This is a genomic window from Methylobacterium sp. WL12 (assembly GCF_008039475.1).
Lineage (GTDB): Bacteria > Pseudomonadota > Alphaproteobacteria > Rhizobiales > Beijerinckiaceae > Methylobacterium > Methylobacterium cerastii.
Genome location: NZ_VRUW01000009.1, coordinates 1 through 55607, shown reverse-complemented (window position 1 = coordinate 55607; position 55607 = coordinate 1). Strand labels below are relative to the sequence as shown.

General features: G+C 71.0%; 52 protein-coding genes and 3 pseudogenes (1 of these 55 running past the window's edge). 23 read left to right on the top strand and 32 right to left on the bottom strand.

Annotated features, from left to right (window positions below):
* From holA to FV226_RS28915, 5 genes are all read right to left on the bottom strand, one after another.
* On the bottom strand, positions 1-418 hold the start of the coding sequence (gene holA / locus FV226_RS05860; RefSeq protein WP_147762155.1) for a DNA polymerase III subunit delta. It extends 611 nt beyond the left edge of the window; only the first 418 of its 1029 coding nucleotides appear in the window; the start codon lies at positions 416-418; the stop codon falls past the left edge of the window.
* 55 nt (positions 419-473) lie between these two features.
* The gene (lptE, locus tag FV226_RS05855; RefSeq protein WP_147762154.1) at positions 474-1034 is read right to left on the bottom strand and encodes an LPS assembly lipoprotein LptE; all 561 of its coding nucleotides are present in this window, start codon (positions 1032-1034) and stop codon (positions 474-476) included.
* Positions 1035-1109: 75 nt separating this feature from the next.
* The gene (locus FV226_RS28505; protein ID WP_246685375.1) at positions 1110-1451 is read right to left on the bottom strand and encodes a hypothetical protein; all 342 of its coding nucleotides are present in this window, start codon (positions 1449-1451) and stop codon (positions 1110-1112) included.
* Between the two features lie 59 nt (positions 1452-1510).
* Positions 1511-2032 carry an SDR family NAD(P)-dependent oxidoreductase gene (locus FV226_RS28500; protein ID WP_246685374.1) on the bottom strand — a complete coding sequence of 174 codons (522 nt, stop codon included), beginning with the start codon at positions 2030-2032 and terminating at the stop codon, positions 1511-1513.
* Between the two features lie 33 nt (positions 2033-2065).
* Complete coding sequence (locus FV226_RS28915) at positions 2066-2383, bottom strand: aldehyde dehydrogenase family protein (protein ID WP_281406024.1); 318 nt, start codon at positions 2381-2383, stop codon at positions 2066-2068.
* Between FV226_RS28915 and FV226_RS28910 the strand changes: the two genes are divergently transcribed.
* Positions 2264-2716, top strand: a complete 453-nt coding sequence (locus tag FV226_RS28910; RefSeq protein ID WP_281406025.1) for a hypothetical protein — start codon at positions 2264-2266, stop codon at positions 2714-2716. The two genes, FV226_RS28915 and FV226_RS28910, sit on opposite strands and share 120 nt — an antisense overlap.
* Before the next feature lie 334 nt (positions 2717-3050).
* Here FV226_RS28910 and FV226_RS28905 read toward each other — a convergent pair.
* Positions 3051-3449, bottom strand: a pseudogene (locus FV226_RS28905) (aldehyde dehydrogenase family protein); the annotation flags it as partial.
* Positions 3450-3585: 136 nt separating this feature from the next.
* Between FV226_RS28905 and FV226_RS05840 the strand changes: the two are divergent.
* The 3 genes from FV226_RS05840 to FV226_RS05830 all read left to right on the top strand — a co-directional run bounded on the left by FV226_RS05840 (position 3586) and on the right by FV226_RS05830 (position 5298).
* Positions 3586-4203 carry a TetR/AcrR family transcriptional regulator gene (locus FV226_RS05840; protein WP_187277261.1) on the top strand — a complete coding sequence of 206 codons (618 nt, stop codon included), beginning with the start codon at positions 3586-3588 and terminating at the stop codon, positions 4201-4203.
* A 99-nt stretch (positions 4204-4302) separates the two neighbouring features.
* Entirely contained in the window at positions 4303-4623 is a 321-nt protein-coding gene (locus FV226_RS05835) for a hypothetical protein (protein WP_147762152.1), read from the top strand.
* 135 nt (positions 4624-4758) lie between these two features.
* Positions 4759-5298, top strand: a complete 540-nt coding sequence (locus FV226_RS05830) for a metal-dependent phosphohydrolase (protein WP_147762151.1) — start codon at positions 4759-4761, stop codon at positions 5296-5298.
* A gap of 16 nt (positions 5299-5314) precedes the next feature.
* Here FV226_RS05830 and FV226_RS05825 read toward each other — a convergent pair whose 3' ends face one another.
* Together FV226_RS05825 and FV226_RS05820 are read right to left on the bottom strand one after the other, a co-directional pair.
* Entirely contained in the window at positions 5315-5848 is a 534-nt protein-coding gene (locus FV226_RS05825; protein ID WP_147762150.1) for a cytochrome b, read from the bottom strand.
* Positions 5849-6061: 213 nt separating this feature from the next.
* On the bottom strand, positions 6062-6385 hold the full coding sequence (locus tag FV226_RS05820) for a hypothetical protein (protein WP_147762149.1): 324 nt from the start codon (positions 6383-6385) through the stop codon (positions 6062-6064).
* Positions 6386-6588: 203 nt separating this feature from the next.
* On the opposite strand from FV226_RS05820, the gene FV226_RS05815 reads away from it, so the two are divergent.
* Complete coding sequence (locus tag FV226_RS05815; RefSeq protein ID WP_147752565.1) at positions 6589-7041, top strand: BLUF domain-containing protein; 453 nt, start codon at positions 6589-6591, stop codon at positions 7039-7041.
* Between the two features lie 224 nt (positions 7042-7265).
* A complete protein-coding gene (locus FV226_RS05810) occupies positions 7266-8717 on the top strand; it encodes a diguanylate cyclase (protein WP_147752564.1) in 1452 nt (483 codons plus the stop codon).
* A 36-nt stretch (positions 8718-8753) separates the two neighbouring features.
* Here FV226_RS05810 and FV226_RS29065 read toward each other — a convergent pair whose 3' ends face one another.
* Genes FV226_RS29065 through FV226_RS05800 form a run of 3 tightly spaced genes read right to left on the bottom strand, consistent with a single transcriptional unit; the run spans position 8754 to position 10616 of the window.
* Positions 8754-9137 carry a TonB-dependent receptor gene (locus FV226_RS29065; protein WP_348644089.1) on the bottom strand — a complete coding sequence of 128 codons (384 nt, stop codon included), beginning with the start codon at positions 9135-9137 and terminating at the stop codon, positions 8754-8756.
* Complete coding sequence (locus FV226_RS05805) at positions 9062-9724, bottom strand: TonB-dependent receptor (protein ID WP_348644088.1); 663 nt, start codon at positions 9722-9724, stop codon at positions 9062-9064. The genes FV226_RS29065 and FV226_RS05805 overlap by 76 nt, the downstream gene beginning before the upstream one ends.
* 37 nt (positions 9725-9761) lie before the next feature.
* Positions 9762-10616, bottom strand: coding sequence for a phosphatase PAP2 family protein (locus FV226_RS05800; RefSeq protein WP_147762148.1), 855 nt, complete (start codon positions 10614-10616; stop codon positions 9762-9764).
* A gap of 146 nt (positions 10617-10762) precedes the next feature.
* Here FV226_RS05800 and FV226_RS28490 point away from each other — a divergent pair.
* A pseudogene (locus FV226_RS28490) lies at positions 10763-10974 on the top strand (hypothetical protein); the annotation flags it as partial.
* A gap of 53 nt (positions 10975-11027) precedes the next feature.
* On the opposite strand, the gene FV226_RS05795 reads toward FV226_RS28490, so the two are convergent.
* Positions 11028-12440: an amidase gene (locus tag FV226_RS05795; RefSeq protein WP_246685405.1), complete on the bottom strand. Its 1413-nt coding sequence runs from the start codon at positions 12438-12440 to the stop codon at positions 11028-11030.
* Between the two features lie 231 nt (positions 12441-12671).
* Complete coding sequence (locus FV226_RS05790) at positions 12672-14270, bottom strand: ABC transporter substrate-binding protein (protein WP_147762200.1); 1599 nt, start codon at positions 14268-14270, stop codon at positions 12672-12674.
* Positions 14271-14495: 225 nt separating this feature from the next.
* Here FV226_RS05790 and FV226_RS05785 point away from each other — a divergent pair, with 225 nt between their 5' ends.
* Both FV226_RS05785 and FV226_RS05780 read left to right on the top strand, forming a co-directional pair.
* The gene (locus tag FV226_RS05785; protein ID WP_147762199.1) at positions 14496-16055 is read left to right on the top strand and encodes an acetolactate synthase large subunit; all 1560 of its coding nucleotides are present in this window, start codon (positions 14496-14498) and stop codon (positions 16053-16055) included.
* 340 nt (positions 16056-16395) lie between these two features.
* Entirely contained in the window at positions 16396-18777 is a 2382-nt protein-coding gene (locus FV226_RS05780) for a penicillin acylase family protein (protein ID WP_246691509.1), read from the top strand.
* 49 nt (positions 18778-18826) lie between these two features.
* Here FV226_RS05780 and FV226_RS05775 read toward each other — a convergent pair whose 3' ends face one another.
* The 3 genes from FV226_RS05775 to FV226_RS05765 all read right to left on the bottom strand — a co-directional run bounded on the left by FV226_RS05775 (position 18827) and on the right by FV226_RS05765 (position 20594).
* Positions 18827-19480 (bottom strand): hypothetical protein, encoded by a 654-nt coding sequence (locus tag FV226_RS05775; RefSeq protein ID WP_147762145.1) that lies wholly within the window; start codon positions 19478-19480, stop codon positions 18827-18829.
* A gap of 104 nt (positions 19481-19584) precedes the next feature.
* Positions 19585-19857, bottom strand: coding sequence for a YiaA/YiaB family inner membrane protein (locus FV226_RS05770; protein ID WP_147729665.1), 273 nt, complete (start codon positions 19855-19857; stop codon positions 19585-19587).
* 56 nt (positions 19858-19913) lie between these two features.
* A complete protein-coding gene (locus tag FV226_RS05765) occupies positions 19914-20594 on the bottom strand; it encodes a PspA/IM30 family protein (protein WP_147762144.1) in 681 nt (226 codons plus the stop codon).
* Between the two features lie 168 nt (positions 20595-20762).
* Here FV226_RS05765 and FV226_RS05760 point away from each other — a divergent pair, with 168 nt between their 5' ends.
* The gene (locus tag FV226_RS05760) at positions 20763-21341 is read left to right on the top strand and encodes a WHG domain-containing protein (protein ID WP_246691508.1); all 579 of its coding nucleotides are present in this window, start codon (positions 20763-20765) and stop codon (positions 21339-21341) included.
* 88 nt (positions 21342-21429) lie between these two features.
* Here the strand turns inward: FV226_RS05760 and FV226_RS05755 are convergent, their stop codons facing one another.
* Entirely contained in the window at positions 21430-21684 is a 255-nt protein-coding gene (locus FV226_RS05755) for a hypothetical protein (protein WP_147762143.1), read from the bottom strand.
* Positions 21685-21832: 148 nt separating this feature from the next.
* On the opposite strand from FV226_RS05755, the gene FV226_RS05750 reads away from it, so the two are divergent.
* A complete protein-coding gene (locus FV226_RS05750) occupies positions 21833-22021 on the top strand; it encodes a hypothetical protein (protein ID WP_147762142.1) in 189 nt (62 codons plus the stop codon).
* A gap of 146 nt (positions 22022-22167) precedes the next feature.
* On the opposite strand, the gene zwf is transcribed toward FV226_RS05750, so the two are convergent.
* Both zwf and FV226_RS05740 read right to left on the bottom strand, forming a co-directional pair.
* On the bottom strand, positions 22168-23700 hold the full coding sequence (gene zwf, locus FV226_RS05745; protein ID WP_147762141.1) for a glucose-6-phosphate dehydrogenase: 1533 nt from the start codon (positions 23698-23700) through the stop codon (positions 22168-22170).
* A 117-nt stretch (positions 23701-23817) separates the two neighbouring features.
* Positions 23818-24075 (bottom strand): hypothetical protein, encoded by a 258-nt coding sequence (locus tag FV226_RS05740; RefSeq protein WP_147762140.1) that lies wholly within the window; start codon positions 24073-24075, stop codon positions 23818-23820.
* 102 nt (positions 24076-24177) lie between these two features.
* Between FV226_RS05740 and FV226_RS05735 the strand changes: the two genes are divergently transcribed.
* Positions 24178-24954 carry an ABC transporter ATP-binding protein gene (locus FV226_RS05735; protein WP_147762139.1) on the top strand — a complete coding sequence of 259 codons (777 nt, stop codon included), beginning with the start codon at positions 24178-24180 and terminating at the stop codon, positions 24952-24954.
* Positions 24955-25030: 76 nt separating this feature from the next.
* The gene (locus FV226_RS05730) at positions 25031-25540 is read left to right on the top strand and encodes an OsmC family protein (protein WP_147762138.1); all 510 of its coding nucleotides are present in this window, start codon (positions 25031-25033) and stop codon (positions 25538-25540) included.
* Between the two features lie 41 nt (positions 25541-25581).
* Here FV226_RS05730 and FV226_RS05725 read toward each other — a convergent pair whose 3' ends face one another.
* The 4 genes from FV226_RS05725 to FV226_RS05715 all read right to left on the bottom strand — a co-directional run bounded on the left by FV226_RS05725 (position 25582) and on the right by FV226_RS05715 (position 29019).
* A complete protein-coding gene (locus tag FV226_RS05725; RefSeq protein WP_246691507.1) occupies positions 25582-26454 on the bottom strand; it encodes a methyltransferase domain-containing protein in 873 nt (290 codons plus the stop codon).
* 101 nt (positions 26455-26555) lie between these two features.
* Complete coding sequence (locus FV226_RS28900) at positions 26556-26681, bottom strand: hypothetical protein (RefSeq protein WP_281406023.1); 126 nt, start codon at positions 26679-26681, stop codon at positions 26556-26558.
* Between the two features lie 105 nt (positions 26682-26786).
* Complete coding sequence (locus FV226_RS05720) at positions 26787-28070, bottom strand: DUF5666 domain-containing protein (protein ID WP_348644087.1); 1284 nt, start codon at positions 28068-28070, stop codon at positions 26787-26789.
* A gap of 76 nt (positions 28071-28146) precedes the next feature.
* Positions 28147-29019 carry a DUF6502 family protein gene (locus tag FV226_RS05715; protein WP_147762137.1) on the bottom strand — a complete coding sequence of 291 codons (873 nt, stop codon included), beginning with the start codon at positions 29017-29019 and terminating at the stop codon, positions 28147-28149.
* A 152-nt stretch (positions 29020-29171) separates the two neighbouring features.
* Between FV226_RS05715 and FV226_RS05710 the strand changes: the two genes are divergently transcribed.
* From FV226_RS05710 to FV226_RS05700, 3 genes are all read left to right on the top strand, one after another.
* Positions 29172-29489 carry a hypothetical protein gene (locus FV226_RS05710; protein WP_147762136.1) on the top strand — a complete coding sequence of 106 codons (318 nt, stop codon included), beginning with the start codon at positions 29172-29174 and terminating at the stop codon, positions 29487-29489.
* 522 nt (positions 29490-30011) lie between these two features.
* Entirely contained in the window at positions 30012-30677 is a 666-nt protein-coding gene (locus FV226_RS05705; protein ID WP_147762135.1) for a transglutaminase-like cysteine peptidase, read from the top strand.
* Positions 30678-30788: 111 nt separating this feature from the next.
* Positions 30789-31133, top strand: a complete 345-nt coding sequence (locus FV226_RS05700) for a hypothetical protein (RefSeq protein ID WP_147753058.1) — start codon at positions 30789-30791, stop codon at positions 31131-31133.
* Between the two features lie 185 nt (positions 31134-31318).
* Here the strand turns inward: FV226_RS05700 and FV226_RS05695 are convergent, their stop codons facing one another.
* From FV226_RS05695 to FV226_RS05680, 4 genes are all read right to left on the bottom strand, one after another.
* Positions 31319-31861 (bottom strand): MucR family transcriptional regulator, encoded by a 543-nt coding sequence (locus FV226_RS05695; RefSeq protein ID WP_147762134.1) that lies wholly within the window; start codon positions 31859-31861, stop codon positions 31319-31321.
* A 764-nt stretch (positions 31862-32625) separates the two neighbouring features.
* On the bottom strand, positions 32626-33837 hold the full coding sequence (locus tag FV226_RS05690) for an ABC transporter permease (RefSeq protein ID WP_147762133.1): 1212 nt from the start codon (positions 33835-33837) through the stop codon (positions 32626-32628).
* Between the two features lie 211 nt (positions 33838-34048).
* Complete coding sequence (locus FV226_RS05685) at positions 34049-34501, bottom strand: DUF4112 domain-containing protein (protein ID WP_147753055.1); 453 nt, start codon at positions 34499-34501, stop codon at positions 34049-34051.
* A gap of 96 nt (positions 34502-34597) precedes the next feature.
* Positions 34598-35767 carry an aminotransferase gene (locus FV226_RS05680; protein WP_147762132.1) on the bottom strand — a complete coding sequence of 390 codons (1170 nt, stop codon included), beginning with the start codon at positions 35765-35767 and terminating at the stop codon, positions 34598-34600.
* Between the two features lie 300 nt (positions 35768-36067).
* On the opposite strand from FV226_RS05680, the gene FV226_RS27885 reads away from it, so the two are divergent.
* From FV226_RS27885 to FV226_RS05660, 5 genes are all read left to right on the top strand, one after another.
* Positions 36068-36208, top strand: a complete 141-nt coding sequence (locus FV226_RS27885) for a hypothetical protein (protein WP_187273722.1) — start codon at positions 36068-36070, stop codon at positions 36206-36208.
* 289 nt (positions 36209-36497) lie between these two features.
* Positions 36498-37823 (top strand): MdtA/MuxA family multidrug efflux RND transporter periplasmic adaptor subunit, encoded by a 1326-nt coding sequence (locus tag FV226_RS05675; RefSeq protein ID WP_147762131.1) that lies wholly within the window; start codon positions 36498-36500, stop codon positions 37821-37823.
* Between the two features lie 265 nt (positions 37824-38088).
* Positions 38089-41220 (top strand): MdtB/MuxB family multidrug efflux RND transporter permease subunit, encoded by a 3132-nt coding sequence (locus tag FV226_RS05670; RefSeq protein WP_147762130.1) that lies wholly within the window; start codon positions 38089-38091, stop codon positions 41218-41220.
* 253 nt (positions 41221-41473) lie between these two features.
* Positions 41474-44785, top strand: coding sequence for an efflux RND transporter permease subunit (locus FV226_RS05665; RefSeq protein ID WP_147762129.1), 3312 nt, complete (start codon positions 41474-41476; stop codon positions 44783-44785).
* A 236-nt stretch (positions 44786-45021) separates the two neighbouring features.
* Entirely contained in the window at positions 45022-46518 is a 1497-nt protein-coding gene (locus tag FV226_RS05660; RefSeq protein ID WP_147762128.1) for an efflux transporter outer membrane subunit, read from the top strand.
* A gap of 63 nt (positions 46519-46581) precedes the next feature.
* On the opposite strand, the gene murJ is transcribed toward FV226_RS05660, so the two are convergent.
* The 4 genes from murJ to FV226_RS05640 all read right to left on the bottom strand — a co-directional run bounded on the left by murJ (position 46582) and on the right by FV226_RS05640 (position 53233).
* Positions 46582-48111, bottom strand: coding sequence for a murein biosynthesis integral membrane protein MurJ (murJ, locus tag FV226_RS05655; RefSeq protein ID WP_147762127.1), 1530 nt, complete (start codon positions 48109-48111; stop codon positions 46582-46584).
* Between the two features lie 144 nt (positions 48112-48255).
* Positions 48256-50559: a xanthine dehydrogenase family protein molybdopterin-binding subunit gene (locus FV226_RS05650; RefSeq protein WP_147762126.1), complete on the bottom strand. Its 2304-nt coding sequence runs from the start codon at positions 50557-50559 to the stop codon at positions 48256-48258.
* A 124-nt stretch (positions 50560-50683) separates the two neighbouring features.
* Positions 50684-51517 carry an SDR family NAD(P)-dependent oxidoreductase gene (locus FV226_RS05645; RefSeq protein WP_147762125.1) on the bottom strand — a complete coding sequence of 278 codons (834 nt, stop codon included), beginning with the start codon at positions 51515-51517 and terminating at the stop codon, positions 50684-50686.
* A 159-nt stretch (positions 51518-51676) separates the two neighbouring features.
* Positions 51677-53233 carry an NAD(P)/FAD-dependent oxidoreductase gene (locus tag FV226_RS05640; protein WP_147762124.1) on the bottom strand — a complete coding sequence of 519 codons (1557 nt, stop codon included), beginning with the start codon at positions 53231-53233 and terminating at the stop codon, positions 51677-51679.
* Between the two features lie 168 nt (positions 53234-53401).
* On the opposite strand from FV226_RS05640, the gene FV226_RS05635 reads away from it, so the two are divergent.
* Positions 53402-54118: a TetR/AcrR family transcriptional regulator gene (locus tag FV226_RS05635; RefSeq protein WP_147762123.1), complete on the top strand. Its 717-nt coding sequence runs from the start codon at positions 53402-53404 to the stop codon at positions 54116-54118.
* Positions 54119-54178: 60 nt separating this feature from the next.
* Here FV226_RS05635 and FV226_RS05630 read toward each other — a convergent pair whose 3' ends face one another.
* Positions 54179-54778, bottom strand: a complete 600-nt coding sequence (locus tag FV226_RS05630) for a superoxide dismutase (RefSeq protein WP_147754409.1) — start codon at positions 54776-54778, stop codon at positions 54179-54181.
* 242 nt (positions 54779-55020) lie between these two features.
* On the opposite strand from FV226_RS05630, the pseudogene FV226_RS28480 reads away from it, so the two are divergent.
* A pseudogene (locus FV226_RS28480) lies at positions 55021-55607 on the top strand (hypothetical protein); the annotation flags it as partial.

The window sequence follows — 55607 nt, the reverse complement described above, 5'->3', positions numbered from 1 at the left end:
ACGGGATCGCCAGCGCCTTGGCCGACTTCTCGCACAGGGTGCGCAAGGGGGCGGCCTTGGCCAGGTCGCCGGCCTCGATCACGATGCGCGTGCCATGGATCTCGCCCTTGAGCAGCGCCTCGACCGCGGGCGCGATCGGGCGGCTCGTCGGCCGCACCCAGATCGCGCGCTTGTCGCCGAACAGCCCGACGGTGCCGGCCTCGTCGACCAGCCGGCCGGGATCGCCGGCGAGTGCGTCGCCGTCGATCCGCACCAGCGCGAACGGGTCGCCCGGATCGGTGACGAAGCCCTCGGCGAGCTGCTTGGCGCGCTCGGCGACGAGCCCGGTATCGGGGCCGAACAGCAGGATCACGGGCGTGCGCGGGTCCGGCCCGCGCCGCAGCAGCCCCTCGATCTCACCGGCCTTGACCGCGGTCACGCGAGGTCTCCGGTGCGCCGAGGCGTCCGGGCGGAGCGCTCCGACTGAAGCGACTTCACGGCTTGGCCGAGAGCACCGAGGCGAGGCGGGTCTTGATCTGGTCGGCGAGGACCGAGGCGAGGCGGATCTCGGCGTCGCGGGCGGCGCGCAGGGAGGCGAAGCGCTGCACCGAGCGGTCGTAGGTGGCCGTCGAGGTCGCCACGCCCTCGGTGATGATCTTGGTGCCGTCGAGGTTTTCCAGGCTGTACTTGACCACGCCGACGATGGTGCCGGCCTCGGCGCGGCCCGTGGTGGTCGAGACGATCGGCGTCTGCACCGACTCGCTGCCCTGGAGCTTGAGCCGGTAGCGCTTCGGCCCGGGCTGGCCGGAGCCGTCGAGCGCGAAGATCAGCTCGCTTCGCAGGTAGTGCCCGATGCGCTCCTGGTCGCGCGCCATCGCGATGTCGTCGACCTGGATGCCGGCGAGCAGCGCTGGCAGCGATTCGCCCGACGCCGTCGGCCCGTAGAGCGGGCGGAAGCAGGCCGAGAGGTTCAGCGCCAAGCCCGCGACGCAGGCGAGCCGGGCCGCCCGCATCGCGGCGCGTGCCGCCGCGGTCCCGATCGTTGTGTCCGCCATCCGCCTCATCAGCCCGCCACCGTCCGCCACCGTCTCGAGTTCTTTAGCGCGAGCGAACGGCCCGGCGCCACGACCCTACGACGGTTCCCTTACGATTCGTCTGCGGCGGGAGTTGGATGGGCCTTCGGCCCGGGATGTCGACGGCCGGAGCCGCCGACGGGTTTCGGGCGGGCATTCGTCAGGGGCGGTAGCGGGCGCCGGCTCGGATTGTTGGAAGCCAGACGCCAGCACGCCGCGGGCGCGCTCCAGCGCCTCCCAGGCCGACAGGTCGTGGATCGCTGGGATCGTCACCTCTTCCTTGCGGTCGAACCCGACCAGGGCGGCGTCGACCAGGGCGTCGACGTCCATGACGCCGGGAATCCGGTTCACGTCGGCGCCGGCATGCTCCCACAGCTCCGTCCGGGTGGCGGCCGGCACCACGGCCTGGACGTAGACGCCCCGCGGGCCGACCTCGGCGGCCAGGCCGCGCGAGAAGGTCAGCAGGTAGGACTTGGTCGCGGAATAGATGCCGGGAACAGGTCCGGGATGAAGGCCAGGGCCGAGGCGATGTTGACGATGGCGCCCGCGCCGCGCGCGGCCATGCCGGTGGCGGCGACCGAAGCCAGCATCGTCGGAGCCGTGACGTTGAGCCTGAGCAGGCGGTCCATCGCCGCGAGGTCGGCCCCGACGACGCCTCCGGGCAGGGTCGAGCCCGCGTTGTTCACCAGGATGTCGATCGCGGCGCCAGTCCGAAGGCGTTCGGCGACCGCCTCGAGGGCCGAGGCGTCGGTGAGGTCGGCCGTGAGCGCCGCGATGTCGGCGTCGTCGGCGATCTCCCACAGCGCCACGCCGTAGCTACCCGCCGGGTCGATCACCGGGCCGTGGGCGACGATCAGGCGCTGCTCGCGCAAGTCCGCCTGCCATTCGCCGTGCTGCTGGAACAGCGCCTTCTCATGCTCGGTGATGGTGGGCAGGAAGTCGTCGCGGGGCGGCACCCACTTCGTCAGGTAGGCCTTCATTGCGTCTCTCCTCGTCGGGTGTTTCGAGATCGATCAGGCCATCTTCCGCAGGACGTTGACGAACCTGCGCGAGAAGCCGGTGAAGGGCGGGTAGACCATCGAGGCGCCGGAGAAGCGCGACTGCACGAAGACCGGCTTCTCCTTGGAGAAGGTCTTGAAGCCATACTCGCCGTGGTAGTGGCCCATGCCGGAGGCGCCGACGCGGCCGAAGGGCAGCTTCTCCTGGAGGTAGTGGACCATCGCGTCGTTGATGCAGACGCCGCCGGAGATCGTCTGGGCGAGCACCGTCTTCTGCTTGGCGCGGTCGTTGCCGAACCAGTAGAGCGCCAGCGGCCGGTCGCGCGCGTGGATGAAGGCCAGCGCCGCCTCCAGGGTGTCGGCGGTGACGATGGGGGCAGGATCGGCCCGAAGATCTCCTCCTGCGTCACCGCGATCGCGGGCGTCGCGTCGAGGATCAGCGTCGGGGCGATGGTGCGTCGGTCGTCGCCCGCCGACCCGACGGTGACCACCGTCGCGCCCTTGATGCGGGCGTCCTCGATCGGGCCGCGCAGGCGGTCGGCGTGGCGGTCGCTGACGATGGTGTTGTCGTCGGCGTTGCCCGCGACCGTGGGGTATTGCATGGCGATCGCCGCCTTCATGGTCTCGACGAAACCGGCCTGGATGGCGCACGGCATCAGCGCGTAGTCGGGCGCGATGCAAGTCTGGCCGGCGTTGAGGAACTTCGAGAAGGTCAGGCGCTCGGCGGTCTTCGTCAGGTCGGCCGACGGATCGATGATCGTCGGCGACTTGCCGCCCAGCTCCAGCGTCACCGGCGTCAGGTTGCGCGCGGCCGCCTCGGCGACCTTGCGGCCGACCGGCGTCGAGCCGGTGAACAGCAGGTGGTCGAAGGGGAGCGCCGAGAAGGCGCTGGCGACCTCGGCGCCGCCCGTCACGACCGCGACCTCGTCGGCGTCGAAGTACTCGGCGACCTTGGCCTTGAGCAGAGCGCTCAGGCGGGGCGTCAGCTCGGACGGCTTGATCAGGGCGCGGTTGCCGGCGGCGAGCGCCGCGACGAGGGGGCGAGGGCGAGCTGGAGCGGGTAGTTCCAGGGCGCGATGATGCCGACGACGCTGAGCCGCTGGGGGATCACCTTCGCGGTGCCGGGACGCCACGCCATCTCGACGCCGATGCTGCGGGGCTTCGACCAGCGCGCGAGGCGTTTGCGCGCGTGCCGCACCGCGGCGATCACCGGGGTGATCTCGGCCATGACCGTGACGAGGTCCGGACCGGTGCCGAAGTCCGCCGAGATCGCGGCGGCGAACGCGGCGCCGTGCTGGTTCAGCATCGCCTCAATGCGGTTCAGCCGGTCGACGCGGATCGAGCGCGGCGGGTTCATGTCGAGGAGGAACGCCGCCTTCTGCGCGGCGATCGGACGTCCGGCCTCCGCTGCGGCACCGGGAGGGGTTGAGTTCTACGCCGGGTCGGTCTTTGGTGTCGTCATGTTGATGGCGCCAACATATGGGGTAAGTTGGCGGCGTCAACATGAGTGGCGGACTATTTCGGGACCGATGCGGATGGCGGAACGGCGGGGACTGGGAAAAGGCTCGGCCTATCACCACGGCGACCTAAAGACGGCGCTGCGCGTCGAGGCCGAGCGCATCCTGGTCGAGCGCGGCATCGCCGAGGTCGGGTTGCGCGAGGTGGCGCGGGCGCTGGGCGTCTCGCACAATGCGCCCTACCGGCATTTCCCGAACCGGGAGGCGCTGCTGGCCGAGATCGCGGCGGGCGGATTCCAGCGGCTCGGCGCGCTCTACGAGGAGGCCATCGCTCCGGAGGATCCGACCGCGCGCGTGACCGCGATCGGTCACATGTACCTGCGCTTCGCCCTGGCGGAGCCGGCGGTGTTCCGGCTGATGATGGGCAAGGACCTCGCCAAGCCCCAGTACGTCGAGCTGAAGGCGGCGGCCGACGGGGTGTTCGCGATGGTGCGGGCCGGGGTGCTGACGGCCGGCGTGCCCGAGCCCGCCGTCGCCGAGACGCTGGCGCTGTGGTCGATGGTGCACGGGATCGCCACCCTGCTGCTCGACGACCGGATCGAGGGGCATGGCGGCCCGATCGATCCGTTCGAGGTCGTGACGACCTTCACCGCGACTTTCATGGTCGGCGTCCGCGCGAACGCGAGCCGCTCGTGACCGGTCGCCGGCGGGTTGGGCGGGCGGAGGGCGCGGGTCACGCTTCGCTCGGACGTGGCAGGGTCAGGGCCGCACCGAGACGCGAGGCGTGAACAGGTGATGGCCGCGACCCGCCTCCTCTCCGCCGACGAATTCGCCACCTGCTTTTCCGCTCCGATGCGGAACATGACGGCGACCGCGGAGGCGGTCGTCGATGTCTGGCCCTACGTCGACGCGATCGCGCTGCCGCTGGGACGCGCCACGGAGATCCTCGACGTGACCAGCGTCTACCGCGACGCGGCCGGCCGGTTCGATCAGGTGCTGATCGGGACGGATGTCGGAGACCTGTTCCTGGCCGTCGTCGTGAACCGGGCGGACCGCACCATCCACGGCCATCACCTTCTCGATCTCGCCGAGCGGTACGGCGTGCGTCGAACCTGACGCCGGCCGATCGCCGAGATGCGTTCGGCACGCGATACGATGCCGACGGCGCTCGGCGAGCGCCGTCACGGCCGTGCGATCGTCGCCATCGCTCGTCGTAGCCAGCCTCGACGCGAAGCTTGTAGGGTTGGCGCCATGACCAGGCCCCTCCTCCTTCGCCCCCTACGCAGGACGGCGAGCGACGCCGAAGCGTTCGCCCGCGCCGTTCACGACACGCAGACGGACAAGGCGGGCGATCCCTACGTCACCCACCTCGTGCGCGTCGTCGGCCGAGCCAGCGCGAAGCTCGCCGGCCTCCCCGGCATCCTCTCGGGCGAGACCGTGTGCGAGCTGCTTCAGATCGCCTGGCTCCACGACGTGATCGAGGACACGCCCTACGACGGCGACCACCTCTTGGCCGAGGGCTTCTCCGAGCGGGTCGTGCACGGCGTCACCACGCTGTCGAACCTTGCGGAGACGCCGTATCCCGACTTCATCGCGGGCATCGTCGCGCATGCCTCGCTGCCCGCCATCCTCGTGAAGCTCTCCGACAACGAGGACAACGCCGACCCGGACCGCTTGGCCAAGCTGGACGCGGCGACCCGGGCCCGGCTCCTGGCGAAGTACGAGCCGTCGACGGCGTCGCTGCGCGCGGCCGCCCGCGCGAAGGGCTGGCAGGATCGCGGACGAGCCTGAGGCCCCGGCGTCCCGGTCACGCCATCCGCGCCAGGACGTCTTCCTTCCACAACACGCGGTGCAGCACCGACATGACGACGTGGCCGAGGACGACCGCCATGAGGACGAAGCCGAGCCAATAGTGGAACAGGTCGCCCGGGATCATCATCCAGGCGATCTTCTCGTCGCGAACCGGCATCAGCGGGATGCCGTAGGGGGAGAACCCCTTGCCGGACCCGTACTGACGCAGCAGCGAGATTCCTGGCACGATCACCATCAGCGCGTAGATCAGCGCATGGCCCGCCACCGCCGCCCGCCCGGCCCGGCCCGGATGCGGCGGGCGCCGACGCAGATTCGCCAACCCCCAAGCGCCACGCAGCAGCACGAGGACGAACAGGGTGAAGCCCAAGGTGAAGTGGCTGCTCCCGACGAAGCGCGTCAGCGCCGTGTCGCCGATGCCGACATAGAGCAGGGCGCCTGTGAACTGCCACGCGAAGAGCGCCGCCATGAGCCAATGGAATCCACGGCTGACGGGCCCATACCGCTCCGGTGTGTCGAGCCACCGCGCCATCTCAGATCCTTCCGACCCGTGCGTCGCCCCGGACGGTCCGGCTTCGCGAAGGCGATGCACGCATGAGACCGCATCCGCGGCTCTGCGGTCGAGGCGGCGAAACGCCGTACCATCGATCACGCGCGCAGGCACGGGATGGCGTGTCGCGATGCCGACGTCTGTCGGCCTCCGAGACCGGTAACCATTCGTTAACGATCCTGGGCCACGCATGGATCACGAGGGGATGCACGCCGTCCCCTCGTCATTGGGAAGCCCCGCTCCGGTTGCAACCGAACGGGGCTTTTCCATTTCCAGGCTCTGCCGTCGAACGACCGGTCCGAAGCCGGCTGCGATCGCGGCCGAAGCTTTCGCCTCGTCGCCGGTTCGCGCGTCGAGGATGTCGGCCTCCACGCCATCGCTGCCGAGACCGAAAGCGCGCCCGCGGTCCCGGACCCGGATCATCGATCCGGATTGGTGAACCAGGCACGGGCACAGGCCCGGTTTGCGGCGGTCGCTCCATCGCTCCGGCAAATGCCCATGCCGGCCCATCGCGGTCATTGAAGAAGTCCGGAGGGTCTGCGGTGCGTTCGAATGAAGGAAGGATTTATGAACCGCATCAACGTTAGCGGTTTGTTATCCCCGTCGAGAGCGTTGCCCAATCCAAACACAACCAAACCCGGCCGGCTGCATTATGCATACGAACCGACGCGAGGATGTCTGCGCCGGGGACTGAGATAGACGCCGTCGAAGTCGAGAGTGTGATGATCCACCAGCTCATTTACTATAGCCGCAACACCGTTCCGGGCGGCGACCGCGCCATGCTGACGAACCTTCGCGACATCGTCTCGGCCTCGCAACGCAACAACTGCCGTGACGGGATCACCGGCTTCCTGATCTTCGACAAGACTTGGTTCATCCAGATCCTCGAGGGGGATCGCGCGCAGGTCGGCGAAACCTACAACCGGATCGCGCGGGACCCTCGGCACACCGGTGCGACCGTCGCGGATGCCCGCAACGTCTCGACGCGCTCGTTCCCGAACTGGACGATGGGCGGCGCGATGCGGACACCGGAGGTGGAGGAGGTCTACCTGCAGCACGGGGTCGGAAGCGCGATCGAGCCGGCCCGTCTCAAGAGCAGCCAGATCATCGCGTTGGCGCTCGACCTTCAGGCGTTCGACCAGGCGCGGCGTCAAGGGATGCGCCTCGCGAGCTGAAGGCGACGGGCACCCGCTCGGGGCGGCCCGCGCGCCGTCGAGGCCGGAAGCCTTGCGGTGGGCCGAACAGGCATCGCGACGAACGCTGCCGGTGCGGCGGCGCCTCCGGCATCGCCGAATTCGATGGGACGTTGCGTAACGTCACGCTCGATTAAACCTGTCGTCGTATCCCACGGGACGGCACCCCCGCCCGAGCGGGGCTGCGCATGGGCTTCAGGGGACTTATGTCGGACACACAGCGTGAGGCGTTGCGCCAACAGGCGCTCGCCGAAATCGACCTCCTCGACACGCCGCCCGAGCGCGAGTTCGACGCCCTCGCCAAGCTCGCCCAACGCATGCTCGGAACCGGCATGTCCTCGATCACCCTAGTCGCCCCGGAGCGGCAGTGGTTCAAGGCGCGCTGCGGACCCCTGGCGGCCGAGACCCAGCGGGCCCAGGCGTTCTGTCCCATCGTGTTCGAGACCGAAGCGCCACTGATCGTCGCCGACACCACCCTCGACCCGCGCTTCGCGACGAGCCTGTTCGTCACGCGCGCACCGCACATCCGCTACTACGCCGGCGTCCCGGTCCGCGTCCGGCGCCCCGACGGCGAAAGGGTCACGGTCGGGACGCTCTGCGTCCTCGACGAGCAGCCCCGCGCGCCGACGCCTGCCGACCTCGACATCCTCACCGAGCTGGCCTGCGTCGCCGAAGCCCTGATCGAAGCCCGGACCCTCGCCGTCCGCGCCGCGGAGGTGGCCGATGAGCACCGGATGGCGGTCGAACGCCTGGAACGCGAGCGTCGCCAGTTCAAACGGGCCGAGCGCATGGCCGACATGGGATCGTACCGCTACGACATCGAGAAGCGGTCCCTGTCCTGGTCGGACGGCGTCTTCGCCATCCACGAGCTGCCCGTCGGCGGCGCCGAGCCGGACGGCGACGGCATGGACGCCTTCCCCGAGCCCGATCGCACGGCGTTCAGGGCCGCGGTGATGCGCACCCTGGATACCGGCGAGCCGTTCGAGCTCGAGGCCGACCTCGTGACCGCCAAGGGAAACATCCGGCGCGTGCGATGCTCCTGCGAGATCGAGCTGGCCAAGGGCAAGCCCGCCGCCCTCATCGGCTTGATCCAGAACATCACCGAGCGGCACGGGCTGGAGACGCGGCTCCGCCACCAGGCCCGCACCGACGACCTGACGCAGCTGGCCAACAGGGCCGAGTTCCACCGCGTCCTCGATGCGCGGCTGCACGAGGCGCGGGCCGCCGACGGCGACGTCGGCGTCCTCCTGATCGATCTCGACGGCTTCAAGGGCGTGAACGACGCCCTCGGGCACGCGGCGGGCGACGCGGTGCTGCGCCGCGTCGCCGAGCGCCTGCGCAAAGCCGGCTACGAGCGGTATTTTCCGGCGCGCCTGGGTGGCGACGAATTCGCCGTCGTCGTCCCCCAGAACCTCGCTCGCGCGGACCTGGACCGGATGGTGCGGCGCCTCCTGCACGACCTCGAGATCGTCGTGGACGGACAGGGCCACATCGCCCGCGTGACGGGAACGGTCGGCATCGCGTGGTCCAGCGAAGCGTCGCACGACCGCGACGCCGTCCTGCGCCACGCCGACGCGGCGCTCTACGCGGCCAAGCGCACGCGGAAGGGCACGGCGCAGACGTATCGGGTGAAGCCGGATTCGCGGCAGGTCGCCTGAGCGCGGTCCTAGTCTCGGGCCGCGCCGCGTCGGCGTCTACCAGCGGTAGATCAGGCTGGCGATGACCTGGCGCGGCTGGCCGCGGTAGCAGAAGCCCGCCTGGCAGCTCTGGTCGTTGCGGTCGAGCAGGTTGGTGACGTTGGCCTGAAATCGCATGCCCGCGATCCGCGGGTCGAGCTTGGCGAAGTCGTAGCCGGCCACGGCGTCGAACAGCGTCACGGTGGAGTTCCGGAAGGTGCCCGGCACGTCGTTGGCCGGGCTGGTTCCGGCGAAGCGCGCGCCGCCGCCGAAGATGAGGCCGAAGAGGTCGAAGCCCGGCGGGATCGCGTAGGTCGCGAACGCCTTCACCGCGTTGGCCGGGATGCCGGACAGGGCGAGCCCCACCGTGTCCGGGCTGCCGGGGCTCTTGGTGGTGCGGATGTCGACGTGGCTGTAGGCGGCGGTGACGTTGAAGCCCGGGCCGACTTGTCCACCGCCTCGATCTCGGCGCCGCGCGAGCGCACCTCGCCCACCGCCGCCTGGAAGATCAGCGGCGACACCGGGTCGGGGCGCAGCACGTTGGTCTGCCGGATGTCGAATACGGTGGTGTTCAGGAAGACGCTGGTGCCCGGCACGTTGAACTTGATGCCGCCCTCGACCTGCTCGCCCTGGGTCGGCGCGAAGGACGCGTTGTTGCGGCCGAGGCCGAGCTGCCGCGCGAACGAGGTCGCGTAGCTCACGTAGGGGACGAACTGGTCGGTGAGGAGATAGCTCGCGGCGGCGCGGCCGGTGAAGGCGTTCCGGTCGTCCTTGAAGGTGGTCGCCATCGACGGCACGTCGACGCGCGAGGCGACGGTGTCGTGGCGCCCGGTCAGCGTGAGGATCAGGCGGCCGATCCTGGCCTGGTCCTGGACGTAGGTGCCGACCTGCTCCTGGATCGTCCGCGACGCGACGACGACGGACGGCTCGGCAATGAACTGCGCCTCGTAATTCGGGCGGACTAGGCCGGCATGGGCGACCTCGAGCACGCTGCGGTTGCAGCGAATGGACCCATGCACACCAGATCTAGAACTCGAGGCCCGGGCCGTTCACCGCCTCGGACTCGCGGGCGCAGAAGGCTTGGTCCGGCGCCTTGCGCTCGCTCGCGAGCACCTTGGAAAGCTCGACCCGCGCCCGTTCGAAGTCGGCGCGGAAGCCGGCGTCGCCCACCAGCGCGGCGAAGATCACCGAGCCGTTGGTGCGCCCGGCGGCGACGTCGCTCATCCAGTGCACGCCGCAGACGACGCGGCTCTCGCCGTAGGCCCGGCCGCGGGCGAGGATCGCGGTGGCCTTCTCGGGCACCAGGGCGGCCATGATCAGGGCGTAGGCCCAGCCTTGCGTGGCGTGGCCGGACGGGTAGCTGAAGCTGTCGGCGAGCGCCTGGGTCCGCTGCACGCAGATCGGCGCCTCGTTGCCGACGAAGGGGCGCAGGCGCCGGTAATGCACCTTCGGCCCGCGGGTGCCGGCGGCGATGTCGAGGCGCGCGCGCTCGAACAGGGTGATCACCGCCGGCACGCGGGCTTGGTCGACGCGGGTGCCGAGCACGCAGGCGAAGGTTTCCAGGATCGCGGCCGCGCCCTCGGCCACGTCGGTGGCGGCCATCTCCCACCGCGGGGAGCCCTTCATCGCCCGCGTCGCGTTGAAGGCGGCGCGGTCGGCGGCCTCCAGGGTCGAGTGGCTGGCCGGCGGCGCCGGCAGGATCTGGACGGTGTCGGGAACGCCCGCGCCGGTCAGGTACGGCTTGTGCGCCGGCTTGTCGGGCCGCACCGGGTCGGCGGCGACGGAGGGCGCCGCCGGGGCCGGCGTCTGGGCGGTGGTCTCGGCCTGGGCCACGGATGCGAGGAGCGCAAAGAGCGCCAGGGCAGTCGGGAAACGCGGCATCGGGTCCGTCCTCCGGGGCGGGCGAGGCCCAAGCCTTAACGCCTCGACCCTGAACGGGATACGACGGCGGCGCGACTTTTCCGGTCGGGACCCGGGCAAGTGCCGACGGGAGCGGGGAATTCGGGGGGCGGGCCGATCGACCCCCCTCTCCCCGCAGGCGGGGAGAGGCCCGCAGGCACCTCGTCGTGCCTGCGGGAAGCGGAGGCGAAGCCGAAGCGACGGTGAGGGGGAGGTGCCGGACGAGGCTCCTCCGTTGGCACCCCCTCACCTTCGGCTGCCGCCTCGCTTCGCCGACGACGAGGTCGGCCAAGCCCTCTCCCCGCACGCGGGGCGAGGGGATGCGCGCTGGCCGCCGGGGGCGGACACGCGCCGCTCTGACCAGCGTCCGGAAAGAGGAACGATGCCCCCCCCTCAAAACCCCGTCGGCGCTCGCAGATGCCACGCCGTCGCGCCCTGGAAGGCCTGCCCGATGCGCAACGCCATGGCCTCGTCGTAGCCGCGGCAGGCGATCTGCAGGGAGAGCGGCAGGCCGTCTCGCGAAAAACCGTTCGGCAGGCTGAGGCCGCAGAGGTCGAGCAGGTTGGCGAAGCGGGTGAAGCGGGACGGCATGTGCAGTTCGTCGACCTCCGCCAGCGGCACCGCCGCGGTCTCGGTGGTCGGCGTCAGGATCGCGTCGACGCCCTCCCAGGCGAGCGCGAGGTCGCGCTTGAGGGCGTCGCGGCGCTGGAGCGTCGCGAGGTAGTCCTGGGCCGACAGGCTGCGACCGCCGAGGATGCGCGCGCGCACCGCGTCGCCGAGCGGGGCGGCCGCGTCCTCGGCGAGCGCGCCGTTGACGAAGTAGGCCTCGGCGTTGGTGATCCCGCTCATCGCCACGAGGTCGAAAAACCGGAACGGCAGCGTCAGGTCGACGACCTCCGCGCCGAGCCCGGACAGCACGTCGAGGGCGGTGTCGTAGGCGGAAAGCATCTCGGCCGAGCAGCCCGTGCGCTCGGCCTCCGGCATCCGCGCGAGGCGCAGGCCGCGCACGCCGCGGTCCAGGGTCGGGAACGGGTCGGCGGTCAGGATGCCGCGGGTCGCGGGATCGAGCGGGTCGGGTCCGGAGATCGCCGCGTAGAGCAGGGCGGCGTCGGCGACGCTGCGGGCAAGCGGGCCGGGGGTGTCGAGGGTCGCGCTGAGCGGCACGATGCCATGGGTCGAGACCCGGCCGACGGTGACCTTCAGGCCGGTCAACCCGCAGAACGCCGCCGGCAGGCGCACCGATCCGCCGGTGTCGGTGCCGATGCCCCAGGGCGCCATCCGCGCGGCCACCGCGACGCCGGTGCCGCTACTCGAGCCGCCGGGGGTGCGCGGGGTTTCGAGGTCCCACGGGTTCCACGGGGTGCCGAGGTGCTGGTTGGTGCCCCAGCCGCCATAGGCGAACTCCACCGTGTGGGTCTTGCCGAGCACGATCATCCCCTGCGCGATCAGGCGCCGGGCGATGGTGGCGGTGCAGTCAGCACGCCGCGCCCGGTGGGCGGCCGACCCGCCCATGGTGATGCGGCCCTTGATGTCGATCAGGTCCTTCAGCGCGATCGGCACCCCATGCAGCGGGCCGACCGCGTGGCCGGAGCGGATCGCCCGGTCGGCGCCCTCCGCCGCCAGCCGCGCGTCGTCGGCGAAGACTTCGGTGAAAGCCTGAAGCTTCGGCTCGCGGGCGTCGATGCGCGCGAGCATCGCCTCCACGGCCTCGACCGGCGACACCGTTTTGCCGGCAATGCGTTTGGCGAGCTCGGTCGCCGAAAGGTCGGCGAGGTCGTCGCCCGTATCCGTCAAGATGCCTGACACCGTCGTCCTCTTCGTCGTCTTGCACTGCAGGAGGCGCGCGTTTCCCTGGACGGGTGGAGCGGGAGCGGAACCCGATCCGGGGTCCAGCATGATCACGTCGCGAAGCGTCCGAATTTCTCGCCGCGCCGGGTATCGAGCCGCTGACGCGGCACTTTCGTTCGCTGGATCCCGGATCACCCTCCGTTGGCGCTGCGGGCGTCCGGGACAACGTCGTCGCGTCGTTCGAAATCCCTACGGCATGCTCACCAGCGTCAAGTCGACGAACCAGCTCTGCGGCGAGACGAACCCCTTCACCTTCGGGCTCATGCCGCGGGGGTTGAGGTCGTGGACGACGTAGAGCCAGGGCGGGTCGTCCACCAGGCGCTCGTGCGCGGCCTTGGTGGCGGCCGAGATCTCGGCCGGGTCGCTCGATTCGGCGAGCGTCTTCAGGGCCTTGTCGAAGGTCGCGTCGGTCCAGTTCGGGAAGTTGAAGCCGTTCGGGGGAAAGCGGTCGGCCGCGAAATAGCGCACCATCACGCCGGCATCCGACGTCGGCGAGGAGACGTTGAGGGCGTTCGAGCCCTGGAGGCTCGCCGCGTCGGGCAGCGCGCGGCTGGAATTCAGCAGGATCTGCCACTCGACCACGTTGAACGACACGTCGACGTCGCAGGCCTGCTTGAGGTTCTCCTGCATGAACTCGTTCATCGGCATCGGCGACATCTGCCCCGAGCCCGAGGCCGAGATCATGATCTTCAGCGACAAAGGCTTCTTGGCGGTGTAGCCGGCCTCGGCGAGCAGCGCCTTGCCCTTCTTCGGATCGAAGACGTAGCGGTTCTTCGGGGTGCCGAAATCCGGGTTGCCATCGTTGAACCAGCCGCTGGCGGCCTCCGCCGTGCCGTTGAGGAAGCTGACCACCGCGGGTCGGTCGACGCAGTAGTTCAGCGCCTGGCGCACGCGCACGTCCTTGACCGGGCTGTTCGTCGCGCCGACGTTGAAGATCCACGGCCAGACATGCGGGTAGACGCCGGTGGTGACGGCAAAGCCCGCGGCCTTGAGCGACGGGATCGCATCGGGGGCCGGCACCTCGATCCAGTCGACCTGGCCCGCGCGCAACGCCGCGATCCGGGCGTTCGCCTCGGGGATCGGCATCAGGCGGATCTTGTCGACCTTCGCCATCCGGAATTTATCCCAGTAGCCGTCGTTGCGGGCGAGATCCGCCGATTCCCGCGGGGTCACCTTGGTGAGCTTGAACGGCCCGGTGCCGGCCGCCGGCACCGCCTGCACCTTGGCCCAGTCGCGGCCGGCCTTCTCGAACGATTGCGGCGAGGTGAATAGCAGGTACACCGCCATGTAGGGGAAGTACGAGGCCACCTGCGTGGTGGTGATCTGGATCGTGCGCGCGTCGAGCTTCTTGTAGCTGCCCATGATCGGCACCCGGGCGCGGGAGATGCCCGCGCCCTGCGCTTCGAATTGCGGGCTGTCGTTCTTGAAGTACCGGTCGAGGTTCCAGATCACCGCGTCGGCATCGAACGGTTCGCCGTCGTGGAAGCGCACGCCGTCGCGCAGGTGGAAGGTCCAGATCCGCTTGTCCTCGGCGGATTGCTCCCAGGCGGTGGCGAGCGCCGGCATCAGACCAGCCGGCTTGTCGGTGCGGGTCAGGTCCCACTGCACCAGCCCCTCGAAGATCGGATAGCCGAGGAAGCGCATGCCCTCGAAGCCGTTGTTGGGCATGCCGGTCGCGGTGGGCACGTCGGTCGCGGTCATCGCGATGCGCAGGACGCTCTCGGCCGACGCCGGCGGGGCGGCGAGCGCGGTGGTCAGCGTGACGGCGGCGAGCGTTCGGCCGATCATCGTGGGGCTTCTCATGCGGTGGGCGGGGGGATCCCGGCACGGGCAAGTCCCGCGCCAACGCCCGGGTGCCGACGGGACCGCATCCTCGATCGCAGGTTGCGATGCGCGTGCCGCGCGGTGTTGCGCCCAGGCCTTGCGCCGCCCTATTCCGCGGCGCCACGATGGCGCCTCCGGGCCGTGCGGCGCCGGACGGCGAGACGAGGGAAGAGCGCGTTGACAGAGACGATGAACGGCGCCGAGAGCCTGGTCCGCACCCTGGTCGCCGGGGGCGTCGAGGTCTGCTTCACCAATCCCGGCACCTCCGAGATGCATTTCGTGGCGGCGCTCGACCGGGTCGAGGGCATGGCCTGCGTGCTGTTCCTGTTCGAGGGCGGCGCGACGGGGGCCGCCGACGGCTACGCCCGCATGGCCGACAAGCCGGCCTCGACCCTGCTCCATCTCGGCCCGGGCCTCGCCAACGGACTGGCCAACCTCCACAACGCCCGCCGCGCCCGCTCGCCGATCGTCAACATCGTCGGCGAGCACGCCACCTATCACCGCATCCACGACGCGCCGCTCACCTCCGACATCGAGGGCTTCGCCCGGCCGGTCTCGGCCTGGCTGCGCATGGGCACGACCGCGGAGGCCATCGCCGCCGACGGCGCCGACGCGATCGCCGCGGCGCGGACCGCGCCGGGGCGGATCGCGACGCTGATCCTGCCGGCCGACACCGCCTGGAACCCGGGCACCGGCGTCGCCCCCGTGCCCGCCATCCCCGAGCGTGCGCGGGCCGGCGACGACGCGCTGAAGCGCGCGGTCGCGGCCTTGGCCTCGGGCGCGCCGGTGGTGCTGCACCTCTCCGACCGGGCGGTGCGCGGCGAGGGCCGCCACATCGCCGCGCGCATCGCGGACAAGACCGGCGCGACGCTGCTGGCCATGGCCGCCAACGCCCGCATCGACCGCGGCGCCGGCACGGTGCCGATCGAGCGCCTGCCCTACCCGATCGACGCCGCGATCGAGACGCTGGCGCCCTTCCGCCACGTCATCCTCGTCGGCGCGACGCCGCCGGTCGGGTTCTTCGCCTATCCCGGCAAGCCGAGCCTGCTCAGCGCGCCCGACGCCGAGACCATCGTCCTGGCCCACCCGGAGGAGGACCAGATCGAGGCACTGGAGCGGCTTGCCGAGGCCGTCGGCGCGTCGGCGGAGGTCGCGCCGGACCGCATGGCGCCGTCCGCCGGGCCGCGGCCGGAGCTGCCGACCTCCGGCGCGCTCGCCGACGCCGCAATCAGCCAGGTGCTCGGCGCGCTGATCCCCGAGGGTGCGATCGTCTGCGACGAATCGATCACCACCGGGCGCAACTTCTTCGGGCAGACGCACGCGGCTGCGCCCCATAGCTGGCTCCAACTCGGCGGCGGCGCGATCGGGCTGGGCATCCCGATGGCGACGGGGGCCGCGGTCGCCTGCCGCGATCGCAAGGTGATCTCCCTGCAGGCCGACGGCAGCGCGCTCTACACCGCCCAGGCGCTCTGGACCCAGGCGCGCGAACGCCTCGACGTGGTGACGCTGATCTGGTCGAACCGCTCCTACGCGATCCTGCGCCACGAGCTCACCAACGTCGGCGCCACCAACCCCGGCCCGAAGGCGATCGGCATGCTGACCCTCGACGACCCGGCGATCGACTGGGTCAGCCTCGCCAAAGGGTTCGGCGTGGAGGCCCGCCGGGTCGAGAACTTAGCCGACTTCGTAGACGTGTTCCGGGTGTCGTTGGGCCGCCGCGGGCCGTTCCTGATCGAGGTGGCTTTGTGAGGGTTTTGCAGACCGGTGTCGCACACGTCTCTCCAGCCACTGCCAGATTTCCCATGCCCGAGAGATGCGCCCGTCCCCTCTCCCCGCACGCGGGGAGAGGCCCAATTGCACCTTGTGCAGCCGGGAAGCGGAGGCGAAGCCGAAGCGGCGGTGAGGGGGAGGTGCCGAGGAAGTCTCTTCCGTCGAAGCCCCCTCACCTTCGGCTGTCGCCTCGCCGCGCCGACGACGAGGTCGTCGCGGCCCTCTCCCCGCAGGCGGGGCGAGGGGATGCGCGCAGATGGCGGCGCTCCGCGTTGCTTGCGACGCCATCTCTGAACGGGGTGGCGCAAGGGAAACGCGCGTGACCACCTTCCCCCTCCCGGGCCTGTCCGCGCCCGCCGAGATCCGGATAGACCGGCACGGCGTGCCGCATATCCGCGCCGCGAGCGCCGACGACGCCTTTCGCGTCCAGGGGTTCAACGCGGCCCGCGACCGGCTGTGGCAGCTCGACCTGTGGCGCAAGCGTGGGCTCGGGCTGCTCGCCGCCGACTTCGGGCCCGGCTACCTCGCGCAGGACCGTGCGGCGCGGCTGTTCCTGTATCGCGGCGACATGGCGGCCGAGTGGGCGGCCTACGGGCATCCGCGCATGAGGACCATCGTCGAGGCCTTCGTCGCCGGCCTGAACGCCTACGTCGCCCTGACGGAGGCGCGGCCCGACCTGCTGCCGCCGGAATTTTCCGCCATGGAGACGCGCCCGAACCGGTGGGCGTCCGAGGACGTGGTCCGCATCCGTAGCCATGCGCTGGTGCGCAACGTGCCCTCCGAGGTCGCCCGCGCCCGGGTGCTAGCCAGGGCCGACGCCGAGACCGACGCGCTGCGCAAGGGTCTCAGCCCACCGCATGCGACGATGCCGCTCGGCGACCTCGACCCGGCGCGGTGGCCGGACGACCTCCTCGACGTGCTCCGCCTCGCCACCGCGCCGGTGGGGTTCGACCCGGCACGGCTGGCCGCCACCCGCGACGCGGCCTGGGCTTGGACTCACGTCGACGCGCACGGGAAGGTCGGCCGCCAGCGGGCCGCGGACGCGCCCGAGCCGCCGGGGGATGGCTCGAACAACTGGGCGGTGGCGCCGTCCCGCACCGCCACCGGGCGGCCGATCCTGGCGAGCGACCCGCACCGCGCCTACGCGCTGCCGTCGCTGCGCTACGTCGTCCACCTCACCGCGCCCGGCCTCGACGTGATCGGGGCCGGCGAGCCGGCGCTGCCCGGCATCAGCATCGGCCACAACGGGACCGCCGCCTTCGGGCTGACCATCGCGCCCTTCGACCAGGAGGACCTGTTCGTCCTCGCCCTCGACCCCGACGACCCGGACCGGTTCCGGTTCGAGGGCGGCTTCGCGCCGATCACCCGCCTGCGCGAGCGCATCTCCGTGCGGGGCGGCGCCGACGAGGAGGTCACCCTCGGCTTCACCCACCACGGCCCGGTGATCTGCGAGGACGCCGCGACACAGACCGCCTTCGCCGTCCGCACGGTCTGGTCCGAGCCCGGGACCGCCGCCTACCTCGCCAGCCTCGGCTATCTCGACGCGGCGACGCCCGAGGCCTTCGGCGCGGCCCTGCGGCATTGGTCGGCGCCCACCGTCAACCAGGTCTACGCCGACGTGAACGGACGGATCGCGTGGTTCACCGCCGGCAAGGCGCCGATCCGCCCGAACTGGGACGGCCTGCTGCCGGTACCGGGCGACGGGCGCTACGCCTGGGCTGGGTTCCACGAGGCCGCCGCCCTGCCGAGCCGGATCGATCCCGAGGCCGGCTTCGTCTACTCGGCCAACGAGATGAACCTGCCCGAGGATTACCCGGCGGAGGCGCGCAAACTCGGGTTCGAGTGGCACGAGCCGTGGCGGGCGCGCCGCATCCGCACGGTGCTGGCGCACCAGCCCGAGCACGGGCTCGCCGACTCGCAGGCGCTCCAGGGCGACGACGTCTCCGAGCCGGCTCTGCGGCTCGCGCACCTCGCCGCGACGCTCGCCGCCCCAGCGGAGGCGGAGGCCCGCCTCGGTGCCGCCCTGCTCGAGACCTTCGACGGGCACCTGCACGCGGCCTCGGGCGCCGCCGCCCTGGTCGAGGTGTTCTGGGTGCACCACCTGCGCCCGGCCCTGCTCCAGGCCCTCGTCCCCGACCCGGACACCCGCCGCCTGCTGCCGCCGGGTGACGCGCAAGCCCTGCTCGACCGCCTGGAAGACCCGCGCCCGCCCCTCGACCGGGCCGAGCGTGACGCCCTGGTGGAGCGGACGCTGGCGGCGGCGTGGCGGGATTGCGCCGCCCGCCTCGGCTCCGATCCGGCGACCTGGGCCTGGGGCTGCCTGCACCACGCCCTATTCACGCACCCGCTCGCCGCGACGGGTTTTGTGAGACCCGACATCCCGCCTTTGCCGATGGGCGGTTCGGGGGCCTGCGTGATGCACGCCGAATACGATCCCGAGGCCTTCCGGATGACGCACGGCGCCTCGTTCCGGATGGTGCTCGACGTCGGCGATTGGGATGCCGGCCTGTTCGTCAACGCCCCCGGCCAGTCGGGCCACCCGGACAGCCCGCACGCCGCCGACCACGCCGAACCCTGGTCCCGGCGGGGCTACCGCCCGCTGCTCTATTCCCGCTCCGCCATCGACGCCGCGACGGAGACGGTGATCACGCTGCTGCCGGGCGCGGCCGATGGTTCATCCGCCCCCTCGCCCTCATCCTGAGGGGCCGGGTCGGGGACATCGTGGAGATGTTGGGTTTCGGCAGCGTCGCTCAGGCGACCGCCGGCGTCCAGCGGCGCAGGGCGAGGTGCGTCGGGAGGAACAGCAGGGTCGGCAGGCCGACCACGAGGCCCGCGAGCCACGCCCAGGCCGGCATCCAGGTCTGCGCCGCGCGGTCGCTCATGCCCCAGACGTAGTTGATGTTGACCGGCGTCAGGCCGGCATCGGGGTTCGGCGGCGGCATCAGGAAGAAGCACACCAGCAGGGTGACGACCGCGAGCGAGGTCCAGGTCGGCAGGGCGCGGCGGTCGTAGCCCAGCCGGCCGACCAGGTAGATCAGCAGGAACGGCAGCCAGCCATGGAAGCCCGACAGGCCGCGCAGGAATAGGGATGTGCTGCCATCGAACATGTAGGCGGTCATCCCGGTGATCGGCCGGCCGACGGCGGTGCCGGCGAAGTCGAGCACCCACAGCAGCTGCGGCGCGACGAGGCCGACCGCGCACATCGCCACCAGCAGTGCGCTCTCCAACCAGATCCCGGCCAAGGCGATCAGCAGCGACTGGTCGCAGAAATACAGGAAGTTCGTCGGCCCGTAGAACCACAGGTAGGTCGGCACGAGGATGGCCACGAAGGCGGTGTAGGCGACCTTCACCGGCATCGGGATGCGCCGGCGCGGCGCGGGCGTGCTCGTTTGGAGGTCGGACATCGGATCGTCTCGGCTGGCGAAAGAGTGGGGCGCGAAGGGATCTGCGACCCGTGCGGCCCGGCCGTGGGCCGCGCGGGTCGAGCAAAGCGTCGGTCCGTGTCCCGTCAGTCCTTGCCGACCGACATCAGCAGGCGCTCGGTCTTGGCGTCCTCGATGCGGTTCACCATGCGGCGGCCCTCGTGCACGTCGCGCACCGTCTTCGTCGCGGTGATGCAGGACTGGACCAGCATGACCACGCCCATGGCGAGGTAGCCCTTGATCCAGATGTCCACCGGCAGGAACAGGATTCCGCAGGCCACCATCGCGGCCGAGCCGAGGAACGCGGCATAGGTGAAGGTGACCCAGGCGCCGGAATGCTGCGTGGTCTCGTTGTTCATGACACTCTCCTGAGGATGGGCTGGGGGAGGGGGAGGGGCTTGGGGCGTTCGATGAGTCAGGCGGCCGGGGCGAGGCCGGCCTTACGGCGCAGGCGTTCCAGCACGTCGCCGCCGGTGGGGTGGGTGCGGGGGCCGAACCCCTCGCGCGCGAGGCGCTCCGTGATGTCGGCGCCGTCGAGCTCGGACAGCGCGGCTTCGGTGTCGCTCGCCTCGGCCTGGAGGGCGCGCAGGCGCGCCAGGGTCGCCTCGGCTTCGCGCAGCGTCGCCGTGTCGGCGCGGCCGGTCTGCGCCGACAGGCGCCGCACGGCCTCGGTGGCGCCCGCGACCCGGCGGCCGCGCTCCAACTCCGCCTGCCGGCGGGTGGCGTCGGCGACGGTGGCGCGGATGCGGGCGACCTCGGCGGCGAACCGCGTGCGGGCTTCCGCGATCGCCCGGCGCTCGGCCTCGAGCTCGGCGATGGCCTCGGCGGCGTCGCTTGCCAGGTCGTCGCGCCCGGCGCCGAGCGCAGCGACGGCGCGGCCTTCGAGGTCGGCGGCCCGGGTGTCGATCTCGGCGGCGCGGCGGGCCTCGGCCTGGTCTCCGGCGATCGCCAGGGCCAGCGCCCGGCGGCTTCGCTCCAGCGCGGCGCGGGTCTCGCGGATCTGCTGGTCGAGGATCAGCAAGGCGTTGCGGTCGTAGAGGTCTTCGGTGGCCCGGGCGACGTTCCCCCGCGCCAGGATGTTGTGCAACTTGAGCATGGTGTGGCTCCTGCCGTATGAACATCGTTCACAACAGGAATGTCCCACGATCATGAACAGCGTTCAAGTGCGATTTTGCACGTCGTACAAATTGCTGTTGCGAGGCGCGGCGTGACCGGGGCAGACGCCGACGCGAAGCCGTTGAAAGCGGAGGCACGCCGTGCTGCCTTGCGCAAACTGCTCATCGCAGCGGCCGAGCGTCGGATCTCCGAGGACGGCTTGGGCGCCCTGCGCGCGCGCGACCTCGCAGCGGACGCAGGCTGCGCACTTGGGGCGATCTACGGCGCCTTTCCGGACCTCGACGCGCTGATCCTGGAGGTGAATCTGCGCACGCTGGCCCTGTTCGAGGCCGCGCTCGGGTCCGATGGCGGCGGGTTCGACGTGACGGATGCGGCGGACGAACTTGTCCGGCTGGGCCAAGCCTACCTTGCCTTCGCACAGAGCCACGGGAAGCGTTGGCGCGCGCTGTTCCAGCACCAGTTCGCGGACGGGCGCCGCCCGCCGGACGGCTACGTGGCCGAGCAGGCGCGCCTGTTCCACCGCATCGAGGCGCCATTGCAGGCTCTGCGCCCGGACCTCTCGGCGCAAGAGCGCGTGCTGCTGGCCCGCAGCCTGTTCTCGGCGACGCACGGCATCGTCATGCTCGGCCTCGACGCGCGCCTGATGGCGCTGCCGCCCGCGGTGGTAGGCCCCCAGCTCGACCTGCTGATTCGCGCGATGGCGACGGGGCTCGCGAGCCGTGCCTAGTGGGGTATCGCGCCGCTTTGGTCCGCTGCCGGGGCCTTTATGTACCGGTCCATCCACGTGAGCGTCGCGGGCACCCGCCGGGCCTTTCTCAACCGGCGGTCGCCGACGTGAGCGCTCGGCCCCGCCCCCGCGCTTGCGCGACGCCGCGGACGGCCTCCACAGCGTCGGCTCGGCTCGCATCGCAGGGCAACAGGGTCCAGAGCCGGAGAAGCTGGCTGAGCGCCGCCATCTCGCGTGATACGGCGGATGCGCCGAAGATCGTCGGAACCGTGCCGCCGAGCGCCTCCGCGAGGCGGCTCAGGTCCTCGTTGTCCTGCCGAGTCTGGCTGGGCTCGGTTTGCATCGACGGTCGCCTCCGACTGGCCATGCGACCGCAGGCATTCTGGTATTCCGCATACAAGACGCTTTTGTCGCAACCCGCAACCTATGGTCGAAACACGACGTTGTGAGTTCAGTTTGTGTCGACGAATTTGGGCTTCGAAGACCGCACGATGGCGATAGACGACAGGCCCACAGACGACACCATGATCGACGCCTGCCTGAGGCTGCACGAGATCGTCCGCAAGATCGGGACACCGGAGATGGTGTTGATCTCGCGCCTGCTGCTCTTTCAGGCCGGGCTGCAGATCGCGGATGCGATCAAGGCCGACGAGGCGCGCGACCCGTTCAGCGAGCGCTGACCCTTCAAAACAACCGGACTTACCCGCGCCCTCACCTTGAGGTTTCCGCTTCGCGAAAGCGCCTCGGGAAGGATGCGGGTGGAACCGTCGTTTTGTCGGTCGTCGCGCGCGGCCGCGGCGTAACCGGCCCCGAGGTCGATCCGCCTTCAATCGGTCTTGCCGTCGAGCCCGAGCCAGTGCCGGCCGTCGCGGGCCAGAAGGTCGTCGGCGGCCTTCGGGCCGGGGGTGCCGGCGGCGTAATCCTCCACCGGGGCAGTCTTCCAGGCCTCGAGCAGCGGCTCGACCGCGGCCCAGCCGGCCTCGATGTTGTCGGCGCGCTGGAACAGCGTCGCGTCCCCGGTCATGCAATCGTAGAGCAGGGTCTCGTAGCCGACGTTCGGCTGGTTCTTGAAGAAGTCGGCGTACTTGAACCCCATCGTCACCCGGCCGATCTGCATCTGCGGCCCGGGCACCTTGACGTTCAGCTCGGTGCCGGCGCCGTGGTCGGGGTCGATGGTGATCCGCATCACGTTGGGGCTCAGCTCGGCCACCGGCGTGTCGGCGAACAGCTGGAACGGCGCCGGCTTGAACAGGATCGCGATCTCGGTGCGGCGGCCGGTCATGCGCTTGCCGGTGCGGACGTAGAACGGCACGCCGGCCCAGCGCCAGTTGTCGATCTCGAGCTTCAGGGCGACGTAGGTCTCGGTGGTGGAATCCTTCGCCACGTGCGGCTCTTCCCGGTAGCCGACCACCGGCTTCCCTTCGAGCGTGCCGGCGACGTACTGGCCGCGCACCGCGTGGTCGGGTCGGATCGGCTTGACGGCCTGCGCGAGCTTCGCCTTCTCGCCGCGCACGTCCTCGGCGGAAAACGAGTTCGGCGGCTCCATCGCCACCATGCAGAGCAGCTGGAACATGTGGTTGGGCACCATGTCCCGCAGCGCGCCGGTGGGCTCGTAGAACCCGCCACGCTCCTCCACGCCCACGGTCTCGCCGGCGGTGATCTGGATGCTATCGACGTATTCGCGCCGCCAGACCGGCTCCAGCATGCCGTTGGCGAAGCGCAACGCCATGATCGACTGCACGGTCTCCTTACCCAGGAAGTGGTCGATCCGGTAGAACTGGCTCTCGTCGGCCTGTTTCAGGATCTGGGCATTCAGAGCCTTGGCGGAGGCGAGGTCGGAGCCGAACGGCTTCTCGATCACCACCCGTCGGAAGGCGTCGTCCGCCTGCTTGAGCAGGCCCGCTCGCCCGAGCCCGTCGACGAGGCTGCCGAAGAAGCGCGGCGCCACCGCGAGGTAGAACACCACGTTGCCCGAGACCTTGCCCTTCAGCGCCTCGAAGGTTCCGGCGTCCTCGAAGTCGCCTTTGAGGAAGTGGATGCGCTCGCGGATGAAGCCCCAGCTCTTCGGGTCGATCCGGTCGGCGTGGAACTCGGAGCCGGGGTCCTTGCTCAAGGTCTCCATCGAGGTGGTGAGTTCGGTGCGCAGGCCCTCGTCGCTGCCGTCGTTGTGATCGACGCCGAGGATCGTGAAGCCCGGATCGAGCAGGCCCGAGCCGGCGAGGTTGTAGAGCGAGGGCATCAGCAGGCGCTTGGTCAGGTCGCCGGCCGCGCCGAAGATCACCAGCGTGCAGGGCGGCGCCGGCTTCGTGCCGCAGGCGGCATGGTCCTTCAGGGGCGCGTCGTGTGTCGGCTCGGGCATCGGCGTCGTCCGGTTCTTCGACGCGATGGTGCGTCGCGGCATTCGATCGCACGACAACCGGCGAGCGGCATGGCCGTTCCGGCGGAGACGCGATCGTGTGGAGGGAGGTGTGGACCCTCACCCCCGCCGGCGCAGCACCACGCCCGGCAGCGGGCAGGCGGCCGGGACGACCGCGAGGACGACCGAACTCGGGCACAGGGCGCGGCAGCCGAGCGCGGCGTCGATCTGGTCGCGGCCGCAGGCGGTCGCGTCGCAGAACCGCCCAAGATCCTCGCAGGTCGCCAGGAACCGGCCCGCTCCGGGTCGCGCGTGCAGGTCGGCGGCGCCGACGGGGCCAGAGAGGACGAGGAGGGCGGCGAGGCCGAGCCGGATCATGGGTGCGCCTTCCCAGCGGCGGACGGAGCCGTGGCGTAGCATGGCGGCGCGCGGCGCCCTATGGCATGGACGCGACAGGCGAAACGCGATCCGGACCCCGACGTGCTCGACATCCGCGGCCTCTCCAAGACCTATGCCGACGGCACCCAGGCGCTCGCGGGCGTCGACCTGTCGGTGGAGGCCGGCGAGGTCGTCGCGCTGATCGGCGGTTCGGGCTGCGGCAAGACCACCCTGCTGCGCCTGATCGCCGGCCTCGACCGCGGCAGCGCCGGCACGATCACGCTGGACGGCGAGGGCATCGCCGCGCCCCACGCGAGCGTCGGCCTGGTGTTCCAGGAGCCGCGCCTGCTGCCCTGGCTCGCGGTGGCCGACAACGTCGGCTTCGGCCTCGACGGGGTCCGCCGGCCCGAGCGCCGCGCCCGCATCGCCCACGCGCTGGAGCGGGTGGGGCTGGCCGAGCACGCGACGCGCTGGCCGCGCGACCTGTCGGGCGGGCAGCAGCAGCGGGTCTCGATCGCCCGCGCCTTCGTCGCCCGCCCGCGGGTGCTTTTGCTCGACGAGCCGTTCTCGGCGCTCGACGCCTTCACCCGCAAGGACCTGCACGGGCACCTGCTCGCCCTCTGGGCCGAGACGCGCCCGACCATCCTCATCGTCACCCACGACGTCGGCGAGGCGGTGGCGCTCGCCGACCGCGCCGTGGTGATGCGCCCCAAGCCCGGCCGCCTCGACGAGACGGTGCGGCTCGGAAGCCCACGCCCGCGCGACCCCGCCTCGTCGCAGAGCGAGGCTGCGGCCCGCGCGATCCTGGCCGCGCTCGACCGTTCGCTCCGCCCCGCCGAGGCGCAGTCCGCCGCGGCGCCCGCCGGGAACTGGTGGTAGCAGGCGGCACCGGTTGAGCCGTGGGGCAGTTCCCGCTAACCGCGACCGACGACGACCTACGATGGAGGAGACGACGATGGACGCCACCACGCTGCGCGCGCTTCAGGCCCCGCTGAAGGACCAGTACCGCAACACCCCCGACGCCGCCGTCATCACCCTGCGGGCGAAGGGCTCTCTCGACGACACGTCGATCGCCTGCAAGGTCGAGACCGGCCGCGCGCTGGCGGTGGCCGGCCTGCACCCGGCCACCGGCGGCTCGGGCGCCGAGCTGTGCTCGGGCGACATGCTGCTCGAGGCGCTGGTCGCCTGCGCCGGCGTCACGCTGAAGGCCGTCGCCACCGCCCTCGAGATCCCCCTGCGGGCCGGCACCGTGAGCGCCGAGGGCGACCTCGACTTCCGCGGGACGCTGGGCGTCGACAAGGAGGCGCCGGTGGGTTTTCGCGCGATCCGGCTCGCGTTTTCCCTCGACACCGACGCGCCGCAGGAGAAGCTCGACCAGCTGCTCAAGCTCACCGAGCGCTATTGCGTCGTGTTCCAGACGCTGAACCACAAGCCGGAGCTGGCCGTCACCGCCGCCCGCGGCTGATCGGTTCCCCAGACGACGAGGGGCGGCGGAGCCGATGCGCCTCAGCCCGCCGAGACGAGCCAGCACCCGGCCGCGAGGTGCACGGCGCCGTCCTTCGCGTAGGGCAGCAGGGTTTCGGTGACCGCCGCGAGCGCCGCCTGGCGCAGGGGCGGCTCGGCGTCGCGCAGCAGGCGCGAGACCGGGCCGAGTTCGACCGCGACGGCGGCCGCCGCCTCGGCGGCGGCGCGTGCCGAGCCGTCGGCGGCGCGTCCCAACACGAGGTCGCGCACCACCGGCGCGACGGCGACGTCGGAGAAGCCAGCCTCGGCGAGCAGGCGGCGCAGGGCGTCCGCGTCGGCGAAGCGGAACGGGCCGGGGCCCGAGAAGTCCGGCGGGCTCGCGTCCGGCACCAGTGGCAGCACCGCCGCGCGGGGCACGGTGACCCAGGGGTTGTCGGCCATCGCCTGCCAGCACAGGAAGCTCAGGCGTCCCTGCTGCGTCAGCGCCCTGCGGAGGTTGGCGAAGGCGGCGCGCGAATCGGAAAAGAACATCACGCCGAAGCGCGAGATCGCCCGGTCGAACGCCGCGGCGGGGAAATCATGCGTCTCGGCGTCGGCCACGATCAAGTCGACCGGCGCGGCGCCGGCCGGCAGGGGCCGCGCCCGCGCCGCGGCGAGAAGCGGCTCCGACAGGTCGGCGGCGACGACCCGGCCGGTCGCCCCCACCGCCTCGGCCGCGATCAGCGCCGTGGCGCCCGAGCCGCAGCCCACGTCGAGGACGCGCTCGCCCAGTCGCAGGGCAGCGGCGGAAAACAGTGCCTCGGTCAGCGGCGCGAACACGGAATCGAGCACGCCCTGGCTGCGCGCCCAGCGCTGGCCGACCGCGCCGTTCCAGTATTCGGCCTGGGTCATCGTGGCCGTCGTGGTGGCCGTCATGGCATGCTCCGCCGCTCAGCGATCCGGGCAGCATCTTGCACGGCGGGCGCCCGCCGTCAGCAGGGCGCCTGCCTTGCAGGATGCCGCCGGCCCCGCGCGCCTCAGGCCGCCGACCCCCGAGCCCGCGCGGCCAGCAGTTCCGCCGCGACGTCGGGCAGAACCCGGTCGCCCGGGGTGTAGCCGTGCACGTCGTCGACGGATTTGAAGCCGTCGAGGGCAAGCTGCATCGGGCAGAGCGTGGGGCCTCGCCGGATGGATCCTCGCCGGCCCCGTTGTTCAGGCGGCTCACCTCGCGGAAGCCCGCCGGCGGTGCCGAGGGCTGGGCTCCGGCCTCAACGCCGGGGGCCGCCCCCGGGGCCGCCGAACCCGCCTGGCCCGCCGCCTGGTCCACCCGATCCACCGGGTCCGCCGAAGCCCCCCAGGCCGCCGCCCGGAGCGCCGAAGCCTCCGGGACCCCCAACGCTTCCGGGACCTCCAAAGCCTCCGGGTCCGCCACGGCCGCCGCCGAACCCGCCCGGTCCCGTCCGAGTGTCGATGCCGAACCCGCCACCTGCTCCATTGCCAGGCCCGTTCCCCGGTCCGTTGCCGGCTCCGAGACCGCCGCGTTCGCGAAATCCGTCCGGCCCGCGGCCAGGCAGGCCCCGGCCGTCGATCCGGTCCGGCGCGCGTTCGAAGAGCAGGTTTCGGTCCGGCCCGGTGCCGCGGTCGTCGAGGCGCAGCGCCTCGACGGTGAGGCGCCCGTCGGCGGCCGGCCGCGTCGTGAGCACGGCGCGGACGCTGCCGCGACGCGGGACCGCGGCATCCGGCTGCCCGGCCACCTCGAGGCCGGACCCGAGCGTCATACCGCCTCGACTGCGGCCGACATAGGCCTCAACCGAGACCCGGCTCAGGCCGGGCGGGAATTGCAGGGTGTCGCTCGCGCGCGCTACCTTGAGCACGCCGCCCGTCGCCTCGCCGGCGACCGCGGCCCGGCGGCCGACGGGCAGGGTGTCGGCGCCCGCGAGCCGCAGGTGCCCGATCACCAAGTGCCCGTCGCGGTCGCGGCGGACCGGGCCGGCGACGCGGGCGGGGCCGTCCGCCTGCCTCTCGATCAGGCTGGCGACGACGCCGCCGTCCGGCCTGCGCAGGCCCGACACCGCGACCCGGTCGCCTACCGCCCAGCGCCCGGCGATTCCCGCTGCGGCGATGCGCTGGCCGAGGACCATGAGGTTCCCGCCGCGCACCGATTCCACCGGCCCGACCACCTCGCGCGTCACGTCGATCCGCCGTGTCGCGAGGCCGCCCGCGTCGGCGTGGGCAACGACGTGGACCACGTGCCCGACCCTCAGGTCGGCGGCGTGCGCCGGCACCCCGTCGATGCGCACGTTGACGTCGTCGGGATAGGCGATGCGCAGGTCGTTGACGACGATCGAGCCGAAGCGGCGGATCGTGCCGATCACCCCCGTGCCCCCGATGCCGCGGTCACCCTCACCCGGGATGTCGTCGGGACGCGCCCCGGTGCCGCCGATTCCTTGGTCGCGCGGCGCCTCCTGCGGCACCGCGCGCACCGGAATCAGCGCGGCGCCGGCGAGCAGCCGCAGCACGAGGCGGCGGGTGGGGGCGGCGCGATGCATCATGCGCCTGGTCCCGGAACGCGTGGACGCGACGACCGAACCTCGTGCTGCGCCTCTCGCGACTGCCCCGGCGGCGTTCTCACGCCTCGGCCTCCGACGAAGCCGGCAAAGCATCGTCTGCGGGGAAGGCGTCCCCGGCCGGCGGTACGGCCTCGGCGTAGACGTAGAGTCCGAAATTCCAGCGGTGGGACCCGCCGGGGTCGGCGGCACAGGCGGCGTGGGCCTCGCGGTTGGCCTGGGTCAGCGCCGCCATCGCGATCTCCCTGGCGCGCGCCTCCAGCCGAAGCGCCAGCTCTTCCGACAGCCCGTCGTAATGCACTGCGCGCTCGAGGAAGCGCGGCGCGTCGCTGAGGATGTTGGCGACCGAGGCCGCGATGTGGTCGTGGAGGTTGCGCCCGAAATCGTAGAGCTGCGGCTCGGCGCCGCCGCGGGGCACGTAGGCCGCCTCCGCCAGGACGATCCGGTCCTCGCCGTCGAGGCTGGCGATCCCGCGGTCGAGCCACTCGTCCAGCACCGCGCGGGGGCGCAGGTCGCGGGTCACGCCGGCGACCAGCGCCTCGAAGGAGGGGCCGTCCTCGCCCGCGCGCCGCAGCGCCAGCGGCCGTCCGTCCGGGTCGGTGAAGGCCGGGTCGGCGAGCCAGCGGGCGATGATCCGGCTCGTCCGCGAGACCACCGCCGGCACTGCGCTCACCGGAGCCCCGGCGCCGCGCAGACGTCGCACCTCCTTGCGGTGGATGCCGGTGAGCAGCGAGACGCGGCTGTCTGTCTGCTCCTTGCCCTGAAGCGCGAAGTCGTACTCGGCGACGTTGACGTAGAGTTCCCGCAGTAGGTTCGTCAGCGCCGGGAAGGTGATGCCGCGCGCCACGAACAGCCGCACCAGCGGCCGCAGCAGGCGCGCCACCGGCGCGTGCAGGCTGGTTCCCTCGCCGGTGTCGTTGATGGTCTCGGACATCAGATCAGCATGACCACGGGATGTGTGGGACACAATCCCACAGAGTACGCGAACGCACGTCGGCACAGCCATTTCGCGTTGACGTGGGAATTTTACACACATAGGTTTGCAGCGTGGTCAAATTTCCCACACCATCAGGACCGGCGAAGACGATGCGCGACACCAGGCATGCCTTCGTCGGCCGGCATATGGCGCCCCTGAACGCGGCCCGGCGCTCCGAGCGCGGGACCGCGACCGGGCCGGACCTCTCGCGGCACGGCCGGCTCGCCGCCTGCCTTGTCGCCCTGGCCCTGCCCACCTTCGCGATCGTCGCCGCGGACACGGCCCACCGCGTCGCGCCCTCGGGGGCGACGCAGGCCGCAGCCTCAGGATCCCCTTCCCGACGAGCTGCGGCGTTCGACGGCGTCTCCCGGGCCGGCAGCCCGGTCTGGGAGACGCTTCTCACCCTCCATCGGGATACCATCCGATGATTCCCGCCATCGCAAGGTCGCAAGCCATGCCGACCAACCACCGATCCTCCTGCGGCGGGGCTCCCATCCTCGACCTCGCCCTCTGCATGATCCTCGCCGTCCTCGTCGTCGGCCTGCTGATGCTGGCGCTCTGAGCGCGGGCCCTTCCTGGACGCTCGACGGAGCCGCACATCCTCTCACTTCTCCGCGCTCGCCACGCGCGAAGCGGGCGTTGGCGACCTTGTCGACTGAACCGTGCGCGACCTGTTACGACGCCAATCGCGCCAGCGAAGCCGGCTTCGGGCTGGTGCGCGCCGGCTCGGTCGACTGGTTCCGATCCTCGGTCTTCGCCCGCCCGTCATGGGGCACCGCGCGAGAACGGGCGCCAAGGCCGCACCTGTGTCCCGTTTGCATCGATCCAGCCGTCGCATCCGCATTCTCGCGTTACGCACAGCGTTAACCTTTCGTTAAGGGGGTGATTGCCGTCGGGGCCTCGGCGTGAGAGCTTTCGTTAACGAGAGCTTAACGGGTTGGGCCACGGCGATGCGGTTCGCGATTTCGACGGTTCGGGCGGTGTCGGCGCCCCGTCTGCGCAAGGCCCTCGCCGGCCTCGCCGTGACGGCCGGACTGGCCTTCGCCGTCGCCCCGGCCGTGGCGCAGACCCTGGCCTCGCTGCCCGCCCCCACCTTGGCCGCCGAGCCGGTCGGCGCCGCCAAGCCGATCCTCGCCTGGGTCGGCTTCTGCCAGGGCTACCCGGCCGAGTGCGCGGTGAACGCCGCCGAGCCCGCCCGCATCGCGATGACCCCCGCGATCTGGAACACGATCCAGACGATCAACCGCCGGGTCAACAAGTCGATCGTCGCGATCACCGACATGGACCACCTCGGGGTGCCGGACCGCTGGGACCTTGCCGAGGACGGCTCGGGCGATTGCGAGGACTTCCAGTTGCTCAAGCGCAGCCTGCTCGCCCGCGCCGGCCTGCCGCGCCGCGCCATGCGGATGACCGTGGTCATCGACGAGAAGGGCGAGGGCCACGCCGTCCTCACCCTGATCACCGATCGCGGCGACCTCGTGCTCGACAACAAGACCAGCCAGATCCTGCCCTGGCACCGCACCGGCTACACCTTCATCAAGCGCGAAAGCCAGGACGCCGTCGCCTGGGTGTCGCTCGGCGGCGTCACCTCGCCTGTCACCACCGCCAACCGCTGAAAACCGGCCTCTCGTCCCGAAACGGGACGCAGCGCACGACAGCACGTTGATGAAATCTTCACCGCGTCGGCGCGAGACTCCGGGATCGGAGCCGCCCACCACGACGCGCCCATGATCTCCCATCCCTTCCCGAAACCGTTGCTCGCCGCAGGGCTGGCCATCGCGCTCGCCACTGGACTGCTCGCTGCCGCGAGCCCGGTGAAGGCCGGCGAGGCCGGGACGCGCTACGCCTCCTGGCACGGCTGCCTCGACCGCCACTTCGGGTTGCAAGCCACGATCGGAAGCCGCCCGCTCGCCGCCGACGCGGCGATCGGCGCCTGCCGCGAACCGGAGAGGGCCTACCTTTCCGCCCTCGCAGCCTCGCCGCTGCTCGATGCCGACGACGCGCAGCAAGCCCGCGCCGCCCTGGTCGCGCAAGCCCGCGCCCGCTTGCTCGGACGGCGCGCGGCTCTTTAGGCCGACAGGCATTTCACAAAATCAGTCTTGGATCATCAGTCTTGGACCAGATCGCTCTTGAGCGCACGGCATCCGCGACGCGTGATCCAGACACCACAAAGCATCCGGCTGCCTCTTGAGAATCCAAAAGCCCGGCTCACGACGGGCCGGGCTTCGGGAATTTCGGGCCGGTCCTGTCCGTACCCTTACGCGGCGTCGGCCTTGCGGGTCTGGCTGCCCTTCACGGCGGAGGTCGCCGCCTTGCGGCCGCGGCGGGCGGGGGCGGCGGGCGCCTCCTCGATGTCCTCGGGCGCTTCGGCGGCGGCCGCGCGGCCGGGCTGACCGAGGCCGAGGCTCTTGGCGAGCGCGGAGCGCTGGGCCGAATAGTTCGCTGAGGTGGTCGGATAGTCGGCGGGCAGGCCGTAACGCTCGCGGTAGCTGTGCGGGTCGAGGCCGTGCTTGGTCAGGTGGCGCTTCAGCGTCTTGTAGGACTTGCCGTCGATGAAGCTGACCAGCCCGTCGGGGCGGATCGACTTGCGGATCTGAGCGGTGCTGGGCTTCTCGACCGCCTCGGTGGTGACGGGAGCCGTGCCGGAGCCGACGTTGTTCAGCGCCTCATGGATGCTCGCGATCAGCGCCGGCAATTCGGTGATGGGGACGGAGTTGTTCGATACATAGGCCGCGACGACGTCGACGGTCCGCTCGATATAGTCGTTGCTCGTCTGCGCCGACACTGCAGTTTCAGACATCCGTACGTTCCTTGCCTATTTTCTGACGAAAACCCCAAGCGCAGGAATTATGATGTTTGCCAGAGAAAGCAAGGATGTCCACGGCGTTATCCGGGCTCAACATATGATCATATGTGTGTTTTGCCTGCCGAGTGCGCAGCGTATCCGTGCAACCGGCCTGGTGCGCCCAGCATTGCCTCACTGAGCGCCGCGCGAAATCTGCGCATCCGCGGCAGCGCAGATTTCGCTTTCGCCCGAGACCGTTACCGGACGCCAACATCGGGTCGAGACGGTGCCGAAATGCTGGATGTCGGCATCTTGTTCGGTCTGCACCCTATCCGTTGCCTGGATGTCCATACCACAGCGTAACGCAATGGTGGACAAAATTGTCGCACCAAGATGATGTGATCGCCATATTTTGAATTCGCTCGTACCAGTACAGAAGTACTAAGTAACAGTTTCGTGTACGAAGTGTGGTCGCCGGGAACGGGAGCGCCGCCGCGGATTATTCGACTGCGTCGTCCGTGACGAGGGCGGGCTCGGTCAGCATTGCGCTCGGCCTGGATGAGGCCACGCAACATCGATCGATCCAGCTAGACGGCTTGGCTCGCCAGGCATCGTCGATGCGCCTCAGGGTCGACATCGAAGTCCTGCACGGGCATGTTCCGTGATCAGCAAGTCACGGGACAAGCCCTGATCTGCTGGTCATCGCATGTCCTCGAAGCGAGCCGACATCCACAGCGCCGGAAGTGCTTTCGAGAAGGTCTTGCCGCCGAAAAATCTTGCTAACGAAACGTCTTTCGCGGGTCGAACGCGTCGCGTACCGCCTCGCCGGCGAAGACCAGCAGGCTCAGCATCGCCGCGATCACCAGGAAGCCGGACAGGCCGAGCCATGGCGCGGTGAGGTTGTCCTTGCCCTGCGCCAGCAGTTCGCCGAGCGAGGGGGAGCCCGGCGGCAGGCCGAAGCCGAGGAAGTCGAGCGAGGTCAGGGTGGTGATCGAGCCGTTGAGGATGAACGGCAGGAAGGTCAGCGTCGCCACCATCGCGTTCGGCAGCAGGTGCACGGTCATGATGCGGACGTTGGACAAGCCGAGCGCCCGGGCCGCCCGCACGTATTCGAAGTTTCGCGCCCGCAGGAACTCGGCGCGCACGACGCTGACCAGCGCCACCCACGAGAACAGCAGCATGATGCCGAGCAGCACGAAGAAGCCGGGTGCGATGAAGGCCGAGATGATGATGATCAGGTAGAGCGTCGGGATGCCGCCCCAGACCTCGATGAAGCGCTGGAACGCCAGGTCGACCCAGCCGCCGAAATAGCCCTGCACCGCGCCGGCGACGACGCCGATCAGCGACGAGACGGCGGCCAGGATCAGCCCGAACAGCACCGAGATGCGGAACCCGTAGATCACGCGGGCGAGCACGTCGCGGGTGGTGTTGTCGGTGCCGAGCCAGTGCCAGGGGATGTTGGCGCAGCCCGCGCCCGGCGCCGTCTCGGCGGCCTGGCACTGCGCGTCGGTGAGCATCCAGGTCGGCGGCGAGGGCGAGGGGGTCGGCAATCCATCGTTGATGGTGTCGTAGGAGAACGGGATCGGCGGCCAGATCGCCCAGCCGTTCTCCGCGATCTCCTTGACGATCTCGGGCGTGCGATAGTCGGTGCGCGCCAGGAAGCCGCCGAACTTCTCCTCCGGGTAGTCGATCAGCACCGGAAACAGCCACTCGCCTTTGTAGGAGGCGACGATCGGCCGGTCGTTGGCCAGAATTTCCGCGAAAAGGCTGACGACGAACAGCGACAGGAAGATCAGGAACGAGACGTAGCCGAGCCGGTTCCGGCGGAAGTTCTCGAGCCGGCGCCGGTTGAGCGGCGACAGCCCGCCGCGGCGGGGCGCGAGCGGCCGCGCCTCGGGCAATCCCTCGCTCGGCCGTGGCACGATCGGCTGGGCCCCGGGCATCGGCGCCGAGACCGGGTCGCCCTCGGGGGGGCGGGCGATCTCGTTCATCGCGGGATGCTCCACAGAGGGTTCGCGGGATGCGCGTCGCGGTCCCCTCTCCCATCGGGAGAGGGTTGGGGTGAGGGGCGTGACCTCTCCGGTGCGTTCTCATCCCTCACCCTGTCCCTCTCCCGCCCGGGAGAGGGGACCCGCGATCCGATCCGAAGGCTCGGAGGGAGGTGTGAGCCTGCGCGACCGGCGATGCGCGTGCGAATGCCGCTCAGCCGTCGATCCGCACGGCGGTGCCGTCGATCTCGTTGGGGCGGACGCCGCCGTTGCGCTCCATCCAGCGGCGGAGCAGGCGGACGTTGCGGCGGTTGGCCTTGAAGGCCGCGTCGAACAGGTCGCCGGCGAGCGGCACGATGCCGATCGCGCCGTCGAAGGCGACGTTGAGCGCCATCCGGGCGATCAGCCAGCGCGGCGCGCCGATGCGGCGGGCCTCCGCGACGATGTAGGACGAGATCACCATGCCGGCGATGTCGCCGACGATCGGCACGAGCCCGATCACCGCCTCTAACCCGACCCGCCGGTTGATGCCGGGGATCAGGAAGGCGGAATCGAGCAGGTGCGCCAGCGCCTCGAGCCGGGCGAGCGTCGCCTCGCGGCTCTGGTCGCCGACGCGCAGCGTCGTTCCCGCACGCCAGCTCTGGGAGAAGGTCTGCGAGGAATCCATCGGGGGAGTCCGGTGAGCGGGGGGGGCCATCCGCGAAGATGTGGCGCCGCGACCCGGTTCCGGCAAGGATGTGGGCGGATGCCCGGCCCAGCTCCCTCACGCGGCCACCCGCCGGACCCCGGAGAGGCGGTCGAGCGCCGTGTCGAGCGTCGCGTCGGCCTTGGCGAAGCAGAGCCTCACGAGGTGGCGCACCGCCGCGTCAGGATAGAACGCGCTTACCGGGATCGCCGCGATGCGATGGTCACGCACCAACGCCTCGCAGAAGGCGACGTCGTCCGCAGGCACTCGCCCTGATTGTCCGAGCTCGGTGATGTCGACGTTGAGGAACCACGTCGCCTGCGCCGGCAGCACCGTGAAGCCGAGATGCCGGAGGCCGTCGGCGAGCCGGTCGCGCGAGCGGGCGTAGCCCGCCCGCATGTCGGAAAAGTACGAATCCTCCTTGGCGAGGCCGAAGGCCACCGCCTCCTGCAGGTTCGGCGGGGTGGTGAAGGTGAGGAACTGGTGCGCCTTGGCCAGCGTCCGCATCAGCCCGGGCCCGGCCATCACGAACCCGACCTTCCAACCGGTGAGCGAGAAGATCTTGCCGGCCGAGCCGACCTTCACCGTGCGCTCCCGCATGCCGGGCAGCGCCATCAGCGGCAGGTGGCGGGCGCCGTCGAACACCACGTGCTCCCAGACCTCGTCGCAGAGCGCGATCACGTCGTGGCGGACGCAGAACGCGGCCAGCATCGCGAGGTCGTCGGCCCCGAACAGGGTGGCGCTCGGGTTCAGCGGGTTGTTGAGCAGCACCACCTTCGTGCGCGGCCCGAAGGCGGCGGCCAGCGCCGCCTCGTCGAGGCGGAAGGCGGGGGGCGTCAGCGTCACGATCCGCGGCACGCCGCCGGCGCGCAGCACCAGCGGCAGGTAGGCGTCGTACATCGGCGCGAACAGCACCACCTCGTCGCCGGGCGCGATCAGCGCCAGCAGCGCGCCGGCCAGCGCCTCGGTCGCGCCCGAGGTCACCATCACCTCGGTCTCGGGATCGAGGGCGAGGCCCTGGTGGCGGGCGTAATGCGCCGCCACCGCCGCGCGCAAGGACGGAAGCCCCATCATCGGCGGATACTGGTTCGAGCCCTCGACGAGCGCCCGGGCCCCGTGCGCGCGCATGTCGGCGGGACCCGGGTCGTCGGGAAACCCCTGCCCGAGGTTGATCGCGCCGTGCTCGCGCGCGAGCCGCGACATCGTCTCGAACACCGTGGTCGGGAGGCCGGAGAAGACCGGGTTCATGCAGGGCGTGGGGTGGACATCGGCCGGGTGATACCATGGCCCGAAGCGCCGGCGAAACGTGCGCGATCGCACGCGGCCACCGCAACCCGGCGGGCCGGACGGCTGACGAATGTTGACATTCATCAGCCGTGAGGTAGCTTTCAGACACACGGCCGGTACGGCGCCGGCGGGGTTGGAACTCCGCCCCCTCGTTCCGATCCTGCCAGGCGCCGGACCGGTCGTCGCGAGGCCCGCCAATTCGTTGGCGGGCCTTTTCGCGTTATGGCCTCTGCCAGCCGCAACGGATCGCCGGAGCCTGCCATGTCCACCCGCCGCGCGCTCGCGCTGGCCTTCGCCTTCGGTGCCTTCGGACTCGGCCTGCGGCTCGCCGTCCCCGTGGCGCCGGTGGACGAGTCCTATCGCGACGTGGTGCGGTACTACCGCGCGCTGGAGCGTCCCTGAGGGGCCAGCAACAGCGCCGAAACATCGGCGCCGTACTGACGACGCATTGCGAAGCGAAGGCTCGGGTCGGCGAAAGCTCGGACCCACGCCGAGAACCGGGCCGCTCCGAGCGCGGGTGCCGCAAGGCGCGGGCCGTTCGGATGCCGTACAGGCGATCGGGGCCAAGGTGCCGGGTCAGGGTGCCGGATTCGCCCCGCGCGCCGACGAACGGTCGGCCCGCGGACGAAAACAGCGAGAGGATAGGGCGCGACACGGGCGCGGCGGCGTCCGGAACGTGGTCTAATCAGGCATGAACGAGAGCTCACCCATCCGCACGGACACGGCGCGCGCGTTCCAGCCGGATCCGGCCGCGTCGCCTGCGAAGACGCGGCGGTTCCGCCCGTTGCGCTGGATGTTGCTGCTTCTGGCTCTGCTGGCGGCCGGCGCGATGGCCCACCGCTGGTACGACGGGCGCACGCAGGTCGCCGGCGGCCCCGGCGAGACCCAGGGCAAGGGCGGACGGGGCGGCGGCAAACGCGGCGGCATGGACGTGCCCCAGGCGGTCGGCATCGCGCAGGTCGTCACCGGCGACATCCCGGTGGTGCTCCAGGGGCTCGGCACCGTCACGCCGCTGGCCACCGTCACCGTGAAATCGCAGATCAGCGGCTATCTCACCGAGATCGGGTTCCGCGAGGGCCAGACCGTGAAGAAGGGCGACTACCTCGCCCAGATCGACGCGCGGCCCTACGAGGCGTTGCTCGCCCAGTACCAGGGCCAGCTCGCCCGCGACCAGGCCCTGCTGCAGAACTCGAAGCTCGACCTCGCCCGCTTCCAGCGCCTCGCCCAGCAGGACTCGATCTCGAAGCAGAACGTCGACACCCAGGGCGCCCTGGTGAAGCAGAACGAGGGCACGGTTGCCTCCGACCAGGCCCTCGTCGACCAGCAGCGCCTCAACATCGCCTATGCCCGCATCGTCTCGCCGGTGGAGGGCCGGGTCGGCCTGCGCCAGGTCGACCAGGGCAACTACATCACCGCGGCCTCGACCAGCATCGTCGTCGTCACGCAGCTCCACCCGATCTCGGTGGTGTTCACCCTGCCCGAGGACGACGTCTCGCGGGTGATGCGCCGGGTGCGCGCCGGCGCCAAGCTCGTGGTCCGCGCCTACGACCGGGGCGACGCCCACGAGATCGCCACCGGCACCCTCGACACGGTCGACAACCAGATCGACGTCACCACCGGCACGGTGAAGCTGCGCGCCCTGTTCGAGAACAAGGACGAGGAGCTGTTTCCGAACCAGTTCGTCAACGCCAAGCTCACCGTCGACACGGTGGCGAACGCGGCTCTGGTCCCCAACGCGGCGATCCTGCAGGGCACCCCCGGCACCTACGTCTACCTGATGGACGGCGACGCCAAGGTCACGGTCCGCCCGATCAAGACCGGCGAGACCGACGGGACCAAGACCGTCGTGCTCTCCGGCCTGCAAGCCGGCGACCGCATCGTCACCGACGGCACCGACCGCCTGCGCGACGGCGCCCCGGTTCGGATCACGGAAGGCGTCGACGGCCAGAAGGTGACGCCTGCGGAGGCGCCTGCCGGCACCGAGCAGAAGCGCGGCCGCCGGCGGCAGCAACCGTGAGCATCGGGGTTCAGGACGCGCACCTCCCCTCTCCCCGCGGGCGGGGAGAGGCCCGCACGGACTTCGTCGTCCGTGCGGGAAGCGAAGGCGCAGCCGAAGCGACGGTGAGGGGGAGTTTCCTCCGGGCCCGCCCCCTCACCGTCGGCTGCCGCCTCGCTGCGACGACGACGGGGTCGTTGTCGCCCTCTCCCCGCACGCGGGGCAAGGGGACGCGCACGGGCCGCCGCAGTGATCGCCTCCGCCTGTCCGAGAGTGCGCGGCCGGTATGAACCCCTCCCGCCTCTTCATCCTCCGCCCGGTCGCGACCACGCTGCTGATGCTGGCGATCCTGATCGTGGGCGGGGTGTCGTACCTGAACCTGCCGGTCTCGGCGCTGCCGTCGGTCGACTACCCGACGATCCAGGTGCAGACGTTCTATCCCGGCGCCAGCCCCGAGGTGATGACCTCGGCCGTCACCGCGCCGCTGGAGCGGCAGTTCGGACAGCTGGCCAACCTCAACCAGATGACTTCGCAGTCTTCGGCCGGCGCCTCGGTCGTGACCTTGCAGTTCAACCTGGACCTGCCGCTCGACATCGCCGAGCAGCAGGTCCAGGCGGCGATCAACGCCGCCGGCAACCTGCTGCCGTCCGACCTTCCGGCGCCGCCGATCTACGCCAAGGTCAACCCGGCCGACGCGCCGGTGATCACGCTGGCGCTCACCTCCAAGACCCTGCCGCTGACGCAGGTGCGGGACCTCGCCGAGACGCGGCTCGCCCAGAAGATCAGCCAAGTGGCCGGCGTCGGCCTGGTGAGCATCTCCGGCGGCCAGCGGCCGGCGGTGCGGGTGCGGTTCAACGCGCGGGCGCTCGCGGCCTACGGCCTGAACATCGACGACCTGCGCACCACCATCACCAACCTCAACGTCAACACGCCGAAGGGCACCATCGACGGCCCGAAGCAGTCCTACGCGATCAACGCCAACGACCAGATCCAGGACCCGAAGGCCTACGACGACGCGATCATCGCCTACAAGAACGGCGCGCCGGTGAAGATGTCGGACGTGGCCGACGTGGTGCAGGGGCCGGAAAACACCAAGCTCGGCGCCTGGGCCGACGAGACGCCGGCGATCATCCTCAACATCCAGCGCCAGCCCGGCGCCAACGTCATCGCGACGGTCGAAAAGATCAAGGCGCTGCTACCGCAGCTCCAGGGCACCCTGCCGGGCGCGATCCAGGTCAGCCTCCTCACCGACCGCACGGTGACGATCCGGGCGTCCGTCGAGGACGTGCAGTTCGAGCTCGGCCTCGCCATCGCCCTCGTGGTGCTGGTGATCTTCCTGTTCCTGCGCAGCCTGTCGGCGACACTGATCCCGAGCCTGTCGGTGCCGCTGTCGCTGATCGGCGCGCTCTCGGTGATGGACCTCTACGGCTTCTCCCTCGACAACCTGTCGCTGATGGCGCTCACCATCGCCACCGGCTTCGTCGTCGACGACGCCATCGTGGTGATCGAGAACATCGCCCGCCACGTCGAGGACGGAGATTCGCCGCTCGAGGCCGCGCTCAAGGGCAGCCGCGAGATCGGTTTCACCATCATCTCGCTCACCGTCTCGCTGATCGCGGTGCTGATCCCGCTGCTGTTCATGGGCGACGTGGTCGGGCGCCTGTTCCACGAATTCGCGATCACGCTGGCTGCCACCATCATCATCTCGGCGGTGGTGTCGCTGACGCTGGTGCCGATGCTGTGCGCGCGCCTGCTGAAGCACGTGCCGCACGCCGAGAGCCGCCGCCGCGAGGGCGTCCTCGGGCGGATGGGCCGGCGCGCCACCGAAGGCACCATCGCGGCCTACGGCCGGGCGCTGCGGGTGGTGCTCGACCACCAGGGCGTGACGCTGCTCGTCACCCTCGCGACCGTCGCGCTCACCGCGTTCCTGTTCGTGACGATCCCCAAGGGGTTCTTCCCGGTGCAGGACACCGGCGTGATCCAGGGGATCACGCAAGGCGACCAGACCCTCTCCTACGCGGCCATGGCCGAGCGGCAGCAACGCATCGCGAGCCTGATCCTCAAGGACCCGGACGTCGCCAACCTGTCCTCGTTCATCGGCGTCGACGGCCAGAACGTGACGCTGAATTCAGGGAGGTTCCTGATCAACCTGAAGCCGCAGGCCGAGCGGACCGAGCGGGCCGGCGCCATCATCCGCCGCATCCAGGCGGCCACCGCGGATGTCGCGGGCCTGCGCCTCTACATGCAGCCGGTGCAGGACCTGACGATCGACACCGCCGTCTCGGCGACGCAGTACCAGGTGATCCTGGAGACCCCGAACCTCGAGGATTTCGAGACCTGGGTGCCGCGCTTCACCGACGCGCTGTCGAAGTCGCCGGTAGTGGCGGACGTGGCCAGCGACCACCAGGGCCAGGGGCTGGCGGCCTTCGTGACGATCGACCGCCCGACGGCGGGGCGCTACGGCATCACGCCCGCCACCATCGACAACGCGCTCTACGACGCCTTCGGCCAGCGCATCATCTCGACGATCTTCACCCAGTCGAACCAGTACCGGGTGATCCTGGAGGCCGACCCGGACCTGCACAGGACCATCGCCAGCCTCGACGCGATCTACCTGCCCTCCTCCACTGCGACCAGCGGGCAGGTGCCGCTCTCGGCGGTCGCCCGGATCAGCGAGCGCCGGGCGCCGCTGCTGATCTCCCATCTCGGCCAGTTCCCGGCCACCACCGTGTCGTTCAACCTCGCGCCGGGCGCGGCGCTCGGCCAGGCCGTCGACGCGGTGGAGGAGGCGCGAAAAAGCATCGACCTGCCGCCGAGCTTTCGCGTGGTGCCGCAGGGGTCGGTCTTCGCCTTCCAGTCGGCGCTCGGCAACGAGCTGTTCCTGGTGATGGCGGCGATCGTCACCGTCTACATCGTGCTCGGCGTGCTCTACGAGAGCTTCATCCACCCGATCACCATCCTCTCGACGCTGCCCTCGGCGGGGATCGGCGCGCTCCTCGGGTTGATGATCTTCGGGCTCTCCCTCGACATCATCGCGATCATCGGCATCGTGCTCCTGATCGGCATCGTGAAGAAGAACGCGATCATGATGATCGACTTCGCGCTCCAGGCCGAGCGCGAGGAGGGCATGGCCCCGCGCGACGCGATCTACGAGGCCTGCCTGCTGCGCTTCCGCCCGATCCTGATGACGACGCTCGCCGCCCTGTTCGCGGCGATCCCGCTGATCGCCGGCACCGGCGTCGGCTCGGAGCTGCGCCAGCCGCTCGGCATCGTCATCGCCGGCGGGCTCATCGTCAGCCAGGTGCTGACGCTGTTCACGACGCCGGTGATCTACCTGTTCTTCGACCGCCTGGAACGCCGCATCACCGGCCGCCGCGAGCCCGAGCCGGACCTCCCGGCGGGCGAGGCGCTGCCGTGAGGGATATCGCAAGGGTTCGACGCATCCCCTCTCCCCGCGTGCGGGGAGAGGGCTTTGCCGACCTTGTCGTCGGCAAAGCGAGGCGGCAGCCGAAGGTGAGGGGGCTTCGCGGGATGAGCTTCGTCCGTGAACGCCCCCTCACCTTCGCTTCGGCTTCGCCTGCGCTCCCCGCATGCACGACAAGGTGCATGCGGACCTCTCCCCGCACGCGCGGAGAGGGGGACCGCGGCGCACGCCGCGCGGGCCTCCGCCCATGAACATCTCCGAGCCCTTCATCCGGCGCCCCGTCGCGACGACGCTGCTGACGGTCGGCGTGCTGCTGGCCGGGATCTTCGCGTTCCTGAAGCTGCCGGTGGCGCCGCTGCCGCAGGTGGATTTTCCGGTGATCCTCGTCCAGGCGCAGATGCCCGGCGCGAGCCCCGAGACCATGGCGGTGACCGTCGCCGCCCCCCTGGAGCGGCGGCTGGGCGCCATCGCAGACGTCAACGAGATGTCCTCGACGAGCTCCACCGGGAGCGTGCGGATCGTGCTGCTGTTCGGCCTCAGCCGCGACATCGACGGTGCGGCGCGCGACGTGCAGGCGGCGATCAACGCCGCGCGGGCCGACCTGCCGACGGCGCTCCGCCAGAACCCGACCTACCGCAAGTTCAACCCGGCCGACTCGCCGATCGTCATCCTCGGCATGACCTCGGACACGCTGACGCCGGGCCAGCTCTACGATGCGGGCGCCACGGTGGTGCAGCAGAAGCTGTCGCAGCTGCCCGGCGTCGGCAACGTCGACATCGGCGGCTCGTCCCTGCCGGCGGTGCGCGTCGAACTCGATCCGACCGCCCTGTTCCACTACGGCATCGGCCTGGAGGGCATCCGCGCGGGGCTGGCCTCGGCCAACGCCAACTCGCCCAAAGGCGCGATCGAGGCGGGCGACCGCCGCTACCAGCTCTACGCCAACGACCAGGGCCGCAAGGCGTCCGATTACCGCGACCTCGTCGTGGCCTACCGCAACGGCGCTGCGGTGAAGCTCACGGATGTCGGCGAGGTGATCGACTCGGTCGAGGACCGGCGCAACCTCGGCGTGGTCAACGGGCGCCAGGGCGTGCTGCTGTTCGTCTACAAGCAGCCGGGCTCGAACGTCGTCGAGACCATCAACGGGGTGAAGGCGGCGCTGCCGCAGATCGTCTCGGCGCTGCCGGGCGGCATCGACGTGAAGCTCACCGGCGACCGCAGCGCCACGATCCGGGCGTCGCTCGCCGCCACCGAGGAGACGCTGCTGATCGCCGTCGGCCTCGTCATCCTGGTGGTGTTCGCGTTCCTGCGCTCGGGGCGTGCCACGCTGATCCCGGCGGTGGCGGTGCCGATCTCGATCGTCGGCACCTTCTCGGTGATGTACCTGCTGGGCTACTCGCTCAACATCCTGTCGCTGATGGCGCTGATCATCGGCACCGGCTTCGTCGTGGACGACGCCATCGTCGTGCTCGAGAACGTCCAGCGCCACATCGAGATGGGCAAGTCGCGCATCGAGGCGGCTTTGGTCGGCGCCCGCGAGGTCGGCTTCACCGTGATCTCGATGAGTCTGTCGCTCATCGCGGTGTTCCTGCCGATCCTGCTGATGGGCGGCCTGGTCGGGCGGATCTTCCAGGAATTCGCCGTGACCCTGTCGCTGGCGATCCTGATCTCGCTGGTGCTCTCGCTCACCACCACGCCGATGATGTGCGCGCGCTTCCTGCGCCCCGAGACCCATCGTTCGGGCAAGCGCCCCAACATCCTGATCCGCGGGCTGGAGGTTGCCTTCACCGGGACGCTCAACGCCTACGAGCGCACGTTGCGCGTCGCGCTGGCGCATCCGCGCCTGGTGCTGCTCGTGCTCGCCGCCACGATCGGGCTCAACGTCTACCTCTACGTCATCGTGCCGAAAGGCTTCTTCCCCGAGCAGGACACCGGCCAAATGATGGGCGGCATCCAGGCCGACCAGCGCATCTCGTTCCAGTCGATGGAGAAGAAGCTCAAGGAGGCCGCCGCCATCGTGCAGGCGGACCCGGCGGTGGACAGCGTCGTCGGCTTCACCGGCGGGCGCGGCACCAACTCGGCCAACGTCTTCGTCGGCCTGAAGCCCGCGGGCGAGCGGGTCTCGATCAGCGAGGTCGCCAACCGTCTGCGCCCGAAGCTGTCGCAGGTGGCCGGTGCGCGGCTCTACGTCTTCCCGCGCCAGGACCTGCAGATGGGCGGGCGCCAGAGCTTCGCCCAGTATCAATACACCCTGCAGGGCGACAGCGCGGCCGAACTCTATGCGGCGGCCCCGAAGCTGGTGCAGGCGCTGCAGAAGGACCCGACGTTTGCCGACGTCACCTCCGACCAGCAGGAGGGTGGGCTGGAGAGCCGGCTGGTGATCGATCGCGCCACCGCCTTCCGCTACGGCATCACGCCCGACAAGATCGACAACACCCTCTACGACGCCTTCGGCCAGCGCCAGGTCTCGACGATCTACAACCCGCTGAACCAGTACCACGTCGTGATGGAGATCGCGCCGCGCTACCTGGAGAACCCCGAGACCCTCAAGCAGCTCTACGTCTCGACCTCGGGCGGCAAGGCGCGGGGCTCGGCCACCACCAACGCGGTCGCCGGCACGGTGGCGGCGGCGCCCGCCAGCGCGGTCCCCTCCACGACGGCCGCGGCCGACGCCAGCACCAACGCCGCCGCGGTCGCCTCTGATTCCGCCCGGAACGCGGCCGCCAACGCCATCGCCGCCTCGAAGGGCAGCGCGTCTTCGAGCGCGCCGGTCTCGTCGTCGGTCGAGACGATGGTGCCGCTCTCGGCCTTCACGCGGGTGGAGACCGGCAACGCCCCGGTGCAGGTCAGCCACCAGGGCCTGTTCGTGGCGACGACGATCTCGTTCAACCTGGCGCCGGGCAAGAGCCTGTCGGACGCCACCGCCGCGATCGACAAGGCGATGTCGGAGTTGCGCCTGCCGGCGACCATCCACGGCGAATATGCGGGCGCTGCCAAGAACTACATCGCCTCGGCCTCGCGCCAGCCGCTGCTGATCCTGGCCGCGATCCTGGCGGTCTACGCGATCCTCGGCATCCTCTACGAGAGCTTCGTGCACCCGATCACGATTCTCTCGACGCTGCCTTCGGCGGGCATCGGCGCGCTGCTCGCCCTGCTGGTGACCGGCACCGAGTTCACGATCGTCGCCCTGATCGCGGTGTTCCTGCTGATCGGCATCGTCAAGAAGAACGCCATCATGATGATCGACTTCGCCCTCGACGCGGAGCGGACGCGGGGGGCGGCGCCGCGCGAGGCGATCTTCGAGGCCTGCCTCTTGCGCTTCCGCCCGATCATGATGACAACGCTGGCGGCGCTGCTCGGCGCGGCGCCGCTGATCTTCGGCGGCGGCGAGGGCTCCGAGCTCCGCCGCCCGCTCGGCATCGCCATCGCCGGCGGCCTGATCGTGAGCCAGATCCTGACCCTCTACACCACCCCCGTCGTCTACCTCTGCCTCGACCGCCTCCGGCACCGGGTGAACGCCCGCCGCCGTGGCGGAGCCGCGGCCGTGCCGGCGGGGGAATGATGCGGTTTCCGGCGATGCAGGACGGGGCGTGCGCACCCCCCTCTCCCCGCGCGCGGGGAGAGGGCTGCGACGACCCCGTCGTCGGCGCGGCGAGGCGGCAGCCGAGGGTGAGGGGGCTTCGATGGAAGCGCCTCGTCCTTCCCGGCCCCCTCACCGTCGCTTCCGCTCGCCGCCTGCACGCCAAGGTGCAGGCGGCCCTCTCCCCGCAGGCGGGGCGAGGGGATGCGCACCCAACGATGCGTCACCTCCTGAGGGCGGCCAGCCTCCTCGCCCTCACCACGGCGCTGTCCGCCTGCGTCGTCGGCCCGGACTATTCGCGCCCCTCGGTCGAGACGCCGCTAGCGTTCAAGCAGGGCGGCACCCGCGAGGATTCGGCCGGCTTCGTCGCATCGCGCAAGAACTGGCGCGCGGCGGCGCCCAACGACGGGGCCGAGCGCGGCGACTGGTGGCGGGTCTTTCGCGATCCGACCCTCGACCGGCTGATCCGCCTCGTCGACGTCGACAACCAGTCCTTACGCCAATCCGTGGCGAACTTCCGGCAGGCGCGGGCGCTGGTCGAGTCGGCCCAGGCGGCGCTCTACCCGACGGTCGTCGGCGCCCCGAGCATCACCCGCTCGCGCACGGTCGGCACCGAGCGCACCTCCGTCTCGATCCAGGGACAGGCGAGCTGGGAGCTCGACCTGTTCGGCCGCATCCGCCGGACCATCGAGACCGAGGCGGCGCTGGCCCAGGCCGACGCCGCGACGCTGGCGCTGACCCGCCTGACGATCCAGGCCGAGGTCGCGAACAACTACCTGTCGCTGCGCTACGCCGACTCGCTGGTGCGGGTGCTCAACGCCAACGTCGAGAACTTCAAGCGCACGGTGGCGATCACCGAGAACCAGTACAATGCCGGCGTCGCCGCGCGCTCGGACGTGATCACCGCGCAGACGCAGGTGCAGACCACCCAGGCGGCGGCGATCGCAGCGACGCTCACCCGCGCCCAGTTCGAGAACGCGATCGCGACGCTGATCGGCCGCCCGCCCTCGGAGCTGTCGCTGGCGGTGGCGCCGCTGGCCCTCGTGCCGCCGGCGGTGCCGGTCGGCATCCCGGCGTCCCTCCTGGAGCGCCGCCCGGACGTGGCCCAGGCCGAGCGCGCCGTCCAGGCGCAGAGCGAGCAGATCGGCGTCGCCGTGGCCGCCCTCTACCCGAGCGTGACGCTGTCAGCGTCGGGCGGCATTTCGGGGCTTACCCGTACCGGCCTCCTGTCGGCGGCCAACCAGGTCTGGGCGGTGACGGCGGCCGGCAGCGAGGTGCTGTTCGATGGAGGCGCGCGCTCGGCGGCGCTAACCCCCGCGCGGGCCGGCTACGACGCTTCGGTGGCGAACTACCGCCAGACCGTGCTCGCCGCCTTCGCCGACGTGGAGAACGGCCTCGTCGGCATCCGCATCCTCGCCCGCCAGCAGGTGGCGCAGGACGAGGCGGTGACGCTCGCCCGCCGCGCCGTCGAGATCACCCTGAACGAGTACCGCGCCGGCACCCAGAACTTCACCACCGTGGTCACCGCCCAGGCGCTGCAGCTCAACAACGAGGTCGCCGCGCTGCAGGTGCGGCTCTCGCGCTTCACCACCGCCGTGAGCCTGATCCGGGCGCTCGGCGGCGGCTGGGATGCGCGCGCGCTGCCGAGCGATTCCGAGTTGAAGGGCCCGCGCCTGCCGATCGACCTCTCGCCCGCGGTGCACCCGGACGAGTAGGGGGCGCACACGCGCGACGCGTTCCCCTCCCCGCTGAAAGGGGGGAGGGAGAGGCCGAACCGCTCAAGCCCGCCGCAGGCGTAGCCCGAACAGGTGGAGCAGGCCGGCGAGCAGCCCGCCGTAGACGGCCGCGCCTGCGACGCCGAGCAGCGCCAGCACCGCGACCTCGCGGCCGCGCGGCAGGGCGGGCACGAGGGATTCCACCACCGGCAGCCCGTAGACCGCCACCAGCGCGAGGGCGGCGCAGCTGAGCGCTACGCCGAGGATGGTGAGGCCCAGCGTCCGGCTCGGCGCGGTCCAGCCGCGGCGCCAGGCGAGGGCGACGAGGATCAGCAGGTTGACCCACTGGCTGATCGCGGTGGCGAGCGCGAGACCGACGACGCCGTAGGGGCCGGTGAGCCAGAGCTTCAGCACGACGTTGACGGCAATCGCCGTGAGCGAGGCCCAGAGCGGCGTCTTCGTATCCTGCCGGCTGTAGAAGCTCGCCACGGCCGAGCGTACCAGCACGACGGCCGGCAGCGCCAGCCCGTAGGCGGCGAGCACGGACGCCGCGCGGGCGGCGTCGTCCGCGGAGAACGCGCCGCGCTGGAACAGGGCGGCCATGGTCAGGCCGGGCAGGGTCAGGAAGGCCACCGTGAACGGGGCGGAGAGCGCGAGCGAGAACCCGGCGGCACGGTTCTGCGCGGCATGCGCGCCGGACACGTCCCCGGCCGCGATCCGTCGACTCATCTCCGGCAGCAGCACCGTGCCGGCGGCGATGGCGATGACGCCGAAGGGCAGCTGGTAGAGCCGGTCGGCGTAGTACAATGCCGAGACCGCGCCGGTGGGCAGGAAGCTCGCGATGATGGTGTCGGCAAACGTCGCGATCTGGAACCCGGCTGCGCCCACCACCGCCGGCCCGAGCACGGCGAAGAACCGGCGCATCGCCGGATCGCGCAAGCTGGGGCGGCTGAGCCGCGGCGCGACGCCCGCCCGCCGGCAGCCCCACCACAGCAGTCCGAACTGGAGCACGCCCGAGACCGCGACACCCCAGGCGGCCGCGTGCGCCGCGTCGGGGAACAGGAAGGCCAGGCTGAGCGCCGCCAACATCGCGAGATTCAAGAGCACCGGGGCGCCGGCCGCCACCGCGAAGCGGCGCTGGGCGTTCAGCACGCCGGAGAGCAGCGTCACCAGGGTCATGAACAGCAGATAGGGGAAGGTGATCCGCGTCAGCGCCACCGCGAGCTCGAAGCGCTGCGGGTCCTCGGCGAAGCCCGGCGCCAGCGCCCGCACCACCCACGGCATCGCGGGGATCGCCACCGCCAGCAGCACGACCTGCACGGCCAGCATCAGCGTGAAGATCCGGTCGGCGAAGCGCTGCGCCGCGCCGTCCGCCCCGGCCTCCGACAACCCGGCATAAGCCGGCACGAAGGCGGTGTTGAAGGCGCCCTCGCCGAAGATCGCGCGGAAATGGTTCGGCAGGCGGAAGGCGACGACGAAGGCGTCGGCCATCGGCCCGGCCCCCATCACCGCGGCCATCACCACGTCGCGGGCGAACCCCGTGACCCGCGACACCAGCGTCCAGCCGCCGACGGAGAGGATCGCGCGGATCACCGGTTCGTCCCGAATGCGAGTGCCGTCACGCCGCCCACCGTCCCTGCTGCCCGGCGGAGGCTTACGGTTGCGGCCACCGGCAACGCAAGCGGGTGGCAGGCGAGGGGGGATCAGCCGCAGGCGAGGGAAGCGGTCGCGAGCCGCTTACGCCACGCTCTCGATCCGGATCGGCAGGCGGCGGTGGCGCTGGCCGGTGGCGTGGTAGACCGCGTTGGCGATGGCCGCGTTGACGCCGATGATGCCGAGTTCTCCCAGTCCCTTCAGGCCGAGCGGATTCACCTTTGCGTCCGGGTCGGGGACGAACAGGACCTCGATCTCGGGCGTGTCGGCCGCGGTGGCGACGAGGTATTCGGCGAGGTCCGCGTTGCGGTAATGGCCGCGGTCGAGGACCGTCTCCTCCAGCAGCGCCGAGCCGAGGCCCCAGATCATGCCGCCAGCGAGCTGGCTGCGGGCGGTGAGCGGGTTGAGGATGCGCCCGGCCGCGAACGCCCCGAGCAGGCGCGGCACGCGGATCTCCCCGGTTTCGGCGTGGACGCGCACCTCGGCGAACTGCGCGCCGAAGGCCCAGGACAGGTGGTCGCCGCCGCTGGCGAGGTTGATGTGCCCGGCGCGCAGGGCCTCGAGGCTCTTGGCGCTGCCGTCCTCGGGGACGAACTCGGCCAGGGTCTCGATGCCGGCGGAGTCGAGGCGGGCGACCGCCTCGCCGAGCGGCACGCCGCCCCCGTCGGCCTGCGCCAGCCGCCCGCCGACGAGGCGCAGGCGCGCGGGGTCGGCCCCGGCCAGCGGCCCGTCGGCGGCGGTGCAGGCGGCGACCAGACGCGCGCGGATTTGCTCGCAGGCGAGCGCCAGGGTGTTGAGCAGGCTCGTGGTGGTCGAGGAGCCGCCCGAGATGCCGGCCGGCGGCAGCGCCGTGTCGCCGAGCCGCACCGTCACGGCCGCCATCGGCACGCCGAGCCCGTCGGCGGCGGCCATCGCCAGCAGCGTTGTGATGCCGTTGCCGATCTCGTGGTGGGCGGTCTCGACCGCGACCCGGCCGTCGGCGGCAAGCGCGACGCGCATGGTCGCGGCGGCGATCTTCACCGGCCGCACCGAGGTCGCGCAGCCGAGGCCGACCCGCCACGGACCGTCCGGGAGACGGTCGTCGCGCATCGCGCCGGGCCGCGGGTCGCGGCGCGCCCAGCCGAACGCGGCAGCCCCCGCATCGAAGCAGGCCATCAGCGGGCGCGACGAGAACGGCTTGCCCGAGACCGGGTCGGTCGGGGTGTCGTTGCGCCGCCGGAGCTCGATCGGATCGAGGCCGAGGGTCCAAGCCATCTCGTCGACCGCGCTTTCCAGGGCGAAGAGGTAGGGCACCTCGGGGGGAGCCCGCATCGGGCCGGGCGTGTTGCGGTCGACCCGCACGGCGCGCTCGTCGGTGCGGATGTCGGGGCAGGCGTAGAGGCTCGCGGTCACGTCGGTGCCCTCCATCGCGAAGGCGTCGAAGCGCGAGGTCGTCATCGTCGCCTCGTGGACCAGGGCGGTGAGGCGGCCGCCGCGGTCGGCGCCGAGGCGGATGTCGTGGCGGGTCTCCGGGCGGTGGTTCGCGATGGTGAAGCCCTGCCTCCGGGTCGGCACCAGGGACACCGGGCGGCCGAGGTCGCGGGCGGCAAGCGCCACCAGGGCCGTGTACTGCGAAAGAGCGAGCTTCGAGCCGAAATGGCCGCCGATCGGCCCCGATATGACGCGGACGTCCTCTGGCGCGAGGCCGAGCTGCGCGGCGAGCCCGTGCTGCAGCGCGCCGACGTAGCGGGACGGCTCGTGCACGGTGAGCCGCCGGCCCTCCCAGAAACAGGCGGTGGTGAACAGCTCCATCGGGTTGTGGTGCTGCGTGGGCGTCTCGTAGCGGGCGGCGATCCGCACTTCTGCCCGCGCCAGGGCGGCGTCGGCGTCGCCGCGGCCCGGATCCGCGTGCTCGGGCTTCAGGTCGGCCAGCCGGACGGTCTCGGCGCCGGCCTCGTCGAAGGTGGCGGCGAACGGCGCCTCCGCGTACGCGACGCGGACGCGGGCGGCGGCCGCCGTCGCCGCCTCCTGCGTCTCGGCCACGACGAGGGCAACGATCTGGCCGGCATAGGCGACCTCATCGGAGCCGAGGGGAAGGTGCGCGCTGTTGGCGTAGCCGCCGGCCATCAGGTGCTTCACCGGCGCGATCCGGCCGGCGAGGTCGCGATGGGTGAAGACGCGCAGGCACCCGGGCGTCGCCATGGCCGCGGAGAGGTCGAAGCCGCGGATGCGCCCGCGCACGATCGTGCTGGTGACGAGCGCCGCGTGCCCGCACCCCTTCAGCGGGACGTCGGAGGAGAACCGCGCCCGGCCCGTCACCTTGGCCGGGCCGTCGACCCGAACCTGCGAGCGTCCGAGCAGGCCTTCCTCGGCACCGGTTTTGGCCGGGTCGGCGATCGGGTGGTCCATCGGCGCGCTCCACTTCCCATCGGTCCGAGGCCGGTATTTCGCTTCGGTCCGGGACCGGTCGAATGGAGGTGTGCCACGCTCTCCCGGCGGCAAGGTCTTGGGGCCGGCCCGCGGCGATCCGCGCTCAGGTCGCGGCGCGGCCGCGCGGGATCAGCTTCTGGATGAGGCTCCAGTACGAGACCGGAACGAGGCGCTCGATCAGCGCGACCAGCTTCGCGTCCGTGCCGACGAGCACCCGGCCCTGCCGGCGCTCCACCGCCGCCAGGATGATCGCGGCGGCCCGTTCCGGCGGCAGCTTGAGCAGGCTGTTGGCAGCGGCACGGCCCCGGGCGGCCTCCTCCGGAGCCATGTGCGCGGGCAGGCGCGCGCTGTCGGCCACCGAGGTGGCGACGCCGCCCGGATGCACCACCGTGACGCCGACCGAGCTGCCGGCGAGCTCGTGGGCAAGCGCCTGCGAGAAGCCGCGCACTGCGAACTTGCTCGCCGCGTAGGCGGTCTGGCCCGGCGGCGCGATCAGCCCGTAGAGGCTCGACAGGTTGACGATCCGCGCCTCGGGCTGCGCGCGCAGCAGCGGCAGGAAGGCGCGGGTCATGCGGACCACGCCCCAGAAGTTGATCTCGAACAGCCATTCGAAGTCGGCTTCCGTCACGTCGTCGAAAGTGCCGCCGACCGCCACGCCGGCGTTGTTGACCAGCAGGTCGAGTCCGCCATGGGCCGCCTCAACCACTGCCGGCAGCGCGGCGACGGCCTCGCGGTCTGCGACGTCCAGCGCGTGCCGGCTGATGCGGACGCGGTTCGTCGCGATCATCCGCTCGGTCTCCTCCAGCCCGGCGACGTTGCGGTCGGCCAGCGCCAGGTTGCAACCGCGGGCGGCGAGCCCCACTGCCAACGCCCGGCCGATGCCGCTCGCCGCCCCGGTGACGACGGCCGTGCGGTTCTCGAGGTTCCAGTTCGGCATGGGGGGCCTTTCCCTTCGTTTCGATGCCGTGGCGTCGGTGTCGTGATCGCCCGGTCATCCGCTTTGACGCTTGCGATGTCGGAAAACCGAAGACGCACGGGTCCCCTCTCCCGGACGGGAGAGGGGGCCGGTCGGCGCCATCCCGCCCCAGTGAGAATCCTACGCCGCGCGCTTGGCCGGTTCGCTGCGCGAAAACCGCATCGTGCCGTCGTCGAGGCGGCCGAACTTCAGGGCTGCGGTGTCGAGGATGTAGTTCTGGTGCAGCTTCCACGGCTTGGTGTCGGCCTGCTTCGGCAGCAGGTGCGCGGCGCGGGTGACATAGCCGGAGGTGAGCGGCAGGGTCGGCGTCGCGTTGAGCCGGGCGGCATCGGCCAGCGGCTCGCAGCGCGAAAAACCGTTCGTGTCCATGTGCTTGATGAGCCGGCAAAGATAGCGCGCGGTGAGCTCGCTCTTCAGGGTCCACGAGGCGTTGGTGTAGCCGATCGTCACCGCGAAGTTCGGCACGCCGGACAGCATCATGCCCTTGTACAGGAACGTGTCTTCCGGCTCGACCGCACGGCCGTCGACGGTGAGCGTCATGCCGCCCAGCAGCTTCATCCGCAGGCCCGTGGCGGTGACGACGATGTCGGCCGGCAGCGTCTTGCCGGAGGCGAGCCGGACCCCGTCCTCGGTGAAGCTCGCGATCGTGTCGGTCTCGACCGAGGCGGCGCCGGAGCGGATCGCCTTGAACAAGTCGCCGTCCGGCACGAGGCAGAGGCGCTGGTCCCAGGGCTTGTAGCTCGGGGTGAAATGCTTGCCGACATCGTAGTCGGGGCCGAGCTGCGCGCGCACGGCGTCGAGGATGCGCTGGGTCATCGCCTGCGGCTTCCTGCGTGCGAACTGGTAGAAGACAATCCCCAGCGCCACGTTCTTGGCCCGCGTCAGCCGGTGGGCGAGGCCGGCCGGCAGCTTTTGGCGCAGCCAATCGGCGATCTTGTCCCGGCTCGGCAGGGCGACGACGTAGGTCGGCGAGCGCTGCAGCATCGTGACGTGCCGCGCGGTCTCGGCCATCGCCGGCACCAACGTCACCGCGGTCGCGCCCGAGCCGATCACCACCACGCGCTTGTCCGCCCAGGACAGGTCCTCGGGCCAGGCCTGCGGGTGCACCACCGGCCCCGCGAAGCGCTCGCGGCCGGGGAAGTCCGGGCTGTAGCCGTGATCGTACGCATAGTAGCCGGCGCACACCGACAGCATCCGGCAGGTGTAGCGCACCGGCTCGGCCGCCGCGCCGACCTCGGCGTCCAGCGTCCACAACGCGGCGGCCGAATCCCAGGCCGCCCGCACGACCCGGGTGCCGAAGCGGATATGTCGGTCGATGCCCTCGGCCGTCGCGGTCTCGCGCACGTAGGCCAGGATCGAGGCGCCATCGGCGATCGCCTTGTCGCTGCGCCAGGGGCGGAAGCTGAAGCCGAAGGTGTAGAGGTCGGAATCCGAGCGCAGCCCGGGATATCGGAACAGGTCCCAGGTGCCGCCGATCGCGTCGCGGGCCTCAAGGATCGCGTAGGTCTTCTGCGGGCACTCGGTCTGGAGGTAGTGCCCCATGACGATGCCCGAGAGGCCGGCACCCACCACCAGCACGTCGACATGCCGGACCTCACGCCCGGCCGCCGCAGCAAAACCGATCTTGGCAGGCGCAGCCGCTTTGGTGGGCGCAGCATCGTCGGCGGCGTCATTCATGGCGTCTCGGCTCCGGCGGTTTCTCTCTGTGCTTGTATTTAAGGTGAACACCTTATGGACGTCAACGGGCGGGCGCCGTAAAACGCCCTTGGTGCCGGTGACGGGGCCGAACGCGGCCGGGCCGCGCGGGACCGCGGGCGGGTCCACCGCCCGTGGCAGGCAGGTCGAATGAAGCGTCGCAGGTCGGATCAAACAGCGCAGGAACCGGGAGACGCGGCTCGCCCCGTCACGCGCGGCAAGGCGCCGGCCGGTGAAACGGCCGAAGGCGCACCGAAGCGGACCGGCACGCGCGCGCGCGTACTCGCGACGTGCCGCGACCTGTTCAACGAGCGCGGGCCTGCCGCGGTCACCACCGCCGAAATCGCCGCCGCAGTCGGCATCAACGAGGGCAACCTGTACTATCACTTCCAGCGCAAGGAGCAGATCCTGGAGGCGCTGTTCTCCGACTTCGAGCGCCGGCTGGAGGCGGTGGCCACCGCCCACGCCACGGCGGACGGTCGGGCGCGCTACGCCCCCTACCTCGCCGGCTGGTTCACGCTGATGTGGGAGTGGCGCTTCTTCTACCGCGACGGCGGCACGATCTTCCGCCTCGCCCCGTCCCTGCGGCCGCGGCTGAAGAGCCTGAGCGACGCCGGCCAGGACCACGTCCGGCAGGCGCTAGCAGGCATGAAGGCGGCGGGGCTGCTCAGCGCAGGCACCGCCGAGACCGAGCACCTGATCGTCAACGCCTGGATCGTCTCGACCTACTGGATCGACTACCTGCGTTCGCGCCGCGGCCTCGACGAGGTTCGGCGCGAGCACCTGGACTGGGGTGCGGCCCAGGTGGCGAGCCTGTTCCGGCCCTACCTGACCGAGGCCGGGCTCGCCGCGGCGGAGCTGGGCTGAGCGCGCATCGGCCGCGACGAAAGCCGCCCTCCCCCGGGGGGAGGGCGATGTCGCGACGCCTCAGGCGGTCGCCTCGGCGTACATCTTCTCCACGTGCTCCCAGTTCACGAGGTTCTCGAGGAACGCCTTGAGGTAGTCGGGGCGACGGTTGCGGTAGTCGATGTAGTAGGAGTGCTCCCACACGTCGCAGCCGAGGATCGGCTTGGCGCCGTGCACCAGCGGGTTCTCGCCGTTCGGGGTCTTCATGATCGCGAGCTTGCCGTCCTTGACCGCGAGCCACGCCCAGCCCGAGCCGAACTGGCCGATGCCTGCCTGGATGAAGTCCGCCTTGAACTTCTCCGCACCGCCGAGGTCCTCGTCGATCTTCTTGGCGAGGGTGCCCGGGATCGCGCCGCCGCCGTTGGGCTTCATCCACTGCCAGAAGTGCAGGTGGTTGAAGTGCTGGCCGGCGTTGTTGAACAGCGGCTGGTTGTTGCCGTAGGACGCCTTGACGATCTCCTCGACGCTCTTGCCCTCGAGACCGGTGCCTTCGAGCAGCTTGTTGCCGGTGTCGACGTAGGCCTTGTGGTGCTTGTCGTGGTGGAACTCGAGGGTTTCCTTCGACATGTAAGGGGCCAGCGCGTCGTAGGCGTAGGGCAGTTCCGGCAGGGTGAAGGTCATGGGATTCTCCGTCTTGTCGAACGCAGGGGTGCGGGCGTCCGACCGGAGGCCGCGCACCGCGCTCGACGGGGCAACGACCCGGTAGGTAAGTCGGCCTTCCTCCCGCGGCAACGCCGGATCGGGCACGAAGTCCGTGGAAACCGCTACGCTGGACCGCCGGACGGGGCTTGGTTGCGTTTTGCAAAACGCCGACAAGGTCTTACTACGGGTCTAGCGTATCCAGCCCCGATTTCGAGAGTTCCATGATCATTGCGCTGTTCGCGCTGAGTGCCGCCATGGTGATCGGCGGCGTCGTCGCGGTGATCCAGGGGTTTCCCTTCGTTCGCCTCGAGAGCGGCCTCTCCATGGTGATCGCGGGCGCCACCGTCGCCTCGGCCGGGGCGGTGCTCTCCGGGCTCGCGGTGGTGGCCATGGGCCTGCGCCGGGTCGCCCACGCCTTCGACGCCCGCCGCATCGTCGACGCCGTCGGCACGATCCAGGACGGGGTGCGCCTGCCGCCGGCGGCGCCCGCGCCCCTCGTCGACCCGTTTCCGGCGGCGCCCGTCACGGCCGAGCTGGCGCCCGGCCGCCCGACGCTGCCGAGCGTCGTGGCCCCCGCCGTCGGCGCCGGCCTCCTCGGCGGCCAGACCCGCGCCGACCCGGCCTTCGCGGAAGCCTACGCCGAGCCGGCCATCCCCGAGCCCGTGCCGGCCGCGGCGCACGAAACTCATGAGCAAGAGACGCTTGAGCATGAGGTCGTCGAGCATGGCCCGATCGCGCATCCGCCAGCCGACGCGCAGGCGGAGCCGGAACTGCCGCTCCCCGGCCTGACCCCGCCGGAGCCCGAGGC

What these genes read in the sequence shown, in the direction of transcription:
- lptE (WP_147762154.1), bottom strand. Translation starts at nt 1,034, where the DNA reads ATGGCGGACACAACGATCGGGACCGCGGCGGCACGCGCCGCGATGCGG.
- FV226_RS28500 (WP_246685374.1), bottom strand. Translation starts at nt 2,032, where the DNA reads ATGAAGGCCTACCTGACGAAGTGGGTGCCGCCCCGCGACGACTTCCTG.
- FV226_RS05840 (WP_187277261.1), top strand. Translation starts at nt 3,586, where the DNA reads ATGGCGGAACGGCGGGGACTGGGAAAAGGCTCGGCCTATCACCACGGC.
- FV226_RS05835 (WP_147762152.1), top strand. Translation starts at nt 4,303, where the DNA reads ATGGCCGCGACCCGCCTCCTCTCCGCCGACGAATTCGCCACCTGCTTT.
- FV226_RS05830 (WP_147762151.1), top strand. Translation starts at nt 4,759, where the DNA reads ATGACCAGGCCCCTCCTCCTTCGCCCCCTACGCAGGACGGCGAGCGAC.
- FV226_RS05825 (WP_147762150.1), bottom strand. Translation starts at nt 5,848, where the DNA reads ATGGCGCGGTGGCTCGACACACCGGAGCGGTATGGGCCCGTCAGCCGT.
- FV226_RS05820 (WP_147762149.1), bottom strand. Translation starts at nt 6,385, where the DNA reads ATGACCGCGATGGGCCGGCATGGGCATTTGCCGGAGCGATGGAGCGAC.
- FV226_RS05815 (WP_147752565.1), top strand. Translation starts at nt 6,589, where the DNA reads ATGATCCACCAGCTCATTTACTATAGCCGCAACACCGTTCCGGGCGGC.
- FV226_RS05810 (WP_147752564.1), top strand. Translation starts at nt 7,266, where the DNA reads ATGTCGGACACACAGCGTGAGGCGTTGCGCCAACAGGCGCTCGCCGAA.
- FV226_RS05800 (WP_147762148.1), bottom strand. Translation starts at nt 10,616, where the DNA reads ATGCCGCGTTTCCCGACTGCCCTGGCGCTCTTTGCGCTCCTCGCATCC.
- FV226_RS05790 (WP_147762200.1), bottom strand. Translation starts at nt 14,270, where the DNA reads ATGATCGGCCGAACGCTCGCCGCCGTCACGCTGACCACCGCGCTCGCC.
- FV226_RS05785 (WP_147762199.1), top strand. Translation starts at nt 14,496, where the DNA reads ATGAACGGCGCCGAGAGCCTGGTCCGCACCCTGGTCGCCGGGGGCGTC.
- FV226_RS05775 (WP_147762145.1), bottom strand. Translation starts at nt 19,480, where the DNA reads ATGTCCGACCTCCAAACGAGCACGCCCGCGCCGCGCCGGCGCATCCCG.
- FV226_RS05770 (WP_147729665.1), bottom strand. Translation starts at nt 19,857, where the DNA reads ATGAACAACGAGACCACGCAGCATTCCGGCGCCTGGGTCACCTTCACC.
- FV226_RS05765 (WP_147762144.1), bottom strand. Translation starts at nt 20,594, where the DNA reads ATGCTCAAGTTGCACAACATCCTGGCGCGGGGGAACGTCGCCCGGGCC.
- FV226_RS05755 (WP_147762143.1), bottom strand. Translation starts at nt 21,684, where the DNA reads ATGCAAACCGAGCCCAGCCAGACTCGGCAGGACAACGAGGACCTGAGC.
- FV226_RS05750 (WP_147762142.1), top strand. Translation starts at nt 21,833, where the DNA reads ATGGCGATAGACGACAGGCCCACAGACGACACCATGATCGACGCCTGC.
- zwf (WP_147762141.1), bottom strand. Translation starts at nt 23,700, where the DNA reads ATGCCCGAGCCGACACACGACGCGCCCCTGAAGGACCATGCCGCCTGC.
- FV226_RS05740 (WP_147762140.1), bottom strand. Translation starts at nt 24,075, where the DNA reads ATGATCCGGCTCGGCCTCGCCGCCCTCCTCGTCCTCTCTGGCCCCGTC.
- FV226_RS05730 (WP_147762138.1), top strand. Translation starts at nt 25,031, where the DNA reads ATGGACGCCACCACGCTGCGCGCGCTTCAGGCCCCGCTGAAGGACCAG.
- FV226_RS05725 (WP_246691507.1), bottom strand. Translation starts at nt 26,454, where the DNA reads ATGACGGCCACCACGACGGCCACGATGACCCAGGCCGAATACTGGAAC.
- FV226_RS28900 (WP_281406023.1), bottom strand. Translation starts at nt 26,681, where the DNA reads ATGCAGCTTGCCCTCGACGGCTTCAAATCCGTCGACGACGTGCACGGC.
- FV226_RS05720 (WP_348644087.1), bottom strand. Translation starts at nt 28,070, where the DNA reads ATGATGCATCGCGCCGCCCCCACCCGCCGCCTCGTGCTGCGGCTGCTC.
- FV226_RS05715 (WP_147762137.1), bottom strand. Translation starts at nt 29,019, where the DNA reads ATGTCCGAGACCATCAACGACACCGGCGAGGGAACCAGCCTGCACGCG.
- FV226_RS05710 (WP_147762136.1), top strand. Translation starts at nt 29,172, where the DNA reads ATGCGCGACACCAGGCATGCCTTCGTCGGCCGGCATATGGCGCCCCTG.
- FV226_RS05705 (WP_147762135.1), top strand. Translation starts at nt 30,012, where the DNA reads ATGCGGTTCGCGATTTCGACGGTTCGGGCGGTGTCGGCGCCCCGTCTG.
- FV226_RS05700 (WP_147753058.1), top strand. Translation starts at nt 30,789, where the DNA reads ATGATCTCCCATCCCTTCCCGAAACCGTTGCTCGCCGCAGGGCTGGCC.
- FV226_RS05695 (WP_147762134.1), bottom strand. Translation starts at nt 31,861, where the DNA reads ATGTCTGAAACTGCAGTGTCGGCGCAGACGAGCAACGACTATATCGAG.
- FV226_RS05690 (WP_147762133.1), bottom strand. Translation starts at nt 33,837, where the DNA reads ATGAACGAGATCGCCCGCCCCCCCGAGGGCGACCCGGTCTCGGCGCCG.
- FV226_RS05685 (WP_147753055.1), bottom strand. Translation starts at nt 34,501, where the DNA reads ATGGATTCCTCGCAGACCTTCTCCCAGAGCTGGCGTGCGGGAACGACG.
- FV226_RS05680 (WP_147762132.1), bottom strand. Translation starts at nt 35,767, where the DNA reads ATGAACCCGGTCTTCTCCGGCCTCCCGACCACGGTGTTCGAGACGATG.
- FV226_RS27885 (WP_187273722.1), top strand. Translation starts at nt 36,068, where the DNA reads ATGTCCACCCGCCGCGCGCTCGCGCTGGCCTTCGCCTTCGGTGCCTTC.
- FV226_RS05675 (WP_147762131.1), top strand. Translation starts at nt 36,498, where the DNA reads ATGAACGAGAGCTCACCCATCCGCACGGACACGGCGCGCGCGTTCCAG.
- FV226_RS05670 (WP_147762130.1), top strand. Translation starts at nt 38,089, where the DNA reads ATGAACCCCTCCCGCCTCTTCATCCTCCGCCCGGTCGCGACCACGCTG.
- FV226_RS05665 (WP_147762129.1), top strand. Translation starts at nt 41,474, where the DNA reads ATGAACATCTCCGAGCCCTTCATCCGGCGCCCCGTCGCGACGACGCTG.
- FV226_RS05660 (WP_147762128.1), top strand. Translation starts at nt 45,022, where the DNA reads ATGCGTCACCTCCTGAGGGCGGCCAGCCTCCTCGCCCTCACCACGGCG.
- FV226_RS05650 (WP_147762126.1), bottom strand. Translation starts at nt 50,559, where the DNA reads ATGGACCACCCGATCGCCGACCCGGCCAAAACCGGTGCCGAGGAAGGC.
- FV226_RS05645 (WP_147762125.1), bottom strand. Translation starts at nt 51,517, where the DNA reads ATGCCGAACTGGAACCTCGAGAACCGCACGGCCGTCGTCACCGGGGCG.
- FV226_RS05640 (WP_147762124.1), bottom strand. Translation starts at nt 53,233, where the DNA reads ATGAATGACGCCGCCGACGATGCTGCGCCCACCAAAGCGGCTGCGCCT.
- FV226_RS05635 (WP_147762123.1), top strand. Translation starts at nt 53,402, where the DNA reads ATGAAGCGTCGCAGGTCGGATCAAACAGCGCAGGAACCGGGAGACGCG.
- FV226_RS05630 (WP_147754409.1), bottom strand. Translation starts at nt 54,778, where the DNA reads ATGACCTTCACCCTGCCGGAACTGCCCTACGCCTACGACGCGCTGGCC.